Raw genomic sequence first — 56,423 nt, 5'->3', positions numbered from 1 at the left:
GTTGTCGATCCAGCAGAATCCAGTCTTGCGGGTGCTGTAATTTATATGTTTAGGTTTCTTGGTGGTGCAATTGCTCTTGGTATCAATGCCACTATTCTTGCCGTTGCTCATGACCTTGAAACCGGTATTTATAGGGCCTTTTTTGTAGATGGAATTGTTACTTTTATCGGTTTCCTTATCCCATTGGTTTTCTATAAGAATCAACTTATAAAAATTTTCAGGGAATAGTCGTTTAAGATAATGGCGAAAGGAGAATTCACCATCTCACAGGCCCGCCCTTTTCTTGATTTTCTCACTGAAAGGTAGATGTTTCATTCAATATATAGCTGTTACTTGTTTTTGAGTATTGCTGAATATTGAGGTGGACCTCTGTAGCCGAGGTGACCTGCCAGTTATTGGAAGCGGAGAGATAGCCTGTGGCAGGGCGTAGTGGGAATAAGCAGTGGCTGCCTGAATAGCACCCTCTCATTGTTGGCTACTGATTGTTAGTACTGTAGGCACAAACAAAAAAGCCCCGCCAAAAATGACAGGGCTTTTCCATAAGGCAGAGCTACTGCTTAAACAGCAACGTCCTGGATCTCAGTAGCGGCAATGCGCTTGCCTTCTTCGGCAGACTTCTGGAAGTCTTCAATCTGGTCGAAGTTCAGGTAGCGGTAGATTTCGCCGGACATGGAATCCAGATTCTTCGCGTATTCCTGATACTCAGCCGGAGTCGGCAGTTTACCCAGAATGGCGCCCACAGAAGCCAGCTCGGCGGAGGTCAGGTATACGTTAGCACCGTCACCCAGGCGGTTGGGGAAGTTGCGGGTGGAGGTGGACAGCACTGTGCTGCCAGGGGCCACACGTGCCTGGTTACCCATGCACAGGGAACACCCGGGCATTTCGGTGCGGGCACCGGATGCACCATAGATGTTGTAGTAACCCTCTTCCATCAGCTGGTGCTCGTCCATTTTGGTGGGCGGAGCGATCCACATACGGGTGGAAATGCCACCTTTGTGTTCCTGCAGCAGCTTACCGGCAGCGCGGAAGTGGCCGATGTTGGTCATACAGGAGCCGATAAAGACTTCATCTACTTTGTCACCGGCAACGTCGGACAGCAGGCGAGCGTCGTCTGGGTCGTTCGGGGCGCAAACGATCGGCTCTTTGATTTCGGCCAGATCGATTTCGATGACTTCCAGGTACTCCGCGTCGGCGTCCGCTTCCATCAGTTTCGGGTTGGCGAGCCACTCTTCCATGGCGCGCGCACGGCGCTCCAGGGTGCGCTTGGAGCCGTAACCTTCAGCGATCATCCAGCGCAACAGAGTGATATTGGAGCGCAGGTACTCAGACATGGTCTCTTCAGACAGCTTGATGGTGCAGCCAGCTGCGGAGCGCTCGGCGGAGGCATCAGACAGTTCGAAAGCCTGCTCTACCGTCAGGTTTTCCAAGCCTTCGATCTCGAGGATGCGGCCGGAGAAGATATTCTTCTTACCTTTCTTCTCTACGGTCAGCAGGCCCTGCTTGATGGCGTACAGAGGAATGGCGTGTACCAGGTCACGCAGGGTAATGCCAGGTTGCATTTCGCCCTTGAAGCGCACGAGTACGGACTCGGGCATATCCAGTGGCATAACACCGGTTGCGGCAGCGAAAGCTACCAGACCGGAACCTGCCGGGAAGGAGATACCCATGGGGAATCGGGTGTGGGAGTCACCGCCGGTACCTACGGTGTCCGGCAGCAGCATGCGGTTCAGCCAGCTGTGGATGATGCCGTCAGCCGGGCGCAGGGAAACACCACCGCGGTTCATGATGAAGTCCGGCAGGGTGTGCTGGGTGTCGATATCGACGGGCTTGGGGTAGGCCGCAGTGTGACAGAAGGACTGCATCACCAGGTCGGCGGAGAAGCCGAGGCAGGCCAGGTCTTTGAGTTCATCACGGGTCATGGGGCCAGTGGTGTCCTGGGAGCCCACAGTGGTCATTTTCGGCTCGCAGTAGGTGCCCGGACGGATACCTTCAACGCCACAGGCTTTACCAACCATCTTCTGTGCCAGAGTGTAACCCTTGCCGGTGTCGGCGGGCTGTTCTGGCTTGCGGAACAGCTCGGAAGGCGCCAGGCCCAGGGCTTCACGGGCTTTGCCGGTCAGGCCGCGACCGATAATCAGGTTGATACGGCCACCAGCCTGAACTTCGTCCAGCAGTACATCGGACTTCAGCTGGAATTCAGACAGTACTTTGCCGTCTTCCGCCAGGATCTTGCCGTCGTATGGGCGGATCTCGATAACGTCGCCCATGCCCAGTTCGTCAACGGGAGCTTCGAATACCAGCGCGCCGGCATCTTCCATGGTGTTGTAGAAGATCGGGGCAACTTTACCGCCGATACAAATACCGCCACCTTTCTTGTTGGGTACGCCCGGCATTTCTTCACCGAAGTACCAGAGAACGGAGTTGGTGGCGGACTTACGGGAAGAGCCGGTACCCACTACGTCGCCAACGAAAGCAACGGGCAGGCCCTTGGCTTTAACTTCTTCAATTTGCTTCAGCGGGCCGGTAACACCAGCTTCTTCCGGCTCCAGGCCATCGCGCTTCATTTTGTACATGGCCAGCGCGTGTAGGGGGATGTCTGGACGGGACCAGGCATCGGGTGCCGGGGACAGATCATCGGTGTTGGTTTCGCCGGTTACCTTGAATACAGCAACTTTGATGCTCTCAGGCACTTTGTTGCGTTTGGTGAACCACTCGGCATCGGCCCAGGACTGCAGTACTGCTTTGGCGTGTTCGTTGCCGGCTTTGGCTTTTTCTTCCACGTCGTGGAAGGCGTCGAACATCAGCAGGGTGCCTTTCAGCTGCTCTGCAGCCAGCTCAGCCAGCTCTTTGTCGTCGAGCATTTCAACCAAGGTGTGGATGTTATAGCCGCCCAGCATCTGGCCCAGCAGCTCTACAGCCTGCTTGCGATCAATCAGTGGGGTTTCCGCTTCACCCTTAATGATGGCGGACAGGAAACCGGCTTTAACATAAGCTGCTTCGTCAACACCTGGCGGTACGCGGTGAGTGAGCAGCTCAACTAATTCTTGTTCTTCGCCTTTTGGCGGATTTTTCAGCAACTCAACCAGGCCAGCTACTTGCTCGGCGTCGAGCGGCTTCGGTGGAATGCCCTGTTCGGCGCGTTCTGCGACGTGTTTACGATAGGCTTCAAGCACGGATAAGTCCCTCTCGGTGTGTGGGGTGGCACCATCAGCGGGTGTAATTCCCAGTCTATGCATCACAGGCTGCTGGGATTTTTTTTTCGAGGCCGCTGAAGGCGGGTGGCGAATACTACAGGAAAGCCTTACTGCTGTTAAGTTTATCGAAAAATCAATAATTTAAGTGAATTACGACTATTAATGGAGTGAATTTTAGTAGGTATGGTAGTAATCGCCTTAACACTTTTCTTGCCGGTCGAAACAAAATAGTCTACGCGCAATATTGATCCAGGCCATGGGGGCCTGGATGGCTGCAACTGGTTAATCGATGTACAAAAAAGTCCGCACACCCTGCATTGGGGTTTGCTCAACGGGAATAGGCGACGATGTTTGCCGAGGCTGTAAGCGATTTGCCCACGAAGTGATCGACTGGAATGCCTATACCGAGGAACAGCGCCGTATTATTGCTGAGCGGCGTGAGGGCTATTTGGTGAATGCGGTGCGCAGCCAGTTAGAGATTGTTGATGAAAAGCGCTTTGTGGCGCAGCTGTATCATCAACAAATCCGATTTGATGACAGCCAGAGCCCTTATTGCTGGGTGTTCGAATTGTTGCGTGCGGGCGCCAGCCAAATTAATGATTTACGAGAATACGGCCTGAGCCCAACGCCCCAGGCACGTGGCGTGCCCCTGGTAGAGGTACGCCAGCATATTGATGAGGATTTTTACGCTTTATCAGTTGCCTACTACCAGCGTTTTGTTGCTCCCGGCGTTATCAAGGGCTGATATTGCGTGGTGGGGTGCCAGTACTTCTCGAAAATACACGGCCTGTCCAAGTAGAACTTGTAGCGAAACTGAGAGCTGGGTTTTCTATTGGATTGTTATAGTTTCTAAAAATGAAAAAGCGACCTCCCAGGATTTTACCTCTGCTCCCGCAAGAATACCCGCAGTGCGGGAAGGAATGCCTCGGTAGAGAGCGCCAGATCGCGCCTTTGGCGGCGCCGACTCAGGCTGGGCTGGTGATCCACCCGGGTAAACTCTGGCAGCTGTCCGGCCTCATTTCCCTCCACCAGGATCGGCATGGATGAATAACCAACCTGATGGTATTCATCTTCTTCTCCGGGTTCATGGCTATAAAAAATCTCTGCCACCTGAAGGTTGGGGCGGCTCTGCACTTGTACCTGGCGCAAATCATCCTGTTGGCTCTTGTGCAGGTCAGCGAGTAGCTGCCGCTGGTATTGAATACCGGGATCAGACCCTAGCGGGTCCAGCTGGTCCAGTTTCTTTTCACACCACTTTACACTCACCTTGCGAATCGATTTGCGTGCCTTTATCCAGGAAAGGGTGATGGCATCGGGCCGCCTGGCGCAAAGCAGTACCAGCCGATAGCACTGGCGCAGGTGGGCGCGGGGGAAACCGGCATCTGCCAGTACCTCCCGCACCGTGCGATCTCTCTCTGCCACTGGTCGCTCCCCAAGTACCGCCCGGAAATCGGCAATAGCCGCACTAAAGCTCTCTTTATGGGTATTAAGCTGCTGTGCCAGCCTCAATGTCTTTTGGGGTACTGCGAGAAGCCCGGGAAGCTGCAGGGTTGCGCGGGCATCGCTGCCAGAATCCACTGGCTCTGCATAGTCCAGCTGGGTATAGAGAGCGCCAGCCAGTGAAAATGGCTGTTCGAAACTTTGCCCTAGAGCCAGGGCTGTCTCCTGTGCGAACTGAGGTTGCAATAAGTAATGCTGCCAGGGCTTGCCCGCACTTTGCAGTTGCTCCAGAGATTCGCGCAATTGCCCTGCGCTACTGTGGAGCTGCTCCAGTAAAGGGGCGATTGTGCGGGCCAATTCGCGGTGATCTTTCATTGACATTGTTTTGGAGGGTTTTTGAAAATCTATATTAATTCACTTAATAAACCGTTATCAATCTGAATATCCTGAGCTGGATATTAATTTGTACCTTCTGCCGGTGCCGGCTGTGGTCAATAGTAGGGGGAGTCAAAGGTGACTTAGCGGATAAGCCTGCGTTTCTTTGAGCAGGCCGCTATAATCCCGCGCCAAGTGATTTACTCCAGTTGAAATATCTATCTTATGAGTGCCCAAGTCCCCAACCTTTCCGCTATCCATGAATTCCTGCTGTGCTCAACCCCGGATGCCTGGATTGAAGCGGCGCTGGCCGAGCCTGAAATGATGTTGGTTGACCACGCGAACTGTGAAAAGAAAGCGGCGGGCACCGCGCTCAACTTGATGTTCCGCTACCTGAATGACTTTGAGTTGCTGAACAAAATGTCGCGCTTGGCTCGCGAAGAGTTGCGCCATTTCGAGCAGGTGCTGGCCATCATGGAAAAGCGTGGCATTGCCTATCCCCATGTAAGCGCTTCCCGCTATGCGGCGAGTCTGCGCGCGGAAGTGCGCACTACTGAACCGGATCGTTTGGTCGATACTTTGATTTGTGGTGCGATTATTGAGGCGCGCTCCTGCGAGCGCTTTGCCAAGATTGCCCCTTTCCTGGATGAAGAGCTACAGAAGTTTTATCTGTCTCTGTTGAAGTCTGAGGCCCGCCATTTCCGTGACTATCTGCACCTTGCCAAGAAGGCCGCGGGTGAAGATATCGAGCACCGGGTGCAGGCCCTGTTGGAAGTGGAGAGGGATTTGGTCCAAAGTAGCGATGGTGAATTCCGCTTTCACAGCGGAGTGCCGGAGCACTGACTCTCAGTTATTATCGAGGCTGGCGATTAATTTAAGAAACTCCCCAAGATCTCTGCTGTTTTCATAGTCTACCGAATATTTGTTATGGAAAAAGACGGTTAGTTTTACCTTGGGTGAATTGATAAAAACCGTATAACCGTCAAAGTCGGTGCTCATCGTCAGCCCTTGGAAATGCCAGCCATCGGCCTCCTTTTGCCCTTCTTTGGTGGCTCGATCGAAGACCCGCAGTGCCTGTTTGACGTCGACTTTGTGTTCTTCTTCCATAAGCTTGATCTCGTGCCACTAAACTAGTTGTTCTAATTGGAGGTTTCTTGCCGGACTGAACAGGAAGCTTAGACAACATGGATAGTCATGGCTATCAACAACCTGTAGTGGATACCCGCCTGTTTGATGCCCTGGCATATTTGGGGCTTGCTCCCTTTGTCATAGGCATATTGCTGCAGTCGCTGGAAATTTCACTGCTGGGTATTGATGGGCGCCTGTTTTTTTCCGCATATAGCGTGGTTATTCTCAGCTTCCTCTGCGGTATTTGGTGGGGAGGAGCACTGAATCGCCCTGGCCATCCTCACCGAATTGCCCTGGTGTTACTCAGCAACCTGGTAGCTCTATTTGGGTGGGTAGGGATGTTGCTATACCAAACTTCTTGGGGGCTTCCTGTTCTGGCTATCGGCTTTGCTTTTGTTGCCTGGATGGAGGCGCGGCTGAATCCAAATCTACCCGGGCGCGAACAGTATTTTCGCACCCGCAGCAGGGTGACCTGGCTGGTGATTGGGTGCCACTTGATTATGATTTGGGCGCAGTAGATTACAATGCGGGCTTGGCCACCATTAGGTAGACAATAGCTACCGTTATTGGAAATGCGGTAGCCCCAAGCAAACACCAGATGCGCATAATTTTACCGGTTTTCCTCTTGCATGACCCACTGTCTGTATGAGCGCGTAACTGATACTGCAAGTACACCACTGGTAACCACAGCAGGAACATAACTGCAGTGAGCCCCGTAGCAACTTGCAACCAAGCTTGCTGCATCCAGACTGGATTGATTGTCAGCATACCAATAGCGCTGCCCAATAGTCCCAGTACAGCACTACCGGTAAATATCCAGTCGGCGGCTACAGTTTCCCGGCTTACCCAGCGGAGGACCTGTGAGTCTCCGGATAGCCAGCCGCGAAAGGTATACCAGGCAATGCCGGTACCAGTACCCAGGATGATAATCGCACAGAGGATATGCAGAGTTTTTAGTATCAGATAGTAGTTCATGAGTTTGCCTAGCGTAATGCTCGCCTAACGTAGGGGGTGCCGATAAAGATTTCAACGGGGAGGTAGATCTGAAATTAGTAACTTCTGAATAGTTTCACAATATCTTTGTGGTTTTTCAGATCTGCTTGGCGGGGTTATTTAGAGGTTCACCTTTTCTATTATGGATTCTAGGCGGTGAAATTAAGTCTCTTACATAAGCAATATCACAGGCTTTTTTATAGCCTGTAGGACGATCTAATACTGCTATATTTCACCTATGCGGAAACCGCCAATAAAGGTTGTGATTGTTAATAACCCTGAGTGGGGCCCGATCTATCCTTAAAAACTGCTTGTATACAAATATAGCCAGGTAGAAATCTGTTTTTTGCCTGCTTAATTTTCCCATTGGTAAAATGGTAGGTTTTCTCTATCTCTGGGTATATTTTGAGCGACGTACATGATCGGGCTAGGTGGGGTGTCACCGTCGCCCGCCTGATGCCAGGCACAATCATGTGATTGAACTATTTTTTCCTATGCTTTTAGCATTCGTCGCGTATTTAGTTTCCTGCAAGTTGTATGAAAATCAAGTCGCACCCTGGTGGCAGGGTTATGCTTATAGGGAGGCAGAGTGATATTTCGTTTACTGTATGTAGTAGTGTTTGTTGCGATTGGTTTTGTTTTAGGCGTGTTATGGAAGGGCATGAGCTTCTAAATGATCCCATGAAGCTCACAGAGTCACAGAGTCACAGAGTCACTGAGGCTGTAAGAAACACCTGAAGCTGTCGGATCTCTCCCGAAAGGTACTATTCTATATCGTTACACGTCTGGTCCATCTACTCCTACATATATAGCTTTTGTAAATACGAAGAATGTGAATTTACTAGAAGCCATTGAATTTGAAAACTCAATAACGGTCTCTCCAATGAGTAGCTATGTCGAGTAGCGATGGCAGCGAGTAACGGTAGAGTAATACTTCGCGTATGAATTAGCCCTCCGAGAGTGATTTCTTACCCCTTTTGAGGGGTGTGGATTTCATACGAAGCTGCGCCTTACTTTTAACCGATTAGATGGCTATAAATGTCGTTGGTTGTTTGTTGGCTCCTGAATATGAGAGGAGGTTCAATTTATGTTTTGGCCAAAGAAAATTATCAGTGGGGGGCAAACCGGAGCAGATGTTGGTGGGTTGATAGGCGCCAAACGTGTAGGGATTCCTACTGGAGGCTGCGCACCACTGGGTTATTTGACTGAGGAAGGTGCCAGGCCAGAGATGTTGAAATCTTATGGGTTGGTAGAAAGTCATTCGGCAAACTATGAGGAGCGCACCGAGGAGAATGTTAAAAACTCTGATGCAACTCTGATCCTTGCGACAATGCCTAGTAGTGATGGAACTGCCCTTACTCTATATTACTGCCAGAAATTGGGTAAGCCCTGTATTTTGGTGAATCCATGGCGAAATTGCATTGTTGAAATCCGCGATTTTATAAATTTTGTGAGGCCGAAAGTTCTTAACATTGCCGGTAACAGGGAGTCTATTTCACCTGGGTTAGCTGATAAGACAGCAGACATAATTCAACGGGTTTTTTACTGACCTAAGTACTTTCGCTTGTTTTATGGTCTGAATGAATCAGTCGCTCGATGGGTTGTGGTGCCCGCAGGCGCAGATCCAAATTTTTATATTGCCCGACCGATATCCAGAAGAAAATACATAGTGCACCGATGGTGACAGTCAAAGTGAAGTAATGTACCCAGGCGGGTTCGGGACCGCCAGGCAGCAAATGCTTTTCTTCCACGCTGCGGCGACGATTTAATATCAGTGCATAAAAAATGACGGTGGTGATGACAAAAATTAAAGACCAGCGTGTTTGTTGTGCGTTTGATCCAACCAGTGCGATCAGGCAATAAACTGCAGCTATAAGCAAGATAACGGTGAAAATACTGTATTCATGATGTGGCATTTTGCCGTATGCGAGTATCTTGAGTGCCACTGCAGAATAGATATAGGGCAATAGCGTCATTATTACCGCTACCGAAGCGATCTTGCCAAACTGCTGGCTGGCGCTGGGCGAGATAGTAGCGAGTACCAGTAGTGACATCAGTATTGCGACAAGAGTAAGGCCCGCGGAGGGCACCCCCTTATTGTTGGTTCTGGCAAAAATACTGGCAAACAGCCCATCGTCGGATGCGGCTTTAGCTGACTGCCCCACAAGTAGAATCCAACCGCCTAGAGAACCGATACAGCCGATGGCTGCACATATCGCAACTATATTCGCGGCGGTGTTACCGAGTGCCAGACGGGCAGCGTCGGCAAATGGGGCTGAGGAAGCCAGCAGTTCTTTATTGGGGACCATTCCCATAATGACCGATGAACTCAGCACATAAGCCACTGATGCAATCAGAACGCCACCTACGGTTGCGATAGGTACATTTCGAGTAGGATTTTTAACAACAGCAGCAGATACAGAAGCTGTTTCAACACCGATAAAGGCCCATAGGGTAAAGGTGAGGGTAGTCATTACTGCGCTGATATCACTTTTGCCGGATACGTTCCAGCTTGAGCTAAAAGTCTGGCTATCGAACCAGAACCAGCCAAATATGGCCGTGCCCAGGATAGGGATTAGTACCATGCTAGTGGTCAGGGATTGGATGCGTCCTACAGTGCGTGGCCCCAGGATATTGGCATAGGTAAGTAGCCAGATTAGTGCTACTTGGGCCAGGGCGAACGTAAGAGGATCTTTGAGTGGGGGAAAGAAGTGCGTGATGTAACCTAACCCAGCAGTAATCAGGGCGACATTGCCAATTACGTTGGCCAACCAGTAAACCAGGTTGGTCTGGTAACCGATATAGTCACCGAAGGCTTTGCGTGCATATGCATACGGGCCGCCAGCGGCTGGATCTAACGCGGCGAGGCGTGCAAAAACCAATGCCAGGGCTACAGCGCCGACAACAGTTACCAGCCAGCCTATCAGGGATATGCTGCCCACTACGGCCAAATTGGCAGGTAGCATAAAAACCCCGGAGCCCATCATATTGCCTGCCACCATGAGTGTGGCTGGTAGCAGGCTGATCTTACTTACTTCGCTGGGGAGCTGGGCTATGGCTGCACCTCCGGCCTCAGGGCATAGATATGATATCGCCCATTGCGAACTTCCACGCCGTGATTGTCATGGCTAAAACCGGGAAATTCGCGATCGAAGGACTCCAGTACCTGCAAATATTTCAGAGCGGGGCTATCTGCAGTGCCAAAGTTCTCACCCGGCATCAGTAGCGGAATGCCGGGAGGGTAGGGGGTTACACCGGTTGCCGCAGTGCGCCCAGCCAGCTGGTTCAGTGGCAGCATCTCCACATCCCCACGTACCAAAGCCTCGTAAGCCTGAACGGGGCTGCAGTCTGCACCGGGTAGGGCGGAAAAACCTGCTGACATTGTTGCGGTGCTACGCAGCTTTTTCATGCCGGCGAACATTTTGTCGGCCAGGTCGCGCAGGCCAATATCGCCATAGGTTGGATGCTTTTTAAGTAGATTTGGCAAGCATTGGCTGATGGGGTGATTGGCGTCGTAATCCCGCTTGAATGCGAGTAGGGCGTTAACTAAAGTGCCCCACTTGCCTTTGGTGATGCCAATGGAAAACAAAAACAGAATGGTGAAGTCTGTAGTTTTCTCGACGATTATTCCAAGATTATCAAGATATTTACTAATGATACTGGCTGGTATGCCCCATTTATCCAGCTCTCCATTGCGCTGCATGCCGGGGGTGGTGATAGAGACTTTGATGGGGTCTAGCATGCAATAGTTTTTTTCCAGGTTGCCGAACCCGTGCCAGGACTCACCGGGATCTAGCAGCCAGCAAGCTGCTTCCTTACACAGCAATTCAGCGGGAGCTGCGTGAAATGCATAATTGTGTCCGCTACTGGGATCAGTTACCCGATCCGGTTGCCAGCCATCAAAAAACCACTCGCCTTTGTCCTCATACTCCCTTTTTAGACGCGCCAGTACCTGGCGAAAGGCCACGGCTTCGGCAATGGATTCACCAGTTAAGGCGGTGCCGCCAGGACCATCCATCATGGCGGCACTGACGTCGTTGGAGGCCATGATGGAATAGAGCGGAGATGTAGAGGCGTGCAGCATAAATGCCTCGTTAAAGCGTCCGTGCTCGATGGGACTGCGCCCATCGCGAATATGTATCATGGAAGCCTGGGAAAGCGCGGCGAGTAATTTGTGCGTGGACTGGGTGGCGAATTTGGTGGGTTTCAGGTTGGGCTCTGGGTCGTCGCTGTCGTACATGGCGAATCGATTCCGGTATATAGGATTGAACCGCGCATATGCGTACCAGGCCTCATCAAAATGCAGGCGGTCTACCGATTCCCCCAGCAGTTCTTCCACCCTACGTACGTTATAGCAGAGGCCGTCATAAGTGGAATTGGTAATCACCGCATGCACTGCCCGCTGGCCATCCGCCATTTTGGAGAGAGGGTTCTCTTGGATGGCCTGGTCTACCGCTCCCTTGGTCAGTTGCTCAGGCGGTATTGGACCAATCAGGCCGTAATGATTGCGCAGTGGCACCAGGTAGGCCGGTACGGCGCCAGACATGGTGATCGCATGTTCTACCGATTTGTGGCAATTGCGATCGCACAGCGCCAATTGCCCGCGGGTAACGGAAGCCATCACTATCACCCGGTTGGAAGTGGAGGAACCGTTGGTGACATAGTAGGTGCGGTCTGCACCAAAAACCTGCGCTGCGTAGTGTTCCCCTGCAGCGATAGGCCCTGTGTGATCAAGCAGTGATCCTAACTCGGTTACCGAGATAGACAGGTCGGAGCGCAGCATATTTTCGCCGAAGAAATCGTAAAAAGCACGGCCGGCGGGGGATTTTAAAAAAGCGGTGCCGCCGGTATGCCCCGGTGTATGCCAGGAATATTCATGCACGCGGGCAAAATGAGTGAGGGCAGAAAACATGGGCGGCAATACCGCCTGGCGATAGCGCTCTATGGCCCCTTGGATACGCCCGCTGATAAAGGTGGGAGTGTCCTCCAGCATCCAGATGAAATCGTTGGCCAGTTCCAGTGCGCGGCGCGGCATATTGCCAACTGTCTCGCGGTCGGCGAGTAAAAAGACAGGCAATTGCAGATTGCGCGCACGCAACTGCTCCAACACGTGCAGGGCGGGGTAGTCGCCGTCACCAGGAAGTTCCCAGTTCAATAGCAGACACTGGATTGCGGGATTGGCTCGCAGCATGGCGCTGGCATCGTCACTGGAGACAGTGGTGATTAAGTCAATGCGACGAAGAGCCAGCTCCTCCTCAAGACGTGCCGCTGCGCGCCCAGGAGCGCTGTTGCTGGCGATTTCTCCACTGGCGAGAAGTGCCAGCAGAGAGTTGGGGACCTTTTCTCCAAGTTTGTGCATCACTTCCTGTCCCTTAGGCGCCTACCCAAAACGGCGGAGGGTGAAAAATATAATTTTCTCCCACAGATAGAGTTGTGTGATAACGCCGGCCTACTTCAGGAAGTTATCTTTTAACAAGTCGACCACTTCATCGGCGCGTCCATTGAGAATGGCCTTAAGCCCAAACAGGGCAGTTGAGGATACCTGCTGGGCAGTGACTTCTGGCGGCATCACCAATTCCAGCCGGTTTACGGTTACGTCGAGCAGCGCAGGGCCCTCTACTGCCAGCCAGCGCTTCATAGCGCCCTCAAGTTCTCCCGCCTCTTCGACTTTTTCTCCTGTAAGGCCGATCACTTCTGCCATACGACCGAAGTCGGGATTTTTCAGACCGGTGAAACTGTCCAGTATCCCTTCGATTCGCTGCTCCATTTCTACAAAGCCCAGCGAGTGGTTATTAAATACCAGAAGCTTGAGCGGTATCTTTTCCTGGACCAGGGTTAGCAGGTCTCCCATCAACATGGTCATACCGCCGTCACCACACATGGCGATTACCTGGCGCCCGGGATAGGCTTTAGCCATGCCCAGTCCCTGTGGGTATGCATTGGCCATGGTGCCGTGGGATAGGCTGGTTAGGAATGACCGCTTTCCGTTGGCGCGCAGCTGGCGCAGCAGCCATACCATGGGAGAGCCACCATCTGCGGTAAATACGGTGTCCTCGTCAGCCAGCTTATCGAGTGTCTGTGCTACAAACTGGGGGTGGATCAGTTTGGGGTCAGGTTCATGACCGCGCTCTTGCATTTGCTCAAGGTCTTTTTGGTAGCGCGCACGTAGGTCATCAAGGAATTTACTTTGCTTACGCGCTTTTAATTTTGGCAACAGAGCTTCAATGGTTGTATTTACGTCGCCAACCAGCCCCATATCAACCGGAGTGCGTCGGCCGAGATGAGCTGGCTCGATATCCACTTGGATAATGGTGGCTTTCTCTGGGTAAAACTGGGTGTAGGCAAAATCGTTCCCGAGGCAAAGTAATAAATCACAGGTTTGAATTGCGCGATAGCCTGCGGGATTACCGAGGATGCCATTCATACCCACATTACAAGGGTTATCGTGTTCCAGGAATTCCTTGGATTTTGTGGTGTGTACTATAGGAGCGGCCAGGTGTTGACCGAGATTTACCACTGCATCATGGGCGTTGCGGCATCCAATGCCACCATAAATAACAATATTACCAGCTTGGTTAATTTTCTCTGCCAGGGCATTCAGCTCTTGATCGGTGGGGCGCGTCAGCCATTGGGGACGGTGGACAGACCAGGGGACCGAATCTTTCACTTTGGTTTTAAACATATCGCCACTGACTACCACAACTGCCACGCCACGGTGATTGAGGGCGGCCTGTGCTGCCTGGCTGAAAATACGACGGGCCTGGTTTGGGTCTGCCAGTACTTCACAAAAAACTGAACACTGCTCGTAGATTTTTCTCTGGTCCACATCTTGTGGGAAGCCAAGCCCCTGTTCGGCACGGTCGATACAGGAGGCGACCAGCAGTACAGGCGCGCCATTTCTGTGGCTTTCAAAAATACCGTTAATAAAGTGCAGGCTGCCGGGGCCTGCGGTGCCTGCACAAATACTTAGTTCACCACTCAGGTAAGACTCACCTCCGGCGGCGAAGGCACCGACCTCCTCGTGGCGTACATGTATCCATTCGAGATCTGAGGTGCGTACGGCTGAGGTGAAATGATTGATGGTATCGCCGACGATTCCATAGCAGCGCTTGGCCCCGGCTTTTACCAGGGTGTCGACGACAACCTCCGAAACGGTTTTCATTTTAATCTCCACAAAAAAGGGTGTGGTAATAGAGTTGCTTATTCCGAAATACGCCGGATGCCTCTGTCCAGACCGTGCTCCAACTTAAATGCAGGTTGGAAAGAATTCGCTTGGGCGGCTAGCCACCAGCGCCCGTAAGGGGTTTCCTCAGGTGCATCAATCAGGGAGTTTTCCTCGATAAAGTGCCAGATGTGATGAATGGGCAGGGTCTCGACCGCATTGATATTGTGATATAGGTGGTAGGGTTGCAGGTCTCGAGGATCTGTCAGCCCGGCGGCAGCAACAATATCCCCGAGAGCTTCCAGGGTTTTTGCTTGGAAGGCTGCTGCGCGCTTGCTCTGCACATCTACCACCAGTCCGCGTTGTCGCTTGGGATCCTGAGTGGTGACACCGGTGGGGCAGGTATCTGTGTTACAGCGTAGAGACTGGATACAACCGATGGAAAACATGAAAGGACGTGCTGCATTGCACCAGTCGGCGCCAACTGCCAGGCACTCGGCCAACCCTGAGGCGGAATAGACTTTGCCGCTGGCAGCCAAACGTATTTTGTCGCGTAGCCCGGCGCCCACCAGAGCATTGCGCATTACGATCAGCCCTTCAATTAGGGGCATGCCCACTCGGTTGGAGAGTTCCAGTGGGGCTGCTCCGGTCCCGCCTTCGGAGCCATCCACCACGATAAAGTCCAGCAATATTCCTGTTTCATGCATGGCTTTCATAATGGCCATGACTTCATAGATATGTCCGACACAAAGTTTGATGCCCACTGGCTTGCCACCAGAGAGGGTGCGCATCTGCTCTGCAAATTCCAGCATTTCAATGGGGGTGGAAAACATTGAGTGCGCGCGTGGTGAAACACAGTCGACCCCTGGTTTTACCTTGCGGGTGGTAGCGATTTCCTGGGTGACTTTTGCACCGGGTAGGACTCCGCCATGGCCGGGTTTGGCGCCCTGGCTTAATTTGATTTCGGTCATCTTGACCTGGTCATTGCAAGCCTCGCGAAACAGGTCGGGGTCGAAACTGCCATCATCCTTGCGCGCGCCAAAATAGCCGGAACCCAGCTCCCATACCAGGTCACCGCCATGTTTTCTGTGGTAAGGACTTATGCCGCCTTCACCTGTGTCGTGATAGAAGCCACCGATTGCAGCGCCTTTGTTCAGAGCTTCAATCGCTGCGGCGGATAAGGCTCCGAAGCTCATGGCAGAAATGTTGAGTAGGGATGCGGAATAGGGCTTAGAGCACTGCTCAGTACCCACTTTTACTCGGACACTCATATCCGCTTTTTTTGCTGGTGTAATAGAGTGCGTCAGCCACATCTGCTCGCCGGAATAGACATCTTGCTCTGTGCCGAAGGGGTGCATATCAGATGTTCCCTCGGCGCGGGCGTTTACTAATCGCCTGGCCTCATAGCTAAACGGCCTGCCTTCCTCATCGCCCTCCACTATGTAGGCGCGAAAGTAGGGACGGAGGTTCATGAACATCCAGCGAATACGGGCGGCCACTGGAAAATTGCGGGTAAGGGTCCACTGGCGTTGGAATATGTCGTAAAGACCCAGAAATACCAGGAACAGGCTCGCTGCCAGCGGGATTAACCACCAAGCGCTTCTGGAAAAGGTGAGCACCAGAAAAATAGGTGTGAGCACCAGGCCCGTCAGCGGAATAATTGCGCGCTTAATTCCGTTTCTACTGGCATAAGCACGCCAAGTACTAATGATGATCATAGGGAGTGCGGCTCGGTATCTTTACAGGGAGTTCTGATACTGAACCTAGATCATCTTGGGGTATTTTGCCGCTATCCCGAGCTATCAAACGTTAAACAGGCAGTTAAGAGAGCGGTTGCCAGTATAAAGTTAATGATGGGCTTAAGAGTGAAAACAATTTGGCGGATTTATCACAATAGGTGTCCTGCGTGATCCATAAAAAGCTAGCTTCCACTGGCGGTAATTTTTTAGTGAATAGCGATCGGACAACTTGTACTTTTTCAGGGGGTACATCTAAGCCTGGCTGTGGCCAATTTTGGCAGTATATTTCTGATTAAATAGACAAAAATGAGGTGCGGTGGAGTCCTTTAATGGAGCAAAAGATGCCGGATTGGGAAAGTTATCAAAATGTGCCTCTGTCGATTACCGAGAGGAGCATTTACAACCTTCATCGCCGTAGGGCTTTGGCAGATATAATTGCACGAGCTATGTGCATAGAGGGGCCCATCAATACCGGGTTGTTTAAGGACGCTATTCGGCGAACCGTGAATCGGCACCCAGTTTTTCTTTGTAGGTATACCAAAGAGCCTGTGACGCGTTTTTTTGAAAATTTTGAAGTGGATTCTATTGATATCCGCGAATTGAATATTTCTCAAAGAGAGAGCTTCTTGCGGCAATACAGTAATGCCCCAATGACATTGGATACCGACCAATTATTAAACCTTAGTCTGCTGCGTACAGGAGAGAACGAATATATTTTTTTGGCAAAATGCCACCATATTATTGCTGATGGTATTAGTTTGTCATTACTTTGGTCAGAAATACTGACTGAGTATCGGCAGCTCGAGGAGGGGAAAAGCTACCAGCCATCACCCGACTCCGTCAATTTTGCTGACTATATCAGATTTGAAAATAGATACGTTCTCTCCAGGCGCGGTGAAAGAGCTCTACATAGCTGGCGGGACAAGCTAGCAAATGAAAACGATGCAATAGAGAAGGCGTCCAGCGGAAAAATGGTTTCTCTTTGTTGCGACGTGCTGAGCAGCGATATAAAGGCTCATCTTCTTACCCAAATTCGTGCTCGGGCAGATGCTGCAGGAGTTAGTCTTTTCGCATATTTGTGCTCTAGTTTTCAACAGGTCCTGATTGAAAAGCTAGATAACCATTTCTGGCTTAATACAAGTCTGTCCCTGCGGATAAAGCGTGAGCATAGGAGAGTGCTCGGGCCAATGTTTCGGTTGGGCAACCTACTGGTTCGGAGGGAGGAAACCTGGGAGGTGAAGTTAGCTCGGCTATCCAGAGAAATCCATCATGCAATACGGACGGCTTATGTTGCCGACTCTATTGGTCCTCATGGTAGTGTGGGCAATAACCTCTCGGCTCATTTTTGTTACTTAATCAATTTTTTCAACGTAGCAAGGGATCAAGAAGATTTTCAGGAAATCTATACTGGTGATGTTTCTAAGTGGGTCCGCCTAAATGAAAACATAAAAATTCGTACTATTAATTTGCCTGCACGAATTACGCCCTATGGAATTTATCTTTCTCTTGCCTGTTACGGGGAAATGCTGCGCGCCAACTTCGTTTACAATGTAAATTGCTTTAACCGCGAGAAAATTGAGAGTTTATTTGAGCGATGGCGCTATCTTTTGCTGCATGGGTAGTTAATGTACTCAAGAAATTTATAAGGGCTGCCTCTGGAGTCAATGTACCTAGTACGATGTCTAGTGGCAGTTCCTCAGTTCCAGAGGGGATATTTTTAATGGGCAATTGCAGGCATTCGTTCCCGGGAATGTGTTTCCATTGCAGTGACTATGGAATAATCATTCAGTTCCACCAGGATTTCATCAAGGGTGAGAAGTTGCCAGCAGGCCTGGGCGCCGGGCGAGGGCCCATTGCCTGCGAGGAATTTCCGTGCCAATGCTGCTGCCGGTGCAGCCGGAATCCAGGGGCCGTCACCATTTAGACCGAGAACCTGCCATTGTCGCGTAGCAGTTTCTCCATGTTGGTTTTCACCTTTTGCACGAACAATCATTCCACCATGGGGCGTGCCGCCGGGCCAACGGGGTGCCAGCTTGTGACCCAATTGAGCCAGGCGTGCGCTGGTGGCCGGCAGATGAATACGAGCCAACCTGGCGCAGGTGGAAAGGCCCACCTGCAAAGTAAGCGGCTGGAGCCCTGTTGCAAAACGTGCACTGCGCAGCCCGGGAAGATGCTTGGGGCAAAGCTCCAAGTCGGGCACATCGAAATCACACAGCCAACGCTTTCCCACCGGGTGCGCCAGGGTTATCGGGCGCAGGTGCTTCCCGGCAAAGGATTCACGCCAGTGACCTTCCTGAAGCTGCGGAAAACTGTGCCCCAGGGATTCGAAACCCGCGTATACCGTAGCCAGACCCCGGTCAATTCGATGTGCCGGTGCAATGGCAATCTCTAGAGAGTGGATCACCGGCAATTCCTGACCGATTTCCATCAGTGCCGCAGAACTCAGCCCGGGTAGGCTGCTGGCACCGGAAACCATGGCAATGCCTGCGGCTTCTGCAGCGGGCGAGAGCCGATGAAAGTCACATACAAAACGGCGCCCATCGGAGATGTCGATATAAGGTGTGTGGGATTCGATGCAGGCTTTGGCAACCCGATAATCAACTTCCTTTTGGAATGGTCCGGCGCAGTGGATCAGCAGATCCAAGTGCAATGCCCTCAGTTGTGCAGCCAGGTTGATGGAATCCCGCTCAAGGCGCAATCCCTCGGCAAGACCGCCAAGTTGCTCTGCACAGCGGTCTGCCAATCCCTTGTTGCGCCCGGCAATAATCAGTTGGATATTGGGTTCGGATTTCAGCATTTGCGCAATACGCTCGCCAAAATTGCCGTAGCCGCCAAGTATCAATACACGTTTGTTTAGGTTGTTGATCACTTGGATCGAACTCCTACCTTGAGGTCTACAAGAATCATGCAATGGGCCAGCATTGTAAATCAAGTAGATCTTGATGCGTCTGGGGGGTTGTTTTTCCGCCAGTGCGATTTTCTGGCGGGGGTATACAAGCGGTAAGTTTGCGGGATTTGTATATCCTTAACTCATACTTTCGCTGGAAGTATCAGTATGCAGTCAATTGGAAAATCTCGCATAGTGACAATTGACAACGGTGCCTTATACGACAGATCCATCGCTTTGTATCGCTCAGGTGTAGATGTTTGTGAGCGGTCATCAATGTACTGGGCGTCCGGATTGCGGCCCAAGGGCCAGCTGGTTGCTCCGAAACAAGAACAGGCCAGGAGAGTACCGTGGCTGGCTGGAGTTCCTCATTCATTGTGCCGCTTTCGATAACTGAGCAGCGCATCTACGATTTGAACCATCGCAAATCATTAGCGGACCTGATTACACGTGCGATGTATGTGAAAGGGGACGTCGATATTGAGCTGTTCGAGAAGGCAATTCCAGGAGTTGCTAATTCCTACCCTATCTTTCGCTGTCGATATGATTCATCCCCCACTCGCAGCTTTAAAAACATAGAACTGGATTATTTAGACATTCGCCATATGAGCGAAACACATATAACCAGTTTTTTACGCCAATTCAGCAGCTCTCCGATGGATCTCAATGCAGACCAGTTACTGGGGCTTAGTCTGTTCCGTACAGGTGAAGACGAATATATTTTCCTGACCAAAAGCCACCATATCATTACGGATGGAATTAGCTTGTCGCTTCTTTGGGCAGAGTCTCTGAAAAATTACTTAAGCCTTGCTGCTGGAAAAGGGTTTAATCCCAGAGTGGAAGATACGGATTTTGCCGACTACATCAATTTTGAGGAGGCCTATCTGGATTCCGAACGGGGGCAGAAGGCGCGCTACTACTGGCTAAATATGCTTAGCGAGGAAAAAGAAGCCGTTGAGCGGGCATCTCATCAGGAGATTGTCTCGCTTAGTTGTGATGATGTGTGTGACTTGATTGAAGGGGAGGACTTAGTCCGAATTAAGGAGCAGGCGAATTCGGCAAATGTCAGCCTTTTTACTTATTTATGTGCCGCTTACCAGCAGACACTTTGTGAATTCCTGCATTTTGATTTCTGGATGAATACGAACTTATCCCTGCGCCTCAAAAGAGAACACAGAGAGGTGTTTGGTCCAATGTGTCGCTATGCATGCTTGAGAGTGCGTAGAGATGAATCCTGGAATGAAAAACTGAGTCGGCTTTCCCTGGAAATAAAGCGTGCGGTTCGTACAGTATATGCCGCCGACTCTATTGGTCCCCATGGTTCTTTGGGTCATAGCCTGAATGCTTCCCGTGCCTATCTGATTACCTTCCTGCAGGCAGAAGAGCATCAGGAGGGTTTTACCGGTGTTTATACCGGTGAGAATTCAGACTGGGTATATCTCAGCGATGACTTAAAAATACGTACAATACCTCTACCGACACGCCTGACACCTTATGGCATATACCTGTCTATGGCTGCCTATGGCGGACGGTTGCGCTCCAGTTTTATCTACAATGTTAATTGCTTCACCCAAGAGCAAATGGAAAGCTTCGTGGATCGTTGGCATGCCCGTGTGATCTGTGGAGATGGGGATAGGATGCCCCCACTTTAATTGGCTTGTGCCCAAGCTGTACTGGTAATAGTCGTACTGCCTCAAGTTTTGACAGTTGTTGCTATGTCACGATGTGCCTTTGTTACCCTTGTAAACAGTCCAGATTATGTAATCGGCGCCACTGCTTTGAAGCGCTCCCTGGATCGGGTTGGCAGTATTCATCCCCTGGTATGCATGGTGGTTGCTGGCAGTTGTGACAGTCGTCCTCTTGAGCAGGCGGGCTGTATTGTACGGGAGGTGCGCCCTCCTTCACTTTCTGATGAATTTACCCTTCGGCATGGACGTGAGGCCTTACATAGGCGCGCTCCTTTTAATAAAGGGAAAAAGCCCGAATTTCATAATCCCTTGAATAATTTCTGCAAGCTGGCACTGTGGGGGTTGACTGAGTACGAAAAAGTTTTTTTTCTCGATGCAGATATTTTGTTGTTGCGTAATATCGACCACCTGATGACATTCCCGGAGTTTTGCGCGGCCCCCAACCTCTATGAGGGGTTGGATGGCTTCCACCGAATGAACTCAGGTTCATTCACTGCCGTACCGAGTGAGGCAACCTATCAGAGAATGTTGGCAGAGCTGGATCGCCCCGGTGTTTTTTGGCGGCGCACAGATCAAACCTTTCTTGAGACTTTCTTTTCCAGATGGCATGGACTGCCTTACATCTACAATGCCCTGCAGTATTTGTACCTGAATCTGCCACAACTATGGCAGTGGAGCAGTATCCATGTGATTCACTACCAGTACGAGAAGCCTTGGCAACAAGCACACCCTAAAGCTAAGCAGCTCAAACCACTGATTGATTTGTGGTGGGCGGTTTATGAGGGACGGGATATCAGCGGTCAATTGGATCAATTGAGTCGTGCGCAACAGCTTCAGCCTAATGGAGGAATCTCGTGAGAATTGGTATCACCGGCGCCAGTGGATATGTGGGGCAATTTATTGTCAGGCATTTCCTGCGGAGAGAGTGCCAAGTGAGAGGATTGTCACGCTCCTTATGGAAATCTGAGATTTTCGGCGGTGACAGCAGGCTTGAATGGACCTGCGGTACTATGTCGAGCGATCAGGTACTTTCCGGGTTTGTCGAAGGACTCGATGTGGTGGTCCATGGGGCTTTCGAGCATTTGCCGGGGCGATATCGTGGTGGGGAGGGGGGCAACCTTACCGGCTTCCTGGAGTCGAATTTGAATCGCACTCTGGCATTGATGCAGATGGCCCACGATGCCGGGGTAAAAAAATTCATATTTCTTTCCAGTCGTGCAGTCTATGCCACAGGACAGTTACGTGGCGACCTATGCGAGGATGGTGCAACCCAGCCGGAAACTTTCTATGGGGCATATAAGTCTGCTGTAGAGGCTATGGTATCTGCTTGGGCCGGGCAAAGAAATTGGCACGCGGTGTCCTTGCGCCTGACTGGTGTTTACGGTGTGGTAAATCCGTTAGTGCGCAGTAAGTGGTATGACATTGCTTGTGCGATTATCAGAGAGAAGCGCTATTCCCAGGGAAGGAATGCCACCGAGGTGCACGGCACAGACGTAGCCAGGGCAGTGGAATTATTACTGGAGGCGAAAGATGCTCGCGGCCATGCGATAAACTGCAGCGACCGAATAATAAGCAATCGCGAAGTGGCGGAAATTATCCAGTCGATTTCGGGCGCGCGTGGGCCACTGCCATCAGCAGTACAGGGGATGGGGCCGGCAGTGTTGGATTGTGCCTATTTAAGATGCAAGGGATTTCGCTTCGGGGGAGAGAAGCGCTTGTGGGAGAGCCTGCGGGAGCTGGTTGAGGCCGTGCGGGAAGAGCATAGCCTCAAGCAGTGCTGATCAGCCTATAGGCCAGTGGATCAACTCCAGCGAGTCCTTGCCCGCTTTCAAGCACCAGCCAAAGCGGTCCCAGTCCCCAAGTACGATGCGCTCTGCCGGAGTTCCGTCAACGTCAAGGTTGTGGCGCCCGGGCCTGTGAGTATGGCCGTGGATCAGGGTGTCCACATTGTGCTCGCGCATTACCCTTTCCACCTCCTCAGGAGTTACGTCCATGATGTCTTCTGCTTTGCGGCTGTTCATCGCCTTGGAGGCGGCGCGGATCTGTGCGGCAATAGCACGACGCTCTTCAAGAGGCTTGGCCAGCAGCGCCTGCTGCCAGTTACTGTCGCGGGCCTGGCGGCGAAACGCCATATATTCCTCGTCTAAAGTGCACAGGCTATCGCCATGCATCAGTAGGGCCTGGTGGCCGGCAAGGGAGAGAGCGGTAGGGTCTTGTAAAAGCACTGCACCAACACGCTGGGCGAAATCAGTACCTAGCAGGAAATCGCGGTTGCCGTGCATCAAGTACAATTCTACACCGGTATCAGTGTAGTGGCTGAGTTCCCGGACAACCTCATCAATCAGCGGGGCATCGTCGTCATCGCCAATCCAGGCCTCGAAGAAGTCGCCGAGAATATACAGTGCTTCGGCACCGGCGGCTGGACCGCGCAGGAAATCAAAGAAAGCCCTGGTAATATCTGGGCGTCCCTCGTCGAGGTGCAAATCAGAAATTAAATAAGTAGACAATGTCCCCGCCTTAGAGTCTGAATGGACCCGAGAAATTACTTGCCGGCGTAGTTGTCAGAAATGCTGACACCAGTGATCTCAATGGTTTCCATGGGTACATCCTGATGGAAGCCTTTGCTGCCGGTTTTCACGCTCTTGATCTTGTTTACAACGTCCATACCATCGGTCACCTTGCCGAAAACGCAGTAGCCCCAGCCCTGTGCATCTTTGCTGCGGAAATTCAGGAAATCATTGTCTTTAACATTAATAAAGAACTGTGAGCTGGCGGAATGTGGATCCATAGTGCGTGCCATGGCCAGGGTGCCAGTATCATTTTTCAGGCCGTTGTCGGCTTCGTTCTCGATGGACTCGCGGGTTTCCTTCTGCTCCATTTCGGGGGTCATACCGCCGCCCTGGATCATGAAGTTGTCGATCACCCGGTGGAAAATGGTCCCAGTATAAAAGTCATCACGACAGTACTGCAGGAAGTTGGCAGCAGTCTTTGGGGCCTTGTCGAAATCCAGTTCGATAGAGATATCTCCGTGGGTAGTGTGCAGGGTGATCATAAAGTGTCCTATAAGGGTTGATTTGGGGCGGCATGATACCTTGTAGTCCGTAGCTGTAAAATGCTGCGATAGCAGATCGGTGCCGATTGCCTAAAAAGTGAACGCCGCCAACCAATTGATTGGTAGCAGCCTTTTCAAATTCGATATTCTGTGGCCCAACTAGGCTATAATCGGCCGTTTACATTCGCACAGCTGTAACGAGAAACCTATGACATCCGAGAGCAAGCCCGCTCACTTTTTACAGAACCTTATCCGCGAAGACCTGGCCGAGGGTCGGGTGACTCAAGTGGCAACCCGCTTTCCACCTGAGCCGAACGGTTATCTGCACATTGGCCACGCCAAATCTATTTGTTTGAATTTTGGTCTGGCACAGGAGTTTGGCGGTACCTGTAATCTACGCTTTGACGACACTAACCCTGCCAAGGAAGAGGAAGAGTTTGTCGACGCAATCAAGCGCGATGTTTCCTGGCTGGGCTTCGAATGGAACGGTAAAGCTAAATACTCTTCGGATAATTTTGACCAATTATATGAATGGGCCCTACACCTGATTAAAGAAGGCAAGGCCTATGTCTGTGACTTGTCTGCTGAAGAGGCTCGCCACTACCGTGGCACGCTCAAGGAGCCGGGTAAAAATAGTCCCTACCGTGATCGCTCTGTGGAAGATAATTTGGCGCTGTTTGAAAAGATGCGCAATGGTGAAATGGAAGAGGGCCAGTGCAGCCTGCGCGCCAAGATCGATATGGCAGCGCCCAATATTAATCTGCGCGACCCGATCATTTATCGTATAAAGAAAATGGCTCACCACCAGACCGGTGACAAGTGGTGCATTTATCCCAGCTACGATTTTGCCCACGGCCAATGTGATGCGATTGAGGGCATCAGTCACTCTATCTGTACCCTGGAGTTTGAAGATCACAAGCCGCTATACGACTGGTTGATCGAGAATCTGCCGGTGCCTTCACGCCCGCGCCAGTATGAATTTGCACGCCTGCACCTCAACTACACGGTGGTATCCAAGCGCAAACTCAAGCAGCTGGTAGACGAAGGGCATGTAGACGGCTGGGATGATCCCCGTATGCCGACACTTTCCGGTATGCGCCGTCGCGGCTTTACGCCAGCTTCAATCCGTAATTTCTGCGAGATGATCGGCGTAACCCGCTCTGATTCCGTCGTAGATGTGAGCATGTTGGAATACAGCATTCGCGACGACCTGGACAAAAATGCCCCCCGCGCTATGTGTGTGATGGAACCACTGAAGATCACTCTGAAGAATTACCCAGAAGGCCAGGAAGAGATGCTGTCAGCACCCGGCCACCCGGTACGCGATGACCTGCCGGCTCGTGAGCTTCCGTTTGGGCGCACCCTCTATATCGAGAAAGACGACTTCCGCGAAGAGGCCAACAAGAAGTACAAGCGCCTGGTGTTGGGCAAAAAGGTACGTTTGCGTAACGCCTATGTGATCTTTGCCGAAGAAGTCGTGAAGAATGATGCCGGTGAAATTGTTGAGGTGATCTGCTCAGTTGATCTCGATACCTTGGGTAAAGACCCGGCCGACGGTGTTAAGCCAAAGGGCGTTATTCACTGGGTATCTGCCGATAACAATGTCGGTTGCGAAGTGCGTCTCTACGATCGCCTGTTCAATGATGCATCGCCGGATGCCGGCGGTAAGAATTTCCTCGACTGCGTAAACCCGGACAACCTGCAAATCCTAAAAGGCTGTAAGGCAGAGATCGGCCTGGCCAAGGCGGAGCCGGAGCAGGGCTACCAGTTCGAGCGCAACGGCTATTTCTGTCGCGACAGCAAATATGGCAGTGCGGAAGCACCGGTATTTAACCGTACCATTGGCCTGCGCGACAGCTGGGCGAAAGAACAAAGCAAGTAGTAGCAAAACCAGTAACTGTCTAAACGGCAGTTTCGTTGGGTGGGTCAGTGAGCGGCCCGCCCCAGGCAGCAAAAAGAATTCGAGAGAAAAGATGTCTCTACAGGTCTACAACACGTTTTCCGGGAAGAAAGAACCCTTCGTACCATTGGTGGAAGATCAGGTGCGCATGTATGTGTGTGGCCCCACCGTGTACAACCGTGTGCATATTGGCAATGCCCGCCCTGTGGTGGTGTTCGACACCCTGTACCGGGTGCTGAAAAGAAACTTCAGCGATGTGATTTACGCGCGCAATATCACCGATATTGACGACAAAATCATGAAAACCGCGCGGGATAATGGCGAGGAAATCGGCGTGCTGTCGGCGCGCTATGCCCAGGCTTACTACGAGGATATGGCCGCGCTCAATAACCTGGAGCCGGATATTGTACCCTACGCCACCCAGCACTTGCCGGAAATGATCGCGATGATCGAAAGCCTGCTGGAGAAAGGCCATGCCTACGCTGCAGAGGGGCATGTGCTGTTCGCAGTGGAGTCCATGCAGGAATACGGCCAGCTTTCCAAGCGCTCCCTTGACGATATGCTCGCCGGTGCGCGTGTGGAAGTGGCACCTTACAAAAAATACGCCGGTGACTTCGTACTGTGGAAGCCTTCCTCAGATGAAGAGCCCGGTTGGGACAGCCCCTGGGGGCGTGGTCGTCCGGGTTGGCACCTGGAGTGCTCGGCCATGATCAAGAAGCATCTGGGTGATACCATCGATATCCATGGCGGTGGTCGCGACCTGACTTTCCCTCACCATGAAAACGAGCGCGCCCAAAGCTGCTGCGCCAATGGTGTCGACTTTGTGCGCTACTGGATGCACAACGGCTACGTCAATATCGACGGCGAGAAAATGTCCAAGTCTTTGGGCAACTTCCGCATGGTTAAAGATTTGCTTGAATTGTACCCCGGTGAAGTTCTGCGTTTTGCGTTGCTGTCCGCTCATTATCGCTCTGAACTGAACTTCAGTGCTGACTTACTCGATCAAGCTTGGCGAACCTTGGACACCCTCTACGGTGCCCTGCGTGAAACCGAAGCCGTTGAGGCTGGAGCTGCAGATTTGGGTGGCAGCGCCTTTATCAAAGCGCTGGAAGATGATCTGAATACGCCCATCGCCATCAGTGAACTGCATCAGATCGCCCGTGACCTGAACAAGGCTGAAGATGCTGACAAAGCGCGCTTAAAAAGTTTACTGCTGGCTGCCGGTGAAATGCTCGGTATTTTGCAGCAGGACCCGGAAGCCTGGTTCAAGCAGGCCCGTGGTGGAGAGGAGTCTGTTTCTGCTGAGGAAATTGAAGCGCTGATTGAAGAGCGTGTACAGAGCAAGAAAAATCGAGACTTTGCCCGTGCCGATGAGATTCGGGAGGAGTTAAAATCTAAGGGTGTAGTACTAGAGGATAGTCGAGAAGGTACCAAGTGGCGCCGAGAGTAAGGTGCCTCTTAATCAATAGGAACACTCAAGCTCTTTCCCGCCCTCATTTCAAATAGGTAATTGGGGTTGGGGTATCATCCGAATTTCATTTGTAGAAGCAAACTATGAAAAAAGTATTTGTCTTGATCATCTCTATTGTCGCAGTGGTAACCCTGACAGCTTGTGAACCCAAGCGTGGCTCCGATGCCTGGTGTAAAAAAATGGACAGTGTGCCTAAGGGACAATGGACCATGAATGATGCGGGCGACTACACCAAGTACTGTGTCTTCAACCAAAAGCCGGAAGAGGAATAAGCGGGCCTATAGTCGTTGTTCTTCGTCGATTCCTACCAGCACTTCTTCCGCCCGCTGACCGGTAAATACCGCGAACAGGTGGTTGAATGCTTGCGTCTTTTGTATGAGCGTCTGTACACCGCCAAGGCTGACTACGGTGAGTCTTTGCTGCGCGAACAGATTTTGGAAATTTTTGCCGAGGCCCTGACCCGCGCGCCCCAACTCGATAGTGAAGATGGAGTGCAGGACCCCGAGGGCCGCTTCCGCAACCTGCGCGACCAGGCCGTCTGGGTATTGAACAGCCTGGTGGAATTCGGTTGGCTGGAGAAGCAGGTAGATAGTGCCACGCTCACCGCCACCTATCCGTTTAGCCGCCGGGGCCGCCTTTTTACTCAGCCGCTGGTTGAAGTGAACGGCACCCGCGTGCGCACCCGTCACCGCAATACCCGCAACACCTTAAATGCCCTGGAAGCCTTTGCCAGCCGAGGTGAAATCCACGACTTGATCGATGCCTGGGAATACTCCGAGCGTATCGTGGCGGATTTCACCGATATGATCGCCGAGCTGGAAGAGCGCAAGCGAGAAATGGTGCGGGAGGTGGAGGCCCAATTGCTGGTGCAACAGGCCACCGATGAGTTTTTCTCCTTTATGGAGAGCCGCTTCCAGCCGGACCTGGCTATCCGACTGTCTGCGGACAGCGTGGAAAAACATCGCGACTCCATCAACCGGGTGATTGACTGCATTCGCCGCAAGGAGGATGTGCAGAAAGCGGAGTGGGAGAAGCGCCTGCGCCAGCTGCTGCCGGAGTTGATGCAACCGGGCCAATCCCTGTTGTGGCTGATGCTCGATACCATCGAGGACCGCATGCGCCGCGCCTGCGAGGTGAAGTTGCCCGCTTTGCGCCGCGCACTACAGGGCTTTACCAAGCGTGCGGATATTATTATCCGCCAGCTCAGCTACCTGCACAGCCAGGCCGAAGGTGAATTTGCCGACCTGTGCCAGCGCCTCGGTGAAAGCCAGCAAAAAACACAAATTCTCGAGCAGCTGGGCGAACAGTTAGGTGGCTTCCAGCTGCGCCTGTTTGACCCCAAACAAACCCAGCTGTGGCAGCGCAATCGCCGCCAGCCGGTGAATACCCGGGTCGAAGATGAAACCCCCATCGGTGAAGAAAACCGTCGCGAGATCGAGCTGCAACAACTGCTCGACCAGGCGTTTAATTTCAACAACAGTAACCTGCGCGATTATCTGAGTGATGCCCTCGGCACCGGCCGCCAGATCAATAGCCGCAACCTGCCATTGCGCGATGCGCGTGATCTGCTCGCTATGAGCCATGTGATCGAAGCGGCGGCGGTGAACCAGAGCGGCGCCGCCGACCTGCAGGTGAAATTTACCGGTGAAATCGCCAGCAATGATTATTTCACCGAATTTGACGAATATATCCTGGAGCTGAAAAACAGTGATTGAACAGGCTTTGGAAGAGGCCCTGGCGCAGTGTCGCCTGAACCGCAGCGAATTTTCCGAGCTGCTGGTACGCCTGTTGGATTACGGCGTTATCTGCCGGGATGAAAGCGTAATTGAGACCACGCTTTACGATCGCTTCCAGCGCTGCGAGCAGCTGGTGCGCGAGTGGTTGGCCCCGCTGGGGTTGCGTTTGCAGCACGACAGCCGTTTCCAGTTTATCCGCGTGTATCCGCCCGGCGCTGAAGTGCCGGGTCTGCCGGATCAGGAAGAGCCGCACCACGGCGGCTTCCGCGCCCGCCTCAGTCAGCAGGAAGTGGCCGCGATTCTCGCCCTGCGCGTGGAATACGATAAAGCGCTGCGGGAAGGGCAGGTGGATGAGAGTGGCTGTGCCGCGCTATCGATGGAAGCCCTGGAACTGGGCATGCGCAACCTGCTGAAAATGTCCCTGCCGGATAAGCACGCCGAGCGCAAAAATCTGTTGAAGAAATTGCGCCAGCTGCGTTTGGTGCAGTTCAGCAGTGAAGAAGTGGAGACCAGTGCGGAAGTCTGGCTGCGCGTGCGCCCGACCATCGCCCACTTTGTCAGCGAGTCGGTATTGCACCAGCTGATCGATAGCGAAGCCCTGCACGCAGTGGAGAGCGAGGCTACTCAGACTGATGAAATTGATGAGGTTGAAGAGGCGGAACAAGAGCAAGCGCTCGAACGCATCACTCCAGAAGTCGAAGATAGCAGCCTGTTTGAGAGTGAAGCCGCCTCCTAGATGAAAATAGAGGCCGCAGTAGCGGCTATAAAAAATCGAAAACATTCGACCGCCCGGGTTTGCGTAAATCGCCCCCGGGAGCCTCGGAGAGGGGTGTCGGCTTCCCGCCTGCAAAAAGACCCTGCTTTTGAAAAGACCGTTTTTTTGAAAAGACTATGTTCCTAAAAAAACTGATCCTGATTAACTGGGGCAATATCCCGCAGTTGGAATATGATTTCGGCCCGATCAACCTGTTTTCCGGTGGCAACGGTTCCGGTAAAACCACGGCGGCCGATGCTATCCAGACATTGATGACCGCCGCCCACGACACCCTGTTTACCTTTAACCCGGGACAGGATGAAACCACCCAGCGCGGGCGCGGTGGCAAGCAGGTGCGGACGCTAGCTTCCTATGTACTGGGTTGTGACGACGGCAGTTATGCCCGTGTCGAGCCCACCGACTGTTACATTGCCGGTATTTTTCATCCCACCAGCGGTGAAGACGACGCTGAGCCTTTTACCGCAGTGATGGGGATTCGCGCGCACCTGGATAGCAGCAGCAAACCCGCCCAGGCCCGCCAAAGTGATTTGCGCTTTTTCGTATTCCCCGGTGAACAGTTGGTGATGGGGGATTTTGTCCGGGATTACACCGACGGCAAACACCTGCTGCCGCTGGATAAATTCAACCAGGTCCTAAGCAAGCAGTTCGAAAAAGTAGAGCAGTACGACAAGAAAAAGGCCTACCTGCGCCGCCTTTACGGCGCCCTGCGCGGACGCCGCGATGCGGTCTCCGATCGCGAAGCCATGCACGCCGCGCGCACCTTTGCCAATTTTATGGCCTACAAGCCGGTAAAAAGCATCAACGATTTTGTCGCCCAGGAAGTGTTGGAAAAACGCGATCTGGGTGATGCCATCCGCTCCGTCTCCGAACTGATGAAAACCATTCACAGCATGGAGCAGGAAGCCCGCCAGATTGTGGAGCGGGTCAGTTCCCTGGAGGCCATCGCCCAGTCGGTAGAGCTCTACAGGGAGCAGTGGTTGCAGTTGCGGGTGCAGGAATATTTGTGCGCACGCCACCGCCAGCAGCGGGTGCAAAAGAGTTACCTGAGCGGCAAGAACGACCAGAAAAAACTGCGCAGCGATCTGGACAACAATGAGCGTGAAGTGCGCGTCGCTTCCGAGCGCGTCGAGCAGCTCAACGGTCAGCTGGTAGAGCTTCAAGCCCAGCGCCTGGGTATCGATGCGCTGCGCAATAAGGACGAACTGGAACAGCGTATTAACAATGCCCTGAGCCTTCTGTCCCAGCAGCATACCCCCATGTCTGCTGAAGAGGCCCGCTGGCGCGAGAACCGCGAGGCCGCCGAAGAATTATTGAACCTGCTCAACTCCACCTCCGCCGAGCTGGAAATTCCCGCCTTCTCCGATAAGGCACTGGTGCAGGCGATCAAGCAGGTCGCCCGCGAGGAAGACCTGCCGGATCTGCACAAGTTGTTGGGCAAGGACTGGATTGACCTGGCCGCATTGGAGCCACTGCGCGAACGCGCTGCCAGCAGCGAAGCTTTACAGAACCGCCTCTTCGATCTGCTGGATAGCAGTGGCAAAGCTGGCGCCAGTGATGAGGTTTCCCCCAAAGAGCAGATTGCCCAGCAGGCCTCCCGCTGGGAGCAAAAAGTACAGCAACTGCAAAAGCAGCTGCGCACCCAGGAGAGTCGCATTCAGCATCTCCAGGCCAATCGCGTGCGCTACCCCCAATCGGTGGAAGTGGCCCTGGCCGCAATTCGTGAGCAGTGCCCGGAGGCGGAGCCCCGCGTCCTGTGTGATTATGTGGAAGTGCTGGATGAGCGCTGGCAGATGGCGATTGAAGGCTATCTGGGCGGCGCGCGCTTCTCGATTATTGTGGAGCCGGAACACGAGGCCCGCGCGATTCGCATCGTGCGCAGCTTGCCCGGGCGCAACAACCGCGCCCGCGTGATCCAGGGGGATAAAGCCCGCCGCGATGCGGAGCGCCTGGATATGCCGTCGGGCTCCATTATCGAACTGATGGAGTTCACCCATAAAACTGCCGAGCACTATCTGCGCGCCTCTTACGGTGCCGTGGTGCAGGTGGAGGATGAACACGAGCTGCGCGGCACCCGCCGGGGTCTGACTGCCGACGGTATGGCCAGTGGCAACTACAGCATGTGGCGCTGCGATATGGACGATGCCGAGTTGGTCTTCGGTCAGGGCGCCCGCGCTCGCGCACTGGCGGCGCAGCAGCGCGCTATGGAGCAGTTGCTGGAAGAGGCCGCCCACGTCAACGAGCGCCACCAGCTCTACCGCCGAGTCACCAACGCGGTGCGCGGACTGGCGAATATCAAGCTGTTGTCCATTGTGGATTCCGCCCTGGCGGCCCAGCGGGAATGGCGCAGCGCCGAGCGGGCTTTAGAAAACCTGGACCTGAAGGACTTCGAGCAGTTCGAGCAGCAGGTCGATGAACTCAAGGCCCAGCTCAAAGACCAGCAGAAGCAGCTGTCTGATCTCCAGCGCAAGCATGGCTCTCTGGAGACCAAGCTAAGAAGCAACGAAAAACTCTTATACGCCCTGTCTGGCGAGCTGGAGTCCCTGGACGATGCTGCCAGTGACAGCGAGGAAATGGTAAGGCGCATTACCGCCATCGACCCCACTTTCGATGCCGAGCAAGTGCTGGTTACTGCCGACGAGCAGGTAGAACGTGCGGCCGACAACTTTGACTTCTCAGCGGATATCGAAAGTTGGCAGGGACAGCTGGAGAAATACAGTCGCCAGTTGGATCGCGCGGTGATGGAGTACAACGCCACCTGTGCCAGCGTCGATACGCTGGTGTTTGAGCCCGACATTGGTGGGGGCCATAAAGATGGCCTGTTCAAGTTAATCAGCGGTCTCGGCGATCAGGTAGAGACCCTGCGCAACCGCCTCAAGAACAACCTGCTGGTGGAGCGCCACGATCAACTGCTGGGATTGAAAAAATCCTTTAACACCACTTTTGTAACCCACTTGTGCCACGCTATTTACCAGTCCATTAACGATGGTAAGCGCGTGTTGGATGATCTGAACAAAGAGCTGGAGCACCACCGCTTTGGTGCCGACCGCGAGCGCTTCCGTTTCGACTACCAGTGGGTGGCGGAGTTTAAGGAATACTGGAGCTTCTTTAAGGCGGTAATTGAACTGCCGAATCTGGGTGAAGAGCAGAGCCTGTTCGACACGGACTTGGCGCCCAAGCACCGTAAGGTACGGGATCGCCTGTTGAGTATGCTGCTGAGTGAGGATGAGCAGGTGGCGCGGCGCGAGCTGGATCGAATCAGCGACTATCGCAACTACCGCAGCTATGAGATCTATAAGGAACCGGAAGGCAAGGAGCCGATTGCGCTCAGCCAGTACGGCACCGGTTCCGGCGGCCAGCTGGAAACGCCGGCTTATATTATCCGCTCTGCAGCGGTCACTTCGGCTTTCCGCTTTGGTGAGAGTGGCAGCCATTTGCAGATGGTGCTGGTGGATGAGGCCTTCTCCAAAATGGATGAGTCCCGCTCCAAGGAAGTGATCCGTTACCTGACTGAAACCCTGGGCTTACAACTGCTGTTTATTATGCCCAGCAGTAAATCGGGGCCTTTTATGGACCTGATCTCGAATCAGTTTGTATTCAGTAAGTGCCCCAGTGCCAAGCCCATCGGCCAGCTGAATACCCGGGTGTATGTCGATCGCAAGGTGTGCAACCAGGAGCGTATCGCCGAACTCTGGGCCAACCACCGCCGCACGATTCGCCAACAGGCGTCGCTGGATTTTATGGACCTGGTAGAAGTAGAGGGATAGGTATTTTCGGGGGAAACCCCTCCATTGGCAGGGAGGCAACCGATGGAAAAGGCATTGCCCTATTGGGTAGAGGAAAACCCGCTGTTAATCGGCATCCTGAATTTTATTCTGGATCGGCGGGACAGCCAGCTGGAACGCGGCAAGGAAGCCCGCATTAGTTTCAGGCTGGATTTGCGCGCTGGCAGTAAGCGTTGGCTGGAAGTGTTGGAGCCCCTCAGGGACCCCGACCAAGACGAGCAGGAGCTGTGGAATGAATTGCAGCACTTTGCGCGGGAATACCAGTGTTTTACGGTGAAACCGAATCCGAAAAGGCGGCCGGGTGTTGCCGAGTGGCAGGGGGCCCAATTGATTTTTCGGGATGCCAGCGAGGAACAGCTGCGCCTGTGGCTCAATCGCCCATCCCCCACCGTTCGCCAATCCACCTGGACCAGCCTGCTGGAGCCCTATGTCGATCGCTTTGAGAATCCCTCTGCTTTTCCCTTCGAAGGGTTGGAACTCCAACCGGGGTTTGAGTCCGTCGAAGAAATTATTGCTTGCTGGGTTTCCGTCGGCAAAGAGCTGATCTTTGCCGATAAAATTTCCTGGCGACAATTAGCCGCGCGCTGCTTTAAGGGGGATTCCAAATACCTGGAATTACCCAGCCGTCAATCTCTGGTGCGCAATCTCTATCCTGACCTGAGCCGTAAAATCCAGGAGCGCCAGCTTTTACTTCACGCCTACCTGCCCAGGCAATTTGAGCAGGTCATTTTTATCGAAAACCAGGACACTTTTATTAGCCTGGCGGAGCTGCAACCCAGTCGTGCTGCGCTGGTTTATAGCGAGGGCTACCAGGGCGGCGCAGAACGGATTCGCAATGGGGCGAGGGTGCGCTTCAGCACTATTAATGTGGTTGGTGAAAATATCCGGCAGCAATTCCTAAGCTGGTGGCACGATGGGGAGTCCCGAACGGTTCCAACATTTTTCTGGGGGGATCTGGACTACGAAGGATTGCGGATTGCCGCAGCGCTGAGAAAGAGCTTTCCTGACTTGCAGTGCTGGCGCCCGGGCTACGATCTGTTACTGCATTTTCTGCGCACGGGAAAAGCCCATGCTCCGGAGCAGGCAGAAAAGGTGGGGCAAAAGCTGGTGCAAGCGATTGGTTGCCAATACGCAGATAGCACGCTGTTGCCAGCAATTTCAGACAGCAATCGCTATGTGGATCAGGAGGCGGTTGAGATTGGGGAGCTGGCCGGGACATTGGTGTGAATATGTCGCTATCCGATAAATTTTAATTGTTCGTTTTTATGGAATGGTGACTATCAAGGCTTTGGCAGGCTTTTGAACTTGTTTTTTATGCGCAATATCTCGGAAGATACAGAAAATTTGCTGTAAAAATGCCCTTCAAAAATAAGAAGGGATGTTTCTGGAGATTTTATGCGTCAGTTTTCCATTTTGGTCATTTTCGTTTTGGCCTTTGGCGGCGCCGCTGTTTTGTACGAGAAGGAAAGTCGTAAAGTAAAAGGCGTCCTGACCCAGATTACTGAGCTACAGGCGCAGATGGGCGACTTGCAAGCGGAGGTCAATCGACTTAACAGCGAGCTGGAGGCAGTGAAGCTTGCCGAGCGTCGCCGCCCGAATCTGAGAACTATGGCCAGTCGTATCCGCCGAGAGAGCACACCTTCCACGCCGCCTAAGCCTGTGGTGGAAAAACGATATGAAAGAAAGTCCAGCGGCTTGGTTACCTCCGATGTCACTACAGCACCACCCGCCATCCAATCTAATAATGGTAATGCAGAGCAGGACAGCGAGTGGTCCCGCCCGACCATAGATGCAGACCAATATCAGGAGGAATCTGGGGGGCAGGAGGTACTGGACCCTTACCAGTAATTTGTTCTCAGCTATTGATTCCAGATTGAAAGCCCGCAAAATACCTGCGTCTTGGCGCGCATAGCGCTAGGTATTTCGCGGGTTTGCTGTTTGTAGCAGACTCAATATGTAGCCACGGTTTGTGAGAGGCGATACGGCCAATGTCGTTAGATAAATTTTATGCATCTCTGAGTGGACAGCTGGAAGGCCTGCTGTCAGCTGAAAGAGACTGGCTGGCCAATACTGCCAATGCCAGTGCACTGCTTTTTATGGAGCTGGAAGATATCAACTGGGCGGGCTTCTACTTTCTGCATGGCGAAGAGCTGCGCTTGGGGCCCTTCCAGGGCAAACCGGCATGTACTCGCATCCCGGTAGGTGCCGGTGTCTGCGGCACTGCAGTTTCCACTGGCGAATCCCAATTGGTTGAAGATGTGCACCAGTTTCCCGGGCATATCGCTTGCGATGCGGTTTCTGCCTCTGAAGTGGTCATTCCGCTTTACGATAATAATGGCCATTGTCTCGGTGTGTTGGATATTGATAGCCCCACCGTTGCCCGCTTTACGCGAGAAGACCTGACAGGTTTGCAGTCCTTTGCACAGGTGCTGCTGAAATCCTCCGATTTGCCAAGCTGATGGCATTACTGTGGCAGAAGCAGGTAGGGGGTACCTGTTATCAGGTGCGTAACCATGGTGCCAGTGTGCGCCTTTACAGTAATGGGGTTTTTCACTCCCAGTGGAATCCCCGAGACCCTCTCAAGGGCTCCCTTTGGGAGCTGCTTCTGCTGCCGGCATTTTTCATTGATGAAAAGCGCTTGAACTCGGTGCTGCTGCTTGGTGTAGGAGGTGGCGCCCTGATTCGCTTACTGCAGGCTTATACCTCGGCAAAGCGTATTATTGGGGTTGATCTGGACCCTGTGCATTTAGAGATTGCCCGGCGTTTCTTCCGTGTGAGTAATGTCGATCTGGTGTGTGCCGACGCCACTGAGTATGTGGCGGATCACCTAAATGATCCTTCCAATGAACCATTTGATCTGGTTATCGATGACTTATTTGGCCACACTCAGGGAGTGGCGCAGCGCGCGGTGCTCGCAAATAGACAATGGTGCTCCAGCCTGATGCGCCTGTTACACCGGGATGGCGTGCTGGTGAGTAACTTTGGTGACAAACACGAATTGCAGGGCAGTGCTTGGCGCCAGCAGTCTATGCGCCAGAGATTAAAAGGTGCCTGGATGGCGTATATGCCTCAGTATGAGAATCATATTTTGGCAGTCAGTCGCAAAGCTTTGCCTTTGGCGGATCTGCAGTGCCGCGCACCAGATAAGATTAATCCAACCAACCCCAACCGACGCCTCAATTTCAAGATGAGCCGGCTGCGTTGACAACTAATTTTTGCCCGCCTTAGGACTCAATTCCGGCACTAGGGTGACAAATATGGGAATACTTACCAGTCACCTAAAACGCTGTCACCTCAATACTGATATTGATTGGCGCCCTTTGACACCGGCTGCCTATACTTAAGTCAGCGACGTAGTTTTTTTGGGACCGGTCGATGCGGTACAAAACTGTTGAGGAAGTGATCCAGGAAGGAAGGGACTTTCATGCCAAGCTGGCGCTGCAATATGAAGAGTATGAGCAGCTCGCCACCAATAAACGGGTCGAGCTACTTTTGGATCAGCTTCGACGACGGGAAGACTCCATGAAGCACTCGCTGGAGAACTTCCATGCAGATCTTCCCCCAGGTGCTCTGCATACTTGGGTGCAATTTGCTCCCGAAGGGCGCGAGAAAGAATTCCTGCAGCGACTGCGAAGTATCGATATTGAAAACCTCGACGACATTGCCAAATTGGCTATGGATATCGAGATTTACCTGGCGGATCAATATCGTGACTTGGCGCAGGGTGCAGAAACGCCCTCGGCACGGGAAGCTTTCGAACGTTTGCGCCAGCTTGAGGAGCTCGAGGAACACACGCTTTCGATGAACCTCTTCAATTTACGCGATTATTAGGATCGCAATCCTGCCCTGGCGACTGCTTTTCCTGTTATCCGTATCGCCTGCGCTCTAAGGGCGGAGGCGGTACACGCAGAACCCTTTCTCTTTGGTGATTAGCCGCACATCAGAGAAGTAGTGCGGTCCCTTCTTTGCCAAAGGAATAAACTCATTCACCACAAAAAGTGCTGAGCCGGTAATTTTAAGTATCCGCGCGCTGTGCTGTAGGAAACGGTCAGTGAGGTCGCCTTCAACCTGGAACCCTTGGTGAAAGGGCGGATTACAGAGCACCAAATCTGCGATTCCGCCTTCCAACTCAGAACCGGCATCTGAAGGCAATACCACGCCCTTTATACCCAGCTCGCGGAAATTCTTTTCGCAGGCCAGTAGAGCAGCGGCATTGTTATCGGTGCCGGTAAAGTGGAATTCGCCTAAGGGGGCCAGCTGGGCACTGAGATAGCCGTAGCCGCACCCCAGGTCCACGACGCGGGCGCCAGGTTTCGGCAGTTCGGTGGTGAATTGTTGGGCCAGCAGCGCGCTACCTTTGTCGATCTTGTTCCAGCCGAACAGGCCAGGTTTGCTGTACAGGCCGTTGAGCTCCGGCAGACTGCGTAGTTGCGGGTAATCCAGTTCGCCAACTAGCTCCTCTGCACTTGGGTGATCCACTCGGTTAGTACTGGAATAGTCATTGCCGTGTTTTTGCAGTTGTTTAGCAGTGCCAAGGCGCTCAGCTACTTTAGCCGCATAGCTTTTGATGCCGCTCTGTTTTCCCCCAAGCAATACCAGCTCGCCGCCTTCGCCGAGAAAGTGTGGAGCCTGGTTGATGATGTGATGAACTACCGCCTTTTCTTTGGAGACCGAATAAACGATGCGGCGATAGTTGCGGTCCAGTTCCCCAAAGTGGAAGTCGTTAAAGAAGCTGCGGGCCACTTTGCCCTCTGCCTGCTCAGCAATATCCCAGCGATTACTGAGCAGGTCACCATCAAAGTGAAATCCCGGCTGCAGCAGGGATTTACTGTTTTCATCGGCGATCCACAGGGTTTCCCTGGGTGCCTGGAGGAGTTCCTGTAGGAGAAGGGCAGACATATTGTTTATTGTACCGAGGCGATTTCTTCAGGGGTTAGGAGGCGATATTCGCCTTCTTGGAGTTCTTCATCGAGGGAGATGTCGCCGATTCTCTCCCGGTGTAGCTCTAGTACCCGGTTACCCAAAGCGGCGAACATACGTTTTACCTGATGATAGCGGCCCTCACCAATGGTGAGGCGGACCTCGTTAGCATAGAGAATCTCAAGCTTGGCCGGTTTGGTTCTCTTCTTTTCGTTGTTGAGCCAGATGCCCTTGGCAAACTTTGCCACCGCATCCTCCTCAATTCTCTCTGCCAGCATGGCGTAGTAGGTTTTATCACAATGATGGTTTGGTGAGGTCACTTTATGGGACCACTGGCCATCGTCGGTGAGCAGGACCAGCCCGGTGGTATCGATATCCAGGCGCCCGGCAATATGCAGTTTGGATTTGTTGGGCTCGTCAATCAGGTCCAGTACCGTGGGGTGTTCGCCATCTTTGGTTGCGCTCACATAGCCCAGAGGTTTGTTTAACATAATGTAGCGTGGCCCCGGCTCGTGCAGGGGCTCGCCATCCAGGTACAGTGCATCGCCGGCCTGTACCTTGGCGGCTGGGTCGGTGACTATCTCGCCATTCACACTGATGCGCTCCGCTTTGGCGGCGCGCTTCACGTCGGAGCGGGAGAGGTCGGTCACCTGGCTGACCGCCTTATCCAATCGTATAAAACTAGCCAATCTTACGTTCACCGGAATCGACAGATTGGTAGATAAGGGTATTGATGGTCATAGGGCCAACACCGCCGGGCACCGGGGTGTAGGCGGCAGCGCGATCAATCAACGGGCCAAGCTCTATATCGCCCACACCGCCTGGATGGTAGCCGGCATCGACAACCACTGCGCCGTCCTTAATCCACTCAGCCTTGATAAATTCCGGCTTGCCTACGGCGCCCACTACGATATCTGCGCGGCGGATATGATCGGCCAGATCTTTGGTGCGCGAATGACAGATGGTGACGGTAGCGTTGGCGTTTAGCAGCATGGCCGCCATTGGCTTGCCTAAGATGGGGCTGCGACCTACAACCACGGCATGCTTGCCTTCCAGTTCAATATTGTAGGCTTCCAGCAAGCGCATAATGCCTTTTGGAGTTGCACAGCCATAGGCTTCTTCGCCCATGGCCATACGACCAAAGCCCAGACAAGTTACGCCATCAACATCCTTATCCAGGCTGATAGCGTCGAAGCAGGCGCGCTCGTCGATCTGTGCCGGAACCGGGTGCTGCAACAGAATGCCGTGGACGTTGGGGTTGGTATTCAGTTCTTCGATTTTGGCGAGCAGCTGCTCAGTAGTGGTGGAGGAGGGCAGTTCCACCTGCATGGAATCCATGCCGATACGGCGGCAGGCATTGCCTTTCATCTTTACGTAAGTGGCGGAAGCGGGGTCATCACCCACCAGGATGGTAGCCAGGATTGGCGTTTGGCCACCACTCTTCTCCTTCAGTGCGGCTACCCGAGCCGAAAGTTCCTCTTCAGTTTTCTGTGCCAGGGCCTTGCCGTCCAGAACCAATGCAGACATAGATGCTATCTCTAACAATAAAAAATCGAGTGCTAAATAGACCGGAGTCTGCTCCAGCACCTACTTTATATAGAAGGGCGGAAGCAGGCGGCTTTCGAGCTGCTTACTTTTTATCCGGTCGGATTCGCGAAGTGCGCCATTTTCGCACAGGTTGGAAATAATTTCGCCACTTCAGGCCCTTGAGAGGCAAAAGGATAAACTTCTTAAAAAATAATAGCTTAGAAGCGTTGACACAGGCCTGGGGTATCAGTACTATGCGCGCACTTCGCAAATGCAGCGATCTAAACAACCACCCCAAGGGCGGTAAGCAAGATCAAAGAAGTGCGAATGATTGGAAAAACGGGGCATAGCGCAGTCTGGTAGCGCGCCTGCTTTGGGAGCAGGATGTCGGGGGTTCGAATCCCTCTGCCCCGACCAATTTTCCGGGTTCACCTTGCGCCCGTAGCTCAGCTGGATAGAGCATCCGCCTTCTAAGCGGATGGTCGCAGGTTCGAGTCCTGCCGGGCGTGCCATCTTCACTAGATGGTGCTGGTTTGGCAAAAAGGACTCAGTCTGAAGCCAGATTGGCTGCAAGAGATATCCGGAACTCAGTACTGCCACAAGGTGCTGAAGTATATCACTACTATGGTGGCCGTAGCTCAGTTGGTAGAGCACAGGATTGTGGCTCCTGAGGTCGCGGGTTCGATCCCCGTCGGCCACCCCAGATTCTTCCTTGTTTATCAAGGACTTAAAACCTCGCCTAGTGCGGGGTTTTTTCGTTTTGGGCGCCAGTGTGGTAATTCAGTGTGGTAATTTCGTACACAAGCTCAACTTCCTCATAGTCTGGCTGTATGCCTGTCCAGTATCAGCGGCGCTTTTTCGAACTTGGATTATTGAGCGAAACCACTCTGTCGGGGGTGCGATTGTAGCGCTCTGCCATGCTGCGAGTTTTGTGGCCGCTGAATTTTTGTACATCCCCTTCAAAGTCGCTGACCGCTTTAATTTTCAGATCATGAAAGCGGAACCGCTCTTTTATGGCATTGGCTGCCAGAGCTGCCCGTTGCTCTCTAAGCCAGACTGAATTAAATCCGGTGCGAGTGTATGCACGTCCGGCACGATTACGGATGAGGTGGGTAGTTTGCACTTGCGCGTGAATGTTGGCACTGAGAGCGCGGTCAACAACTTCTCGCAATGCTGGACTCCAGAGTTTTAGTTGAGCCTTACCTGTTTTTGCTTGGACAACTAATAGGCCATCCTCCCGTATGTCAGCGCGGGTCAGGGCGAGTACATCTTGCTGGCGGGCGGCGCACAAGTAGCTGATCTCCATGGCACACCGATGCATAACATGGCCGCGCTCGCTGAGCCATTGCTTAAATGCCTGGTATTCCCAGTCCTCTATATAGCGTCCCCCTGGGCCTTCCTTGAGCGTTTTGATTACGGTAGTGGGGTCTTCAATTTTGACAAATCCTCGTGCCTTTCCCCATTTAATAACAATGCTAAGGAAAGTTCGCTCGCGGTTAGTTGCTGCTGGGTGTTCGGCGCCCCGGGCATCTACAAACATCTGAACCAAGGGTGAAGTAATCAAGTCGGGCTGCATTTCCCCAAAAACTTTTCTTACTCGCTGGCTGTAGCGTAAATAATCTTTTTGAGTCTGGGGTTTGATAAGTTTCGTGTACTGGGGCGATGCGAAATAAAGGTCGATCAAATCTGCAAACGTGAAGGCTTTCTCTTCCAGCCCAGCTTGGTAGCGCTCGTAAGCCCCCCAAACTTCCGACCGGTTGGCATCATGTTTAGCTAGGTGCTTAGTTGGATGCCCGCGACGATTGACGCGATACCCGTCTTTGTAGCGCTCTACATAAGGTGGCATCCATGAATTTTCTGGTCTGCGACGCCTGCCCATTAGTTAGCTGCTCCCAGGTTAAAGCCTTCTGGCAGGTTAGCACCTGCTAGGGTTGGTTTTGAGGCACTACGGGCCAGAGTGGCCTGATTAACCATATCCCAGGTTAGGGCGGGGGACTGATCTTTTTTTAGTACATAAGGGATTTTGTTGGCGTCAAGAACACGTTTTTGTTCTTCAGTATTATTTACGCCAGCACCGGTAAGGCGGGCTATTTCATGTTTGGTTAGTAGCTTGCTCATTGCATATCACTCGCTATTGTCTTCTACCCGCAAAGCCCGCGCTGGGCGGGCTCGGTTGTCTGTATTGGTTGTGTATCAGTTGCAGATTTAAACAGCTGCCTTTGCTTCCAGCTCGCAGTTTCCCTCTTTATCTTTTCGGCGTTTCAACTTGCCTTTCACTATGCTGAATATTTTTGCTGCATCTGTTTTTTTATCTAAAATCTGTACCCAGTAAGCAAAGGGGTCACTCTTGGCAATTTCTTCCGCTTCTTGTTTTGCCTCTGCCTCAGTGTGAAATGATTTTTTTAGGTGTTTGACTCCACCCATCATTAAGTCGTAGCCTCCAGAAAACAGTGCAAATCTTTTCATTTAATCCTCCAATTTTTAAGAGTGGGCTCCGTACTGGCAGCCCTAGGAAAGGTACTGCTGACTGAATGCGCCTAGCGCGGTGAAACTGTCTAACTGGCTTGTGGTACCTCTGCCTTTTTAATTAGGTCTCGAATCCATACCATCCCTTTGCCGGTAACTTTGGTGGTTACGTATGGCACGCTTACGGGGCCGCGTTTGTAATCCCGGTTTTCTGCAACTAGCAGGCCTTGTTGTATTGCAGTTTTAGTTGGCGCATTACGCATAGGTTGGCGGCCATGTAGAAGATTTTGTTGGCGTAGGAGTTTGAGCAAGTTGTTTCTGCCAATATCTAATACTTGGGCGGCCTCGGCGACGGTTAAGAGTTTTTCTTTTTTCACGCTGCCTCCTGCTTATCTTGTTTTGTGGGTTCGCCTTGGATAATTTCGGAAAGGTCGGCGATTTGTTCACGCATGCCGTTTATCTGTAATTGCTGGGCTTTCACAGTAGCCATAAGGTCTTGAGTGATTTCGAGCAACTGAGAGAATTCATTCATGATTTTTCTCGATGAGTTTTTTGAACTCTCTTTCCCTGCCTATTGCAGGTTCCCAATATCTGCAGGTGTGACAGTTCCAGCCGCGCAACTTGAGCTTTCCATTGAATACCGGCTTTGCTGCTTTTTTGCAGTGTGGGCAAGATATTTTGGGAGGTTGTGCGTGGTTCACGGGGTAGTCCCCTCCTGAATTCGTTTGGCTAATTGCTCAAGCGATTTCAGAAAATTTTCAGCTTCCTTGCGGCTTTGGTTGAAAGCGTTATTGATAGCTTCTTCATAGTTTCTTCCGTGGCCTTGAATGAGTCCTGTGGTCGGCCCTTGGATGTTGCCTATATAGAAACAAGCATGAATGTCTAATTTTCCGTTTGGGTAGCGATAAACTGTAATATCACCAAGGGTTTTACCTTGTAATACAACGTCCGCTTTCCTCACCAAAGTAGATATAAAGTTGTTTTTCACTTCGCCGGTATTCTCTGCATTGATCGGTTGATCAATAAATTCAAGTCCTTTCATGCTGCATCACCTCCAAATGGGGGGAACTCATTTATATCTTTATGTTGGGAATAGGTGGGCTTTGGCTGCACTAGACGTACACTGCGGCCTTTGTGATGAATGATTGCAATTTTTCCGGTGAAGTCTTCAAGCCGTTCAATTTCTCGTGGGCTCATTGCTGTCGGATGTACAAAGATAGTGGCGTTCATACTGTGCCCTCGCGGTTATTGCGAATGCGGATTGTGCGAACTGTGGGGCGGCGCTGGATGCGTGTGCGTAGTTGTTCCTGTGCATCTGAGCCAATGCCACTAATAACTGACGCGATCAACGCAAAGTGAATTAATCCGTGTTTTACGGCTTTAGCCACTGCTTCAGTACTGTTACGTGCGTGCAGCTTGTAGAAGCATTCCGCTAGCAAATTGGTAACGTTTGTTACAGAGCAGCGCATAGTTTTGGCTGTCTCTGAATTGGATAGCCCTCGGGCGCGGTGTGTCAGGGCTTCAGCCTGGCGTGGGGCCAAGGGTTTTAAATGGGTGGCAGTGTGCATTTTGATGCCCTATCCTTGGTTTATGCTCGAAATATAAAAAACGTAATAATATTGGTCAATAACAAACTTTATATTTTGGCGGAAAAAACACCATGTCTTAATGAGAATTACCTACGAAAGGGGCTAAATTGGTGAGTAAGAAGGAGGCTTAAAATGTGAGGGTAATGACAATTTGCTGCAATGCGACATTTAGATAGTCGCACTCAATACATGCCTTAGGGTGGGCAGGTTTTAGAGTTCAGGGGCTGTCACAACTGGACTCATCAAACTGCTTGGTTTAAAAAATGAGCCCACGAAAGCTTCAGCTTTTGATATAAATGTTAGCCACTAACCTCACTATAGGGATCATAGGAGCTTGAATATGGATTTTGTACTCTACCCATTTTTAGATGACCGAGGTGTTTTTAAGTATCTAGAACTGGCCAGCGGCTGGAATAACACAAGGGCAGGCAAGGGGAAGAGCCTGGCCTGCTACATTTATGCGGGCGACGCGCCCGATAAGCCTTTTAGACATTTTCAATCATCCCAAGTTAACACCGTTTCGATACTCGGACACTGCAATAAAGGCAGCTCGTATTTGAGGTCTCAACAATCCTTTGACGATGGGGAGTTACATGAAGAGGGTGGAAAGACTATTTCAGCGAGACAGCTGGTAAATTTACTGCGCGATTTAGGTGCAAAAGATAATGATTTTATGAGAATCAAGTGTCTAAATTGCCACTCAGGGGAGCATGATAGCGACTTCGAAGAGGTGTCTTTTGCAACAAGCCTAAAGAATGAGTTATTGAAAGCTTCATTTGTGAACACACAAGTATTTGGATATGTAGGCGCATTGACGCTTATTCCAAACAAGGACGAAAAGGTCCCGCACCACAAATTCGCTATCCATACGGCCAATAATGGCGCGAAATATGCTATAAGAGGTAAGCATCTTAGGGTGGAGGCCACCGGCAATCCCGATGAAGATGCCAACATTACAAATAATCTTTTTGAAAGAATTGGCAATTTTATCGAGACAGATATAGCGATGACGTAGAGTCAGCTCATATTATTTGCCCGAGCAGCCACCTAGCAGGCGTCTGCCAAGTGCCTATACAGGGTGCTAGCTCCAATTTTTAGTTGCTTCGCAACTTTTGGCTTCGCCATGCCTTGGGAAATGAGAAGCTTTGCTGTCTCGATAGTTTTCAAATCCACTGGCACCCTGCACTTGTACTTTCCCTCGGCTTTTGCTCTTTCTATGCCAATTACCTGCCGTTGAGGCGCCATGGAACTAGTGTAAATGTTTACTCACCTATTGGTTATTTTGTGAATCATAGGTTTGTGGTATTGCTCACTGCGACAGCTTTTAGGGGAAGGAGTGAGCCAACCTATGAAGACACTCATATAAAAAATTTAGGGAGAGGTTCCAGTGAGTTCGATGCTAAGCTAACTCACAGCCTATATTGAAATTCTTTGAGTCATTTTTTTCTAGTCATGATCTGGATATTTTGCTTCAAAAGTTCTACTAGGTCGTGATCAAGTGAGCCGTCTTGGATTTTTTCCTTAATTAATTTTACTAATTCGATAAAGTCTTTTTTGGTAGATGGATTCTTTGAATAGTCTTCATCAAAACTGATGTTAATTGCGTCGGCGATATCGTCGTGTGGGCTATCAAGCCAGCCCAAAGGTTGTTGAAGAGGGGGCTCTATACTGCGAGCTAAACGACTGCTTATTTCAATATTCCCATCCAGTACTCCATGGAGCCCTCCTGGAATAACCCCCTCAAGTTTTTGACTAATAGATTCTTCACCATGAATATCAATCTCTAACTGAAGGTTCCGAAGTCGAATATCTTCGATGCTCTCACCGTGCATTTTTCCCCGACCACTAGTAAGCCAATGAGCATCAACCCCCAGGGCGCGCGCGATGGGAATTAGAGAGGTGCCTTTGCGAGTTCTGCCGCTCTCTAGTTGGCTATAGGCAGGTTGGGTGATTCCTGCGGCATCAGCAACTTCAGCCTGGCTTAGGTTGGCGCTTTTTCTAGCGTGTTTTAGTCGACTTTGTATTGAGTCGGTCACGGATTCCCTCTCTATGCCTGTTTTTACACCAACTCTATTGAGTTCAGACCAGATGATATAAGTTTCCTTATAGGTCAAACCAATTCAATTTCTTATTGACCTTTGTATAACGTTTTTTATATTCTTGGCTGAATCTTCTGTCTAACAGCACCTGGTGAACGCTCATGGACGATGCCAATGAGGTGAGTAGATCCGCGCAAGACTTGGTGATTTTCTTTAAATCACAAGCCAAGGCAGCTGAAGCCTTGGGGGTAGAGCAGCCAACTATCAGCAATTGGTTGAGAGGAAAAAATGGAGTTTCCCCCGTTTCCGCCTTAAGGGCAGAGCAGGTGACGGGAGGCAAGGTAAAGGCTGTAGATCTTTGCCCAAAGCTGGCTGAGGTTTTTGAAGCTTCAGGTCCGCAAAGGGTGGCAGAAGTTCAGTAGGCAAGTTAGGCGGATGCGAATTGACAGTTGAAACCAAAATAATGCTCATTTTCAAATCCCTATTTTATTGTCCTGCCATTCTGCGGTGAGTAAGGGTTGGGATTAATTCATTGCGGTATATGGGGATTTATACAGGTGGGGCAGTCCACTAGTAGTTAGGGAGAGTGTCGTGTGAGCCATGCGAAAAAAGTAAGCGTGCTATTTGCAAGGAAGGATAGCAATTACAAGTCACTTGATGGCATCGATGTTTGGGATGCTGAGAGGGATGCTCGTAAATGGCCTGGGGGTAACGCTTTGATTACACACCCGCCTTGTCGGCTGTGGGGTAGGCTCAGACAGTTTGCAAAAGGCTCAGAAGACGAAAAAGAGTTGGCAATTTTTGCAGTGGAGCAAATCAGGCTATGGGGTGGGGTTTTGGAGCACCCTGCGTATTCCACCCTTTGGAAAGCCGCAAGTTTGCCTGTGCCGGGGAGGAGAGACAAGTTTGGTGGTTGGACACTGCCTGTGCATCAGCACTGGTGGGGGCATAGAGCTGAAAAGGCGACTTGGTTATATGTGCTGGGTTGTGAGTCCGTCGAATTACCGGATATTCCATTGGTTCTTGGAAAGGCAACGCACTGTATTAGGCCCACTAAAGGATATCCGCGCTTACCTTCAGTAACTAAAGCAGAGCGAGAGCATACGCCGCTAGAGTTTGCCCGTTGGCTAGTGGAGGTTGCTAGGAGGGTAGGGAGTTATTCGGGATATTTACAGAGGGTCGTGTAAAGAAAACTGAAGGATTGAATAGTTTGTGAGGCTGGGTGCCGTCCGTTTTATTTCTCAAGGATAGGTAATAAAAAACATGATCAATTTGTTTTTCTCTAGGGGGGCTGCTGCATGATTCGTCGAAGTGCTCGGCCATCTTCAAATTATTTGGTGGTCTCTAATTCCGTTGTGCGTGATCGTCGTATTTCTTTTGCTGCTGGTGGCTTGCTGCTGCACCTGCTTTCAAAACCTGATCATTGGGAGGTTTCCCCTTCGGCGCTGGCCAAAGAGGCTCAGGAGGGTAGGGACAAGATCTATAAATTGTTAGGTGAGTTGATTGGTGCTGGTTATTGCAAGCGAATTACTCGACGCGGTGAACGGGGAAAAATAGTCGGTACAGACTATGAAATCTCTGATGCACCACGAGATGCTGATCCACTTCCTGAAAACCCGGATACGGATTTACCGGATACGGATTTACCGGATACGGATTTACCGGATACGGATTTACCGGATACGGATTTACCGGATACGGATTTACCGGATACGGATTTACCGGATACGGATTTACCGGATACGGATTTACCGGATACGGATTTACCGGATACGGATTTACCGGATACGGATTTACCGGATACGGATTTACCGGATACGGATTTGCCGGATACGGATTTGCCAGATACGGATTTACCGTATCCGGGTTTGCCGACACAAGAAAGTAAAGATACTAAGAAAGTAACTAATCTAGAAAATAACCAGAGAGAGAGCGAGCAGGGGGGTGACCTTGCTGTTCCCCAGGAACCCACCCCGCCATCCAAGCGCGGTTCCCGTCTTCCCGATGATTGGCAGCTCACCCAGGAATTCTACGATGAGGCGGCCAAGGTTCGCCCAGAAGTGATTCACCAGATTTACGATATCGCGGCCAGCTTTGGTGATTACTGGAAATCTCAGTCGGGTAGGCAGGGGGTGAGGTGCGACTGGATGGCTGTATGGCGAAACTGGGTGAGGCGGGAAAGGTTTGTTCCTCCGAAGCGGCCAGCGCCACAGCGGCGAACGCGAAACCTCAGCGCAGTAGAAATCGCAACGGATACCAATTGGTAAAACTCAATCATCAAGGAGAGCTCATCATGTGCACAGTCACCATCCCAGAAGCCATCGAAAGGATTTCCACAACCAACCCCAGCAGCCCCCTAGCCGTATTCCGCACCAAGTACGCTCACCTCGTGGAGGTCGTCTTTGCGAATACGGTGGTTACCCAATTTTGGATAAACCAGGGCCATATAAATTACCTGGGCACGTATCACCGAGACAATCTGCACGCGGCCGAAAGGCGATTTCAGGATTATTACGAGAGCATGCCGCAGGCTGCGTGATGGGGTGCTTGGCTGGTTTTGGTTGCTTGAAAATTGCTTGGGGAGCATGACATGAGATTCGATAGTGCTAGACAAGCGTGGCACGATGCCTTTGACGGCTCCACAGCTGCATTTGATTATGAGGCCATGGGCGGCAGAAGTACGGTTTCCTCAGCTGGGAGGGGGCGAAAAATTTTAATTCGCGGAGAGATGCAGGGGAGGGCCAACCAAGTCATTTGCCGGGTTAGTGCACCAAGAGTAATTGCGAAAGAAACCCCTGGGGCTAGGGACAGCGGCAACCGCGTTATGGATGCCTGTGAAAAGGGTTTAATCCAAGATGTAGTCGCCAAGCTGCGAGTGAGTGATCCACTGGCATACTGCTGGGGCATGGCCGCCTACGCCCCGCCAGCCGCAAGAGTCAAAGAGCGAGCGGCACTATTGCAATACTTGATGTCTGAGTTTGACAAGTGGGAGGAGCCGCACCCGAGAGAAAAGGTGAGTCAGTTGGCGCTGTTTTGTATTGGTGCGTGTGCGCTGCGGGATGTGAATGGTCGAAAGGTGGAGGTTAAGCAGGCCCGCACGATTGTAGGTTGTCAAAAATCAACTTGGGATCTGGAATGGAAGAATACTTGGAGAAAATTGCAGAGGCGTTTGGACCCACTGCCAGCGCGTGCTCTAGGGCCTGTTTCTGAAGTTGTAGAGAGCTACAAAGAAAAATTTCTAAAAGTGGGTTGACAGACTTTGACCCAGGATGGTACTTTTTTTCTAGCCTGCGGTTTTTCCGCTTGCAACAGAAGCCTGGCTCCACCAGCCGGGTTTTTTCGTTTCTGGGGTTTTATTTTCATCTCTTGTTAATGTTCTTGATGGCGCTCTTTTGGACGCCTTTTTTTGCTTAATTCTTGAGCCTTTATTATCCAGAACGGCTATTTCTCATAGTTGGAGTTGGCTTGTTGAGATGAAGTTTCGGGATGTAAAGTTCATGCTTCTATTACGATTTGAACTTTTGGGTGGGCCAATGTGTTTATTTAGTCTCCATAAATAAAGCATTAAAGTTAATGGGTTCTAGTTTTATATTTTGTTTTTTGAGTTGTGACAGGGTGTTAAGATTAGACAGTTTGTTACATATTGAATGTTATGTCTTTTGGGGCCAGAGTTTTTTTATAATTGATGGTCGATCTTTATTAGGTTTAACGTTTACATGATAGTATTTGTTTTGGATGTATTTTTGTTTCACTTATAAATGGATATTGTTGTGATGAAAGAAAGAGTTGTTGGGGTTTTATTTGTTGTTTCTATTTTTTTATGTTTTTCGTCGTTTTCGCATGCGCAGTCTCTTTTAGAGCCTAATATATATACATGTAATAATTGCTTGAGCTTTTCTCGCTTGGCTGATCAGAAGGCGTCCCAGAATATTAATCGACGATTTCATATTGTTGATGTGGACAAGGGAGTTATAAAAGCCTATGTCGGGATGACGCAGATAGAGAACTTTGAGATCATTGGGGCGATAGCTCAGCCAACGACGGTTGATCCAGAGGTCAAGGCTCAATTCGATGATATGCTAATTTTGCGTAGCAATTTATTGAACTTTGTTGCTAGCTCTGCTGGGGTTGTGCATATCCCAAAGGATATTGCAGATAGCGCGTGGGACCTTAGTGGTAGCACAAAGACAATAAATGATGTGGGAGATGTTATTTATAATGATTTGGATTTATTTGAAAAATTTAGTGCTTATTCTGGAGCGGTAGTTTCACTTTTAGGTAAGGTGGTAAATGTAAATGTTGTTGTTACGGTAAAATTTGAAGATGGATCTAGTGCTCTTTATAAAATAAGCGGAGTTGACTCCGATGACGGAAATGTTGAAGTTTCATTCGAATATTTAGAGGGAACTGGTATAGATGCAGATAACAATACAGTTAGTGATTCGAAGTCTAGCTTTGCTGGTATCTGGATTTTTGAGTCAAAAGATGCTATTCAACAATTTGCAGAAGCTTTAGAGCGGCAGGGGATTTATCTCCCGCCGATCCTCAATTGTGAGAATGTTGAGGTTTCATGTGAGACAAGTGGTAATGATATGGTTTGTACGGCGAAATCTGTGTCTTGTTGATAGGTATTAAAGATAGAAAATGACTTAATTTTTAGCTGATAAGTTTTGTGGATCCTGGGTTCTAGCCTCTATTAATTTGTCATAACCCTGAATATCAGCATTTGAAAATATATGTACTAGATGTCTTACATATCTATAAGCCCGCTTTGTGCGGGCTTTTTTATTTCTGGTAATTTAATGTTCAATAATGACTATTTCACAGGGTTGGAATTGGCCTGCCAGTGTTGTGGCAAATATCATTTCGAAGATGAAACACTCAGACGTTTAATCCGGGTTAGAGAGCGTTTGGGCAAGCCAATGATTATCAGCTCTGGCTACCGTTGCCCAGCTCATAACAAACGAATAAATGCGACCATGACTCATGCCACCGGGCAGGCTGTTGATGTTTCTGTGGCTGCGAGCGGGGCGCACAAGCTTATGAAAATTGCCTTAGAGGAGGGTTTCACCGGTATAGGCGTGAAGCAGAAAGGGCCGATCAAAAGGCGGTTTATCCACTTGGATGACCTTGATTCTATTCCTGGCGAGCGTGCGCGCCCTACGGTGTGGAGCTACTAATGTTTGCAACCATATCAAATCTACCTCGTAGGCCTTACAGTAGCTCATTAGCTATGGACGATTGATCAAAATCCTAGTGGCTAGCAAGTCCTTAGGATCCTGGAGCTCGTGTGTCACGATTGTACAGAAACCATAACATGCTGTATTTCTAAGCCTGGAGCTCAGGGGGCTAGTCCGCGATATGGGTGAGTGAGGTGTTGATTTGCGCCAAGGCCAAAGTATACTGCGCTGCGACACTGCCCCAGTAAGATAAGAGCTAGGGCAGGGTTTTTGCTCATTTGAAGGGATAGGCAGATCTGATATTGCGTAGTTTCCTAGGTTATTTTAGAAAGAGCAATCAATTGGGGAAATCAAATTGATGTATTGCTGCGTTCTAACCAATACGGAAATTTGAATAGTAGCTTTTATGTAAGATAGCTTCCAACTAAGCATCTACGCTAACTACAGATGGTGGGATTAGCGGTTGAGTCCATGGTGTTTTTTGTGATGGCTGGCTTGAGGGTAAGTTCTACCAGATCAAATTTAAAGAGCGAAAAATTTTATTTTTAAGCTGTAAATAAATTTCTAAAGAGGATATAAGGTGAAACAAATTCTTCTATTATTGTGTGGTTTTTTGCTGCCCGCCATCTGCAATGCAGAATTTTACTGGCATACATCTAAAATAAAGGCAGTTTATCCTTTAGCAGATGGTAATTTTGTTTTGTATTTTGAGAATGAAAGCTCTGACTGCCCCGGCCAAAGTTCGCCAAAATATCACTATGTAAGCGTCGGTGAGAGTGGTGTCACACAAGAAGGGTCTGAAAAGATTTATAGTGCTGCGCTTTCTGCTGCTATGGCCAATAAGCAAGTCAGGATTAATTTTGACGGTTCCCAGCCAAACTGTTTTATTAATCGCCTAATTATAGATTTCTGAGGGGTAAACGATTCTGCCCTATATTCGGTCTGACTTTTGCCAGTGAAGCTTTGGGTAAATAGTAAAAGCCTAGTTTTGGGGAGAGTAATAAAAGTTTAAATCGCTCTGATTACGAACTTTTGTATCCTTAATCATTTTCGAGCCCGCTTTGTGCGGGCTTTTTTGTATCTGGTACCCCCTTGTTTTAAAGCGACTAATTAAAGGAGGAGTTGTCCAGCCGTTGTTGCAGGAAGATCCACTTTCGAATGACACGCTGCTCAGCTTGATAAAAGTCAGGGAGCAGTTCAATAGGCCGATTGTGATTAATTCCGGTTATCGCTGTTTGGACCAATACGCCTATATCGGCTTCACTATTTAGCTACTATGCGCTAGTTGTGCTTTGGCCCTTCAGTACTGTGGATCGAGTTGATAGATGGTGCATGACCCGTCAGCATCAGTGTATACAGTTATTTCTCTTTTACCGCTCGCCCAAGAAGCTAGGGCCACTGAGATCATTACTGAATCTTCTTTATTGATTTTCATCAAGTTGTGAGCTGTACTGGCGCAATTAGCTGGGACCCCAGTGTCCAATCTAATCAGTAGCGAGGTTCAGGTACTTGCCATATAGTTCATTGTACCTTTTATAAAATGATCAGCTGAGATTGCAGAAGAACTCGCAACTAACAAAATAAAAAATACGAAGTATTTCCTGAAGGTGTAAATCATAGTTATTCCTAATTTTTGTTTCTCAATAGCTAGTTGGAATTGGCTTAAGTTCTTCAAACCACAAGTCCGGTTTATAAGTGGGTACTGCTCTGAGCTTAAGCTAAAGGGGGCAGAATTAGACTGAATTCGGTGGTTACCGGTCAAGACCGCTGTGTTGCTAGCAAACCCCAAAGTTTGTCTTTCCGTGACTAAAATCCGGTCTGACCATAGAGTTTTATACTCCTATATAGCCTTGTGTTTTGCGCACTAAATATCTCACTTTGGAGCTACTAATGATTTCTGCTATTTCCGAATTAATCGGCAAGGTCATTGACAAGGCATTCCCGGATAAGACAGAAGCTAATCGCTTAAAGGCACAGGTGGATTCAAAGTTAATCTCAATGGACCTGGAGGAGCTGAAAGCGGCAACCCAGATAATCACTGCTGAAGCAGGGGGAGAATCATGGCTACAAAGAAACTGGCGGCCAGTAACAATGCTTACGTTCGTGGGGCTGATTGTCTTTCATTGGCTGGGGTGGACGGCACCAAACCTCAGCGAGGACCAGACTCTCGCCCTTCTGGAAATCGTAAAAATCGGCCTCGGTGGTTATGTCGTGGGGCGCAGCGTTGAGAAGGCAGCTATTGCCTGGAAGCAGTCATGACACTTCAGGATGCTCTGAGAGAAATAGCGGATAAGGCTGGCTATATGACTGCCATTGGTGCGGGAACTTTTGCGGGTTGGCTTGCAAACAACTGGCTTGGGCTTGCGGGTGTACTGATCGCTGCGGTTGGTCTGGTGGTTAATTGGTATTACAACCACAAGCGCTTGAAGCTGCAAGAGCAGCAGCAGGGTGAAGACTCATGACGGTTAATGTCAGCATTGATACTTCAGCGTTTGATAGTGCATCTGCCGAGTTACAGCGTCAGCTGCCTTATGCTGGCTCTGTAGCCTTGAACAATGTGGCCTTTAGGATTCGAGGGGAAGAGCGTTCTGCAATGGGCCGGGTTTTTATGAACCCAGTGAAGTTAACCCTGAACTCAGTTCTGATAGAAAAGGCGACCAAGCTCTCTGGTCGTGCCAAAGTTTATATCCGTGATCATGCCACTAAAGGCACGGCGCCGAGTAAATACCTGGCGCCGGCGGTGTTTGGCACTAGCCGTAATGACAAACGGTTTGAGCGGGCGCTGCGCTTTGCTGGCCTGCTACCTGCTGGGATGTATGTTGTTCCCGGTGAGGGGGCAAAGCTGAATAAGCACGGCAATATCAGCGCGGGCACTTACAGCAAGATCCTATCCCAGGTTAGTGCTAGCTCTGACCCCACGCAAAACGCTACCGATAGCCAGCGCAGTAAATCCAAGCGAGGAGCAACCAAGGGTTACTTTGTCGGAAAGATTGAGGGCACCTTAGGAGTCTGGCAAAGGGTAGGGTACAAGCGGCGCAGATCGGTTAGGCCCATCCTGGTCTTCGTTAAAAAGAAACCAGAATACCGTAAGCGTTTTCCATTCTTTCAAATTGCTGAAGGCATAGCCCGAAAGTACATTCCGATCGAGCTGGAAAAGGCGATGGAGCGCGCACTGGCAAGCGCTAAGCGACGCTGAATTACACTTCAATGGGTCCTCCTGAGAAATCCGGCGCACGGGTAATTCGGACCCCGTTTTTTTAACAGCTATCTGAAATTTCGTAGGGGGTTATACCTTGGCTGACAACCTATCACTGGATGATAAGGCCACTCAGTCTGGTTTTGCTCGCTTGGTGGGTACCTCACAGCCGGCGATTGCCAAGCATGTGCAGGCTGGGGTGCTAACGAAAGGTGCCAGCTTTGGTATTTGGCTTCAAGAGTACTGTGAAAGGCTGCGGGTTGAAGCAGCAGGCCGTCAGATAAATGATGCCCGTAAAGAAAAGGATTTGGCCGATGCAGATAAGGCAAGACTCAGTGCGGAGAAAATGAGGCGTGAGTTTTACCGGGAAGATAAGTTGATACTTGATATCGAGTCTGTCCGCCAAGGAATGGTGGAGTGGACCAAAGTTGGAAAAAATGAATTTTTAGGGGCGTGCGAAAACATAATTATTGCGATAGAGAGCCAGTATGCCATTACCATCGACCGTGACCCCCTACAGCCAAACATTAACGCTGCCCTCAGAGCTATTGGTAGTTACGAGATCGAACCTCTGTCGGCTAGTTGAGGAGGTCCGTAAAAATTGGATACCGCAGCCTAAAATTCCGCTAATTGAGTGGCTGCCGGAAAATATCAAACTGCCCTCAGAAGATAGCGATAACGCTGGCTATTACCGTGTCGAATACGTTCCCTACTTCTGGGGCGTAATGCACGCGCTGGATAGCACGGTGTCATGGATGGTCGTAATGCAAAAGGCAGCACAGATTGGCTGGACAGTGTTATTGGCGGCGGATATCTGCAAGGTTGCACTGACAGATCCAGCGCGGGTATTGATGCTTTTCCCGAAGGATTCAAAAGGCCAGAACTTCATGGACGAAAAGTTCGTGAAGATTGTTGAGAGCTCACCGAATGTAGCGCGTGTGATTGATGTCTCCACCAGTCGCAAGCTGGGGAACAGATCTACCAGAAAAGTATTCCCTGGCGGGGAAGTGCGTACTGTGGGTTCTAATTCCGTCTCTAATGTTAAATCCACCACTGCCAAGCGTGGTTATGTAGAAGAGCCCGACGATACTAACAAAGACGTCGGTGATCAGGGCGATTCCATTCGCCACCTGCGCGAACGCCTAAAACGGATGCGCAATAAGAAATTGATTATTGGCGGCACGCCGGCGGTTGCTGATCTTTCCCAAGTGGAGCACTACACCAAGCTCGGCACAATGCGCGTGCTACCGGTTACCTGTCACGACTGTGGTGAGTCCCATGTACTGGACTGGGAAAACGTTAGTTGGTTGGAGAAAGAGGGCGGCACACCGCACCCGGTATTCGGCCTGAATCAGCCAGAAACCGCCGTTTATACCTGTCCTAAATGTGGTAGTGCCTGGGATGACTACCGCCGCCAGGCCAATATCCTGCAGACCTGTAAAACCGCGCGGGAAAACGGCGATGACTTTGCCGGCTGGTTCAAAACCCAATGCGGCGAGGACTTTGCAGAGGATGAAATCGAACCGATAGAAACCTTTATGGAGCTATCAGAGCTTTATGTGTGTATCCCGGGTACTGGCTTGGCGGAGGTCGTCAGGGATTTCTTGGAAGCCGAACACGAAGCCAAAAGCGGCGATGAATCTGCACGCATCGTGTTCCAAAACAACAAGTTAGGCAGGCCCTATAAATATGCGGCCAACCGGTTGCTGGATCATGAAAAACTGCAAGAAACTGCGGAAGACTATCCAGAGCTATTTTGTCCGGCTGGTGGGTTGCTGGTTACTGTCGGTATTGATGTTCAGCATGACCGCCTCGCCATCACTATCCGCGCATTTGGTCGCAATGAAGAAAGCTGGCAAATGTACTGGGGCGAAATTGATGGCGACACGGTAGATAAGCGCGATAGCTGCTGGGATGCCTTGGACAAGTTAGTTTTCCAAGGCTTCAAGCATGAGCGCTTTGGTGAGATTTACGCATCTGCAGTCAGTATCGATTCCTCTGATGGTACTACCAGCGGCGCGGTGTATGAATGGGTAAGAACTAGAGAAAGAAAATATCGCCGCGTCCTAGTGATGGCAATTAAGGGCGATAGTAGAGACTTTGGCAGCAAAGAAATATTTTCACATCCAAGGAAAGCAGAGGTTAGTAACCCAACGCGCACTACTAAAGCCGATCGCCATCAAG

At 51.0% G+C, this 56,423-nt stretch carries 59 protein-coding genes and 3 tRNA genes (1 of these 62 running past the window's edge); 37 read left to right on the top strand and 25 right to left on the bottom strand.

What is annotated here, in order from left to right; translation table 11 throughout:
- Nucleotides 1-228: the final stretch of an MFS transporter gene (locus G367_RS0111045; RefSeq protein WP_020413192.1), read on the top strand. It extends 1,161 nt beyond the left edge of the window; 228 of the gene's 1,389 nt are visible here — the last part of the coding sequence; its start codon lies beyond the left edge, outside the window; the stop codon is at nt 226-228.
- A gap of 329 nt (nt 229-557) precedes the next feature.
- Here the strand turns inward: G367_RS0111045 and acnB are convergent, their stop codons facing one another.
- The gene (gene acnB / locus G367_RS0111040) at nt 558-3,173 is read right to left on the bottom strand and encodes a bifunctional aconitate hydratase 2/2-methylisocitrate dehydratase (RefSeq protein ID WP_026305073.1); all 2,616 of its coding nucleotides are present in this window, start codon (nt 3,171-3,173) and stop codon (nt 558-560) included.
- Between the two features lie 310 nt (nt 3,174-3,483).
- Here acnB and G367_RS0111035 point away from each other — a divergent pair, with 310 nt between their 5' ends.
- A complete protein-coding gene (locus G367_RS0111035; RefSeq protein WP_020413190.1) occupies nt 3,484-3,939 on the top strand; it encodes a DUF1289 domain-containing protein in 456 nt (151 codons plus the stop codon).
- Between the two features lie 134 nt (nt 3,940-4,073).
- Here G367_RS0111035 and G367_RS0111030 read toward each other — a convergent pair whose 3' ends face one another.
- Nucleotides 4,074-5,009, bottom strand: a complete 936-nt coding sequence (locus G367_RS0111030) for a hypothetical protein (RefSeq protein WP_020413189.1) — start codon at nt 5,007-5,009, stop codon at nt 4,074-4,076.
- A 225-nt stretch (nt 5,010-5,234) separates the two neighbouring features.
- Between G367_RS0111030 and G367_RS0111025 the strand changes: the two genes are divergently transcribed.
- Nucleotides 5,235-5,852: a MiaE family protein gene (locus G367_RS0111025; RefSeq protein ID WP_020413188.1), complete on the top strand. Its 618-nt coding sequence runs from the start codon at nt 5,235-5,237 to the stop codon at nt 5,850-5,852.
- Between the two features lie 3 nt (nt 5,853-5,855).
- On the opposite strand, the gene G367_RS0111020 is transcribed toward G367_RS0111025, so the two are convergent.
- Nucleotides 5,856-6,116 (bottom strand): DUF3081 family protein, encoded by a 261-nt coding sequence (locus tag G367_RS0111020; RefSeq protein WP_020413187.1) that lies wholly within the window; start codon nt 6,114-6,116, stop codon nt 5,856-5,858.
- A 77-nt stretch (nt 6,117-6,193) separates the two neighbouring features.
- Between G367_RS0111020 and G367_RS0111015 the strand changes: the two genes are divergently transcribed.
- Nucleotides 6,194-6,655 (top strand): DUF3429 domain-containing protein, encoded by a 462-nt coding sequence (locus tag G367_RS0111015; protein ID WP_020413186.1) that lies wholly within the window; start codon nt 6,194-6,196, stop codon nt 6,653-6,655.
- A gap of 1 nt (nt 6,656) precedes the next feature.
- Here the strand turns inward: G367_RS0111015 and G367_RS0111010 are convergent, their stop codons facing one another.
- A complete protein-coding gene (locus G367_RS0111010; RefSeq protein ID WP_020413185.1) occupies nt 6,657-7,112 on the bottom strand; it encodes a DUF2269 domain-containing protein in 456 nt (151 codons plus the stop codon).
- A gap of 1,105 nt (nt 7,113-8,217) precedes the next feature.
- Here G367_RS0111010 and G367_RS0111005 point away from each other — a divergent pair.
- Nucleotides 8,218-8,679, top strand: coding sequence for a YpsA SLOG family protein (locus G367_RS0111005; protein WP_020413184.1), 462 nt, complete (start codon nt 8,218-8,220; stop codon nt 8,677-8,679).
- A gap of 1 nt (nt 8,680) precedes the next feature.
- Here the strand turns inward: G367_RS0111005 and adiC are convergent, their stop codons facing one another.
- The 4 genes from adiC to G367_RS0110985 all read right to left on the bottom strand — a co-directional run bounded on the left by adiC (nt 8,681) and on the right by G367_RS0110985 (nt 16,010).
- Nucleotides 8,681-10,186: an arginine/agmatine antiporter gene (gene adiC, locus G367_RS23670; RefSeq protein WP_281165154.1), complete on the bottom strand. Its 1,506-nt coding sequence runs from the start codon at nt 10,184-10,186 to the stop codon at nt 8,681-8,683.
- Nucleotides 10,183-12,489, bottom strand: a complete 2,307-nt coding sequence (locus tag G367_RS0110995; RefSeq protein WP_020413182.1) for an Orn/Lys/Arg family decarboxylase — start codon at nt 12,487-12,489, stop codon at nt 10,183-10,185. The genes adiC and G367_RS0110995 overlap by 4 nt, the downstream gene beginning before the upstream one ends.
- Nucleotides 12,490-12,579: 90 nt before the next feature.
- The gene (locus G367_RS0110990; protein ID WP_020413181.1) at nt 12,580-14,292 is read right to left on the bottom strand and encodes a ubiquinone-dependent pyruvate dehydrogenase; all 1,713 of its coding nucleotides are present in this window, start codon (nt 14,290-14,292) and stop codon (nt 12,580-12,582) included.
- Between the two features lie 38 nt (nt 14,293-14,330).
- Entirely contained in the window at nt 14,331-16,010 is a 1,680-nt protein-coding gene (locus tag G367_RS0110985; RefSeq protein ID WP_020413180.1) for an FMN-binding glutamate synthase family protein, read from the bottom strand.
- 350 nt (nt 16,011-16,360) lie between these two features.
- On the opposite strand from G367_RS0110985, the gene G367_RS0110980 reads away from it, so the two are divergent.
- Nucleotides 16,361-17,653, top strand: a complete 1,293-nt coding sequence (locus G367_RS0110980; protein ID WP_020413179.1) for a condensation domain-containing protein — start codon at nt 16,361-16,363, stop codon at nt 17,651-17,653.
- 95 nt (nt 17,654-17,748) lie between these two features.
- On the opposite strand, the gene G367_RS0110975 is transcribed toward G367_RS0110980, so the two are convergent.
- Entirely contained in the window at nt 17,749-18,900 is a 1,152-nt protein-coding gene (locus G367_RS0110975; RefSeq protein ID WP_020413178.1) for a saccharopine dehydrogenase family protein, read from the bottom strand.
- 368 nt (nt 18,901-19,268) lie between these two features.
- On the opposite strand from G367_RS0110975, the gene G367_RS0110970 reads away from it, so the two are divergent.
- The 3 genes from G367_RS0110970 to G367_RS0110960 all read left to right on the top strand — a co-directional run bounded on the left by G367_RS0110970 (nt 19,269) and on the right by G367_RS0110960 (nt 22,387).
- Entirely contained in the window at nt 19,269-20,570 is a 1,302-nt protein-coding gene (locus tag G367_RS0110970; RefSeq protein ID WP_020413177.1) for a condensation domain-containing protein, read from the top strand.
- 63 nt (nt 20,571-20,633) lie between these two features.
- The gene (locus tag G367_RS0110965) at nt 20,634-21,464 is read left to right on the top strand and encodes a glycosyltransferase (protein WP_040628812.1); all 831 of its coding nucleotides are present in this window, start codon (nt 20,634-20,636) and stop codon (nt 21,462-21,464) included.
- Nucleotides 21,461-22,387, top strand: a complete 927-nt coding sequence (locus G367_RS0110960; RefSeq protein ID WP_020413175.1) for an NAD-dependent epimerase/dehydratase family protein — start codon at nt 21,461-21,463, stop codon at nt 22,385-22,387. The genes G367_RS0110965 and G367_RS0110960 overlap by 4 nt, the downstream gene beginning before the upstream one ends.
- Here the strand turns inward: G367_RS0110960 and G367_RS0110955 are convergent, their stop codons facing one another.
- Entirely contained in the window at nt 22,388-23,113 is a 726-nt protein-coding gene (locus G367_RS0110955) for a UDP-2,3-diacylglucosamine diphosphatase (protein ID WP_020413174.1), read from the bottom strand.
- A gap of 35 nt (nt 23,114-23,148) precedes the next feature.
- Entirely contained in the window at nt 23,149-23,658 is a 510-nt protein-coding gene (locus G367_RS0110950) for a peptidylprolyl isomerase (protein WP_020413173.1), read from the bottom strand.
- 208 nt (nt 23,659-23,866) lie between these two features.
- Between G367_RS0110950 and G367_RS0110945 the strand changes: the two genes are divergently transcribed.
- From G367_RS0110945 to G367_RS0110895, 11 genes are all read left to right on the top strand, one after another.
- Nucleotides 23,867-25,540 (top strand): glutamine--tRNA ligase/YqeY domain fusion protein, encoded by a 1,674-nt coding sequence (locus G367_RS0110945; RefSeq protein ID WP_020413172.1) that lies wholly within the window; start codon nt 23,867-23,869, stop codon nt 25,538-25,540.
- Between the two features lie 91 nt (nt 25,541-25,631).
- Nucleotides 25,632-27,008 carry a cysteine--tRNA ligase gene (cysS, locus tag G367_RS0110940; protein WP_026305071.1) on the top strand — a complete coding sequence of 459 codons (1,377 nt, stop codon included), beginning with the start codon at nt 25,632-25,634 and terminating at the stop codon, nt 27,006-27,008.
- 104 nt (nt 27,009-27,112) lie between these two features.
- Entirely contained in the window at nt 27,113-27,301 is a 189-nt protein-coding gene (locus G367_RS0110935; protein ID WP_020413170.1) for a DUF3012 domain-containing protein, read from the top strand.
- A gap of 15 nt (nt 27,302-27,316) precedes the next feature.
- On the top strand, nt 27,317-28,744 hold the full coding sequence (locus G367_RS0110930) for a Wadjet anti-phage system protein JetA family protein (protein WP_020413169.1): 1,428 nt from the start codon (nt 27,317-27,319) through the stop codon (nt 28,742-28,744).
- Nucleotides 28,737-29,501 (top strand): DUF4194 domain-containing protein, encoded by a 765-nt coding sequence (locus tag G367_RS0110925; RefSeq protein ID WP_020413168.1) that lies wholly within the window; start codon nt 28,737-28,739, stop codon nt 29,499-29,501. Before G367_RS0110930 ends, G367_RS0110925 begins: the two co-directional genes overlap by 8 nt.
- 155 nt (nt 29,502-29,656) lie before the next feature.
- Nucleotides 29,657-33,304, top strand: a complete 3,648-nt coding sequence (locus G367_RS0110920; protein WP_020413167.1) for an ATP-binding protein — start codon at nt 29,657-29,659, stop codon at nt 33,302-33,304.
- Nucleotides 33,305-33,346: 42 nt separating this feature from the next.
- Nucleotides 33,347-34,549, top strand: a complete 1,203-nt coding sequence (locus G367_RS0110915) for a Wadjet anti-phage system protein JetD domain-containing protein (protein ID WP_020413166.1) — start codon at nt 33,347-33,349, stop codon at nt 34,547-34,549.
- 168 nt (nt 34,550-34,717) lie between these two features.
- Nucleotides 34,718-35,170 (top strand): hypothetical protein, encoded by a 453-nt coding sequence (locus tag G367_RS0110910; RefSeq protein WP_020413165.1) that lies wholly within the window; start codon nt 34,718-34,720, stop codon nt 35,168-35,170.
- A gap of 140 nt (nt 35,171-35,310) precedes the next feature.
- Nucleotides 35,311-35,781 carry a free L-methionine (R)-S-oxide reductase MsrC gene (locus tag G367_RS0110905; protein ID WP_020413164.1) on the top strand — a complete coding sequence of 157 codons (471 nt, stop codon included), beginning with the start codon at nt 35,311-35,313 and terminating at the stop codon, nt 35,779-35,781.
- Entirely contained in the window at nt 35,781-36,527 is a 747-nt protein-coding gene (locus tag G367_RS0110900; RefSeq protein WP_020413163.1) for a spermine/spermidine synthase domain-containing protein, read from the top strand. The genes G367_RS0110905 and G367_RS0110900 overlap by 1 nt, the downstream gene beginning before the upstream one ends.
- 170 nt (nt 36,528-36,697) lie before the next feature.
- Entirely contained in the window at nt 36,698-37,153 is a 456-nt protein-coding gene (locus tag G367_RS0110895) for a hypothetical protein (protein WP_020413162.1), read from the top strand.
- 54 nt (nt 37,154-37,207) lie between these two features.
- On the opposite strand, the gene G367_RS0110890 is transcribed toward G367_RS0110895, so the two are convergent.
- From G367_RS0110890 to folD, 3 genes are read right to left on the bottom strand one after another with little or no spacing between them, the layout of a single operon-like run.
- Nucleotides 37,208-38,221: a class I SAM-dependent methyltransferase gene (locus G367_RS0110890; RefSeq protein WP_020413161.1), complete on the bottom strand. Its 1,014-nt coding sequence runs from the start codon at nt 38,219-38,221 to the stop codon at nt 37,208-37,210.
- A 5-nt stretch (nt 38,222-38,226) separates the two neighbouring features.
- Nucleotides 38,227-38,931 (bottom strand): 16S rRNA pseudouridine(516) synthase RsuA, encoded by a 705-nt coding sequence (rsuA, locus tag G367_RS0110885; protein ID WP_020413160.1) that lies wholly within the window; start codon nt 38,929-38,931, stop codon nt 38,227-38,229.
- Nucleotides 38,924-39,769 (bottom strand): bifunctional methylenetetrahydrofolate dehydrogenase/methenyltetrahydrofolate cyclohydrolase FolD, encoded by an 846-nt coding sequence (gene folD / locus G367_RS0110880; RefSeq protein WP_020413159.1) that lies wholly within the window; start codon nt 39,767-39,769, stop codon nt 38,924-38,926. Before folD ends, rsuA begins: the two co-directional genes overlap by 8 nt.
- A gap of 340 nt (nt 39,770-40,109) precedes the next feature.
- Between folD and G367_RS0110875 the strand changes: the two genes are divergently transcribed.
- The 3 genes from G367_RS0110875 (at nt 40,110) to G367_RS0110865 (ending at nt 40,472) form a co-directional block, all read left to right on the top strand.
- Nucleotides 40,110-40,186 (top strand) — tRNA-Pro (locus G367_RS0110875).
- Between the two features lie 18 nt (nt 40,187-40,204).
- Nucleotides 40,205-40,281: transfer RNA gene (locus tag G367_RS0110870), tRNA-Arg, on the top strand.
- Nucleotides 40,282-40,396: 115 nt separating this feature from the next.
- Nucleotides 40,397-40,472: transfer RNA gene (locus G367_RS0110865), tRNA-His, on the top strand.
- A gap of 141 nt (nt 40,473-40,613) precedes the next feature.
- Here G367_RS0110865 and G367_RS23665 read toward each other — a convergent pair.
- The 8 genes from G367_RS23665 to G367_RS0110825 all read right to left on the bottom strand — a co-directional run bounded on the left by G367_RS23665 (nt 40,614) and on the right by G367_RS0110825 (nt 43,803).
- Complete coding sequence (locus G367_RS23665; protein WP_083922715.1) at nt 40,614-41,648, bottom strand: tyrosine-type recombinase/integrase; 1,035 nt, start codon at nt 41,646-41,648, stop codon at nt 40,614-40,616.
- Nucleotides 41,648-41,887 carry a DUF4224 domain-containing protein gene (locus tag G367_RS0110855; RefSeq protein ID WP_020413157.1) on the bottom strand — a complete coding sequence of 80 codons (240 nt, stop codon included), beginning with the start codon at nt 41,885-41,887 and terminating at the stop codon, nt 41,648-41,650. The genes G367_RS23665 and G367_RS0110855 overlap by 1 nt, the downstream gene beginning before the upstream one ends.
- Nucleotides 41,888-41,974: 87 nt before the next feature.
- A complete protein-coding gene (locus G367_RS0110850; protein ID WP_020413156.1) occupies nt 41,975-42,235 on the bottom strand; it encodes a hypothetical protein in 261 nt (86 codons plus the stop codon).
- Nucleotides 42,236-42,324: 89 nt separating this feature from the next.
- Nucleotides 42,325-42,612, bottom strand: coding sequence for a phage antirepressor KilAC domain-containing protein (locus tag G367_RS0110845; RefSeq protein ID WP_020413155.1), 288 nt, complete (start codon nt 42,610-42,612; stop codon nt 42,325-42,327).
- The gene (locus tag G367_RS26470; RefSeq protein ID WP_020413154.1) at nt 42,609-42,767 is read right to left on the bottom strand and encodes a hypothetical protein; all 159 of its coding nucleotides are present in this window, start codon (nt 42,765-42,767) and stop codon (nt 42,609-42,611) included. Before G367_RS26470 ends, G367_RS0110845 begins: the two co-directional genes overlap by 4 nt.
- 165 nt (nt 42,768-42,932) lie before the next feature.
- Nucleotides 42,933-43,277: a hypothetical protein gene (locus tag G367_RS0110835; RefSeq protein WP_020413153.1), complete on the bottom strand. Its 345-nt coding sequence runs from the start codon at nt 43,275-43,277 to the stop codon at nt 42,933-42,935.
- Entirely contained in the window at nt 43,274-43,465 is a 192-nt protein-coding gene (locus G367_RS0110830; RefSeq protein ID WP_020413152.1) for a hypothetical protein, read from the bottom strand. Before G367_RS0110830 ends, G367_RS0110835 begins: the two co-directional genes overlap by 4 nt.
- The gene (locus G367_RS0110825; protein WP_020413151.1) at nt 43,462-43,803 is read right to left on the bottom strand and encodes a LuxR C-terminal-related transcriptional regulator; all 342 of its coding nucleotides are present in this window, start codon (nt 43,801-43,803) and stop codon (nt 43,462-43,464) included. Before G367_RS0110825 ends, G367_RS0110830 begins: the two co-directional genes overlap by 4 nt.
- A gap of 361 nt (nt 43,804-44,164) precedes the next feature.
- On the opposite strand from G367_RS0110825, the gene G367_RS0110820 reads away from it, so the two are divergent.
- Entirely contained in the window at nt 44,165-44,839 is a 675-nt protein-coding gene (locus G367_RS0110820; RefSeq protein WP_020413150.1) for a hypothetical protein, read from the top strand.
- 32 nt (nt 44,840-44,871) lie between these two features.
- Here the strand turns inward: G367_RS0110820 and G367_RS27130 are convergent, their stop codons facing one another.
- Together G367_RS27130 and G367_RS25115 are read right to left on the bottom strand one after the other, a co-directional pair.
- Nucleotides 44,872-45,069, bottom strand: coding sequence for a helix-turn-helix domain-containing protein (locus G367_RS27130; protein WP_020413149.1), 198 nt, complete (start codon nt 45,067-45,069; stop codon nt 44,872-44,874).
- A gap of 191 nt (nt 45,070-45,260) precedes the next feature.
- Entirely contained in the window at nt 45,261-45,938 is a 678-nt protein-coding gene (locus G367_RS25115) for a type II toxin-antitoxin system RelB family anti-toxin (RefSeq protein ID WP_020413148.1), read from the bottom strand.
- An 86-nt stretch (nt 45,939-46,024) separates the two neighbouring features.
- Here G367_RS25115 and G367_RS0110805 point away from each other — a divergent pair, with 86 nt between their 5' ends.
- The 3 genes from G367_RS0110805 to G367_RS26145 all read left to right on the top strand — a co-directional run bounded on the left by G367_RS0110805 (nt 46,025) and on the right by G367_RS26145 (nt 48,130).
- On the top strand, nt 46,025-46,285 hold the full coding sequence (locus G367_RS0110805; protein ID WP_020413147.1) for a transcriptional regulator: 261 nt from the start codon (nt 46,025-46,027) through the stop codon (nt 46,283-46,285).
- 171 nt (nt 46,286-46,456) lie between these two features.
- Nucleotides 46,457-47,050, top strand: coding sequence for a hypothetical protein (locus G367_RS0110800; RefSeq protein WP_020413146.1), 594 nt, complete (start codon nt 46,457-46,459; stop codon nt 47,048-47,050).
- 111 nt (nt 47,051-47,161) lie between these two features.
- Complete coding sequence (locus G367_RS26145) at nt 47,162-48,130, top strand: hypothetical protein (protein WP_020413145.1); 969 nt, start codon at nt 47,162-47,164, stop codon at nt 48,128-48,130.
- A gap of 89 nt (nt 48,131-48,219) precedes the next feature.
- Here G367_RS26145 and G367_RS26790 read toward each other — a convergent pair whose 3' ends face one another.
- Nucleotides 48,220-48,450, bottom strand: coding sequence for a hypothetical protein (locus tag G367_RS26790; protein WP_245556686.1), 231 nt, complete (start codon nt 48,448-48,450; stop codon nt 48,220-48,222).
- A gap of 3 nt (nt 48,451-48,453) precedes the next feature.
- On the opposite strand from G367_RS26790, the gene G367_RS0110785 reads away from it, so the two are divergent.
- From G367_RS0110785 to G367_RS23625, 10 genes are all read left to right on the top strand, one after another.
- Nucleotides 48,454-49,116: a hypothetical protein gene (locus G367_RS0110785; RefSeq protein ID WP_020413143.1), complete on the top strand. Its 663-nt coding sequence runs from the start codon at nt 48,454-48,456 to the stop codon at nt 49,114-49,116.
- A gap of 517 nt (nt 49,117-49,633) precedes the next feature.
- Nucleotides 49,634-50,488 (top strand): hypothetical protein, encoded by an 855-nt coding sequence (locus G367_RS0110780; protein ID WP_157533475.1) that lies wholly within the window; start codon nt 49,634-49,636, stop codon nt 50,486-50,488.
- A 177-nt stretch (nt 50,489-50,665) separates the two neighbouring features.
- The gene (locus tag G367_RS23645) at nt 50,666-51,043 is read left to right on the top strand and encodes a D-Ala-D-Ala carboxypeptidase family metallohydrolase (RefSeq protein ID WP_020413141.1); all 378 of its coding nucleotides are present in this window, start codon (nt 50,666-50,668) and stop codon (nt 51,041-51,043) included.
- A gap of 580 nt (nt 51,044-51,623) precedes the next feature.
- Nucleotides 51,624-51,956, top strand: a complete 333-nt coding sequence (locus tag G367_RS0110770; RefSeq protein ID WP_020413140.1) for a hypothetical protein — start codon at nt 51,624-51,626, stop codon at nt 51,954-51,956.
- Nucleotides 51,957-52,104: 148 nt separating this feature from the next.
- The gene (locus G367_RS27125; RefSeq protein WP_425411207.1) at nt 52,105-52,314 is read left to right on the top strand and encodes a D-Ala-D-Ala carboxypeptidase family metallohydrolase; all 210 of its coding nucleotides are present in this window, start codon (nt 52,105-52,107) and stop codon (nt 52,312-52,314) included.
- 619 nt (nt 52,315-52,933) lie between these two features.
- A complete protein-coding gene (locus G367_RS23640) occupies nt 52,934-53,302 on the top strand; it encodes a 3TM-type holin (protein ID WP_020413139.1) in 369 nt (122 codons plus the stop codon).
- Nucleotides 53,299-53,505 carry a holin gene (locus G367_RS23635; RefSeq protein WP_020413138.1) on the top strand — a complete coding sequence of 69 codons (207 nt, stop codon included), beginning with the start codon at nt 53,299-53,301 and terminating at the stop codon, nt 53,503-53,505. Before G367_RS23640 ends, G367_RS23635 begins: the two co-directional genes overlap by 4 nt.
- Nucleotides 53,502-54,239 carry a hypothetical protein gene (locus G367_RS0110755; protein ID WP_020413137.1) on the top strand — a complete coding sequence of 246 codons (738 nt, stop codon included), beginning with the start codon at nt 53,502-53,504 and terminating at the stop codon, nt 54,237-54,239. Before G367_RS23635 ends, G367_RS0110755 begins: the two co-directional genes overlap by 4 nt.
- A 97-nt stretch (nt 54,240-54,336) precedes the next feature.
- Nucleotides 54,337-54,825 carry a hypothetical protein gene (locus G367_RS25105; protein ID WP_020413136.1) on the top strand — a complete coding sequence of 163 codons (489 nt, stop codon included), beginning with the start codon at nt 54,337-54,339 and terminating at the stop codon, nt 54,823-54,825.
- The coding region (locus G367_RS23625) for a terminase gpA endonuclease subunit (protein ID WP_157533474.1) at nt 54,728-56,423 on the top strand (1,696 nt) is incomplete at its 3' end. The genes G367_RS25105 and G367_RS23625, both read left to right, overlap by 98 nt.

Origin of the sequence: Microbulbifer variabilis ATCC 700307, from assembly GCF_000380565.1 — a bacterium.
In the GTDB taxonomy this organism is placed as follows: Bacteria; Pseudomonadota; Gammaproteobacteria; order Pseudomonadales; family Cellvibrionaceae; genus Microbulbifer; species Microbulbifer variabilis.
This window is presented reverse-complemented; position numbering and strand designations above follow the sequence as displayed.

Excerpts from the sequence above, each read along its gene's own strand:
- G367_RS0111005 (WP_020413184.1), top strand. The coding sequence starts at position 8,218 with ATGTTTTGGCCAAAGAAAATTATCAGTGGGGGGCAAACCGGAGCAGAT.
- G367_RS0110825 (WP_020413151.1), bottom strand. The coding sequence starts at position 43,803 with ATGCACACTGCCACCCATTTAAAACCCTTGGCCCCACGCCAGGCTGAA.
- G367_RS0110985 (WP_020413180.1), bottom strand. The coding sequence starts at position 16,010 with ATGATCATCATTAGTACTTGGCGTGCTTATGCCAGTAGAAACGGAATT.
- cysS (WP_026305071.1), top strand. The coding sequence starts at position 25,632 with ATGTCTCTACAGGTCTACAACACGTTTTCCGGGAAGAAAGAACCCTTC.
- G367_RS0110755 (WP_020413137.1), top strand. The coding sequence starts at position 53,502 with ATGACGGTTAATGTCAGCATTGATACTTCAGCGTTTGATAGTGCATCT.
- G367_RS23665 (WP_083922715.1), bottom strand. The coding sequence starts at position 41,648 with ATGGGCAGGCGTCGCAGACCAGAAAATTCATGGATGCCACCTTATGTA.
- G367_RS23635 (WP_020413138.1), top strand. The coding sequence starts at position 53,299 with ATGACACTTCAGGATGCTCTGAGAGAAATAGCGGATAAGGCTGGCTAT.
- G367_RS0110995 (WP_020413182.1), bottom strand. The coding sequence starts at position 12,489 with ATGCACAAACTTGGAGAAAAGGTCCCCAACTCTCTGCTGGCACTTCTC.
- G367_RS0110820 (WP_020413150.1), top strand. The coding sequence starts at position 44,165 with ATGGATTTTGTACTCTACCCATTTTTAGATGACCGAGGTGTTTTTAAG.
- G367_RS0110910 (WP_020413165.1), top strand. The coding sequence starts at position 34,718 with ATGCGTCAGTTTTCCATTTTGGTCATTTTCGTTTTGGCCTTTGGCGGC.
- G367_RS0111010 (WP_020413185.1), bottom strand. The coding sequence starts at position 7,112 with ATGAACTACTATCTGATACTAAAAACTCTGCATATCCTCTGTGCGATT.
- G367_RS26145 (WP_020413145.1), top strand. The coding sequence starts at position 47,162 with ATGATTCGTCGAAGTGCTCGGCCATCTTCAAATTATTTGGTGGTCTCT.
- G367_RS0110835 (WP_020413153.1), bottom strand. The coding sequence starts at position 43,277 with ATGAAAGGACTTGAATTTATTGATCAACCGATCAATGCAGAGAATACC.
- G367_RS0110830 (WP_020413152.1), bottom strand. The coding sequence starts at position 43,465 with ATGAACGCCACTATCTTTGTACATCCGACAGCAATGAGCCCACGAGAA.
- G367_RS0111030 (WP_020413189.1), bottom strand. The coding sequence starts at position 5,009 with ATGAAAGATCACCGCGAATTGGCCCGCACAATCGCCCCTTTACTGGAG.
- G367_RS0110895 (WP_020413162.1), top strand. The coding sequence starts at position 36,698 with ATGCGGTACAAAACTGTTGAGGAAGTGATCCAGGAAGGAAGGGACTTT.
- G367_RS0110900 (WP_020413163.1), top strand. The coding sequence starts at position 35,781 with ATGGCATTACTGTGGCAGAAGCAGGTAGGGGGTACCTGTTATCAGGTG.
- G367_RS0111025 (WP_020413188.1), top strand. The coding sequence starts at position 5,235 with ATGAGTGCCCAAGTCCCCAACCTTTCCGCTATCCATGAATTCCTGCTG.
- G367_RS0110945 (WP_020413172.1), top strand. The coding sequence starts at position 23,867 with ATGACATCCGAGAGCAAGCCCGCTCACTTTTTACAGAACCTTATCCGC.
- G367_RS27130 (WP_020413149.1), bottom strand. The coding sequence starts at position 45,069 with ATGGCGCCTCAACGGCAGGTAATTGGCATAGAAAGAGCAAAAGCCGAG.
- G367_RS0110855 (WP_020413157.1), bottom strand. The coding sequence starts at position 41,887 with ATGAGCAAGCTACTAACCAAACATGAAATAGCCCGCCTTACCGGTGCT.
- G367_RS0111035 (WP_020413190.1), top strand. The coding sequence starts at position 3,484 with ATGTACAAAAAAGTCCGCACACCCTGCATTGGGGTTTGCTCAACGGGA.
- G367_RS0110980 (WP_020413179.1), top strand. The coding sequence starts at position 16,361 with ATGGAGCAAAAGATGCCGGATTGGGAAAGTTATCAAAATGTGCCTCTG.
- G367_RS0110890 (WP_020413161.1), bottom strand. The coding sequence starts at position 38,221 with ATGTCTGCCCTTCTCCTACAGGAACTCCTCCAGGCACCCAGGGAAACC.
- G367_RS0110805 (WP_020413147.1), top strand. The coding sequence starts at position 46,025 with ATGGACGATGCCAATGAGGTGAGTAGATCCGCGCAAGACTTGGTGATT.
- G367_RS0110920 (WP_020413167.1), top strand. The coding sequence starts at position 29,657 with ATGTTCCTAAAAAAACTGATCCTGATTAACTGGGGCAATATCCCGCAG.
- G367_RS23645 (WP_020413141.1), top strand. The coding sequence starts at position 50,666 with ATGTTCAATAATGACTATTTCACAGGGTTGGAATTGGCCTGCCAGTGT.
- G367_RS26470 (WP_020413154.1), bottom strand. The coding sequence starts at position 42,767 with ATGAATGAATTCTCTCAGTTGCTCGAAATCACTCAAGACCTTATGGCT.
- G367_RS26790 (WP_245556686.1), bottom strand. The coding sequence starts at position 48,450 with ATGCTCCCCAAGCAATTTTCAAGCAACCAAAACCAGCCAAGCACCCCA.
- G367_RS0110850 (WP_020413156.1), bottom strand. The coding sequence starts at position 42,235 with ATGAAAAGATTTGCACTGTTTTCTGGAGGCTACGACTTAATGATGGGT.
- G367_RS23640 (WP_020413139.1), top strand. The coding sequence starts at position 52,934 with ATGATTTCTGCTATTTCCGAATTAATCGGCAAGGTCATTGACAAGGCA.
- G367_RS0110785 (WP_020413143.1), top strand. The coding sequence starts at position 48,454 with ATGAGATTCGATAGTGCTAGACAAGCGTGGCACGATGCCTTTGACGGC.
- G367_RS0110935 (WP_020413170.1), top strand. The coding sequence starts at position 27,113 with ATGAAAAAAGTATTTGTCTTGATCATCTCTATTGTCGCAGTGGTAACC.
- G367_RS0110905 (WP_020413164.1), top strand. The coding sequence starts at position 35,311 with ATGTCGTTAGATAAATTTTATGCATCTCTGAGTGGACAGCTGGAAGGC.
- folD (WP_020413159.1), bottom strand. The coding sequence starts at position 39,769 with ATGTCTGCATTGGTTCTGGACGGCAAGGCCCTGGCACAGAAAACTGAA.
- G367_RS0110950 (WP_020413173.1), bottom strand. The coding sequence starts at position 23,658 with ATGATCACCCTGCACACTACCCACGGAGATATCTCTATCGAACTGGAT.
- G367_RS0110965 (WP_040628812.1), top strand. The coding sequence starts at position 20,634 with ATGTCACGATGTGCCTTTGTTACCCTTGTAAACAGTCCAGATTATGTA.
- G367_RS0111015 (WP_020413186.1), top strand. The coding sequence starts at position 6,194 with ATGGATAGTCATGGCTATCAACAACCTGTAGTGGATACCCGCCTGTTT.
- G367_RS0110990 (WP_020413181.1), bottom strand. The coding sequence starts at position 14,292 with ATGAAAACCGTTTCGGAGGTTGTCGTCGACACCCTGGTAAAAGCCGGG.
- G367_RS0111020 (WP_020413187.1), bottom strand. The coding sequence starts at position 6,116 with ATGGAAGAAGAACACAAAGTCGACGTCAAACAGGCACTGCGGGTCTTC.
- G367_RS0110915 (WP_020413166.1), top strand. The coding sequence starts at position 33,347 with ATGGAAAAGGCATTGCCCTATTGGGTAGAGGAAAACCCGCTGTTAATC.